At 73.6% G+C, this 56,399-nt stretch carries 56 protein-coding genes and 1 other RNA gene; 37 read left to right on the forward strand and 20 right to left on the reverse strand.

What is annotated here, in order from left to right; all coding sequences use genetic code 11:
• Positions 1 to 608: CpaF family protein (locus tag ACI79S_RS15130; protein WP_456594267.1), on the forward strand; the 608-nt coding region annotated here is incomplete at its 5' end.
• Positions 609 to 910: 302 nt separating this feature from the next.
• Here the strand turns inward: ACI79S_RS15130 and ACI79S_RS15135 are convergent.
• Positions 911 to 2,092, reverse strand: a complete 1,182-nt coding sequence (locus ACI79S_RS15135; RefSeq protein WP_456594268.1) for a PP2C family protein-serine/threonine phosphatase — start codon at positions 2,090 to 2,092, stop codon at positions 911 to 913.
• A 165-nt stretch (positions 2,093 to 2,257) separates the two neighbouring features.
• Between ACI79S_RS15135 and ACI79S_RS15140 the strand changes: the two genes are divergently transcribed.
• Both ACI79S_RS15140 and ACI79S_RS15145 read left to right on the forward strand, forming a co-directional pair.
• Entirely contained in the window at positions 2,258 to 2,998 is a 741-nt protein-coding gene (locus ACI79S_RS15140) for a GAF and ANTAR domain-containing protein (RefSeq protein ID WP_456594269.1), read from the forward strand.
• A 223-nt stretch (positions 2,999 to 3,221) separates the two neighbouring features.
• Positions 3,222 to 4,094, forward strand: coding sequence for a hypothetical protein (locus ACI79S_RS15145; protein WP_456594270.1), 873 nt, complete (start codon positions 3,222 to 3,224; stop codon positions 4,092 to 4,094).
• A 180-nt stretch (positions 4,095 to 4,274) separates the two neighbouring features.
• On the opposite strand, the gene ACI79S_RS15150 is transcribed toward ACI79S_RS15145, so the two are convergent.
• From ACI79S_RS15150 to ACI79S_RS15180, 7 genes are all read right to left on the reverse strand, one after another.
• Entirely contained in the window at positions 4,275 to 4,592 is a 318-nt protein-coding gene (locus tag ACI79S_RS15150) for a hypothetical protein (RefSeq protein WP_456594271.1), read from the reverse strand.
• Positions 4,593 to 4,822: 230 nt separating this feature from the next.
• Positions 4,823 to 5,611: a hypothetical protein gene (locus ACI79S_RS15155; RefSeq protein WP_456594272.1), complete on the reverse strand. Its 789-nt coding sequence runs from the start codon at positions 5,609 to 5,611 to the stop codon at positions 4,823 to 4,825.
• Positions 5,608 to 6,129 carry a hypothetical protein gene (locus ACI79S_RS15160; RefSeq protein ID WP_456594273.1) on the reverse strand — a complete coding sequence of 174 codons (522 nt, stop codon included), beginning with the start codon at positions 6,127 to 6,129 and terminating at the stop codon, positions 5,608 to 5,610. Before ACI79S_RS15160 ends, ACI79S_RS15155 begins: the two co-directional genes overlap by 4 nt.
• Positions 6,130 to 6,421: 292 nt before the next feature.
• Positions 6,422 to 7,744: a pPIWI-associating nuclease domain-containing protein gene (locus ACI79S_RS15165; protein WP_456594274.1), complete on the reverse strand. Its 1,323-nt coding sequence runs from the start codon at positions 7,742 to 7,744 to the stop codon at positions 6,422 to 6,424.
• A gap of 119 nt (positions 7,745 to 7,863) precedes the next feature.
• Complete coding sequence (locus ACI79S_RS15170) at positions 7,864 to 10,929, reverse strand: type I restriction endonuclease subunit R (RefSeq protein ID WP_456594275.1); 3,066 nt, start codon at positions 10,927 to 10,929, stop codon at positions 7,864 to 7,866.
• The gene (locus tag ACI79S_RS15175) at positions 10,926 to 12,149 is read right to left on the reverse strand and encodes a restriction endonuclease subunit S (RefSeq protein WP_456594358.1); all 1,224 of its coding nucleotides are present in this window, start codon (positions 12,147 to 12,149) and stop codon (positions 10,926 to 10,928) included. The genes ACI79S_RS15170 and ACI79S_RS15175 overlap by 4 nt, the downstream gene beginning before the upstream one ends.
• Before the next feature lie 2 nt (positions 12,150 to 12,151).
• The gene (locus tag ACI79S_RS15180; protein WP_456594276.1) at positions 12,152 to 14,140 is read right to left on the reverse strand and encodes a type I restriction-modification system subunit M; all 1,989 of its coding nucleotides are present in this window, start codon (positions 14,138 to 14,140) and stop codon (positions 12,152 to 12,154) included.
• A gap of 218 nt (positions 14,141 to 14,358) precedes the next feature.
• On the opposite strand from ACI79S_RS15180, the gene ACI79S_RS15185 reads away from it, so the two are divergent.
• Both ACI79S_RS15185 and ACI79S_RS15190 read left to right on the forward strand, forming a co-directional pair.
• Positions 14,359 to 15,129, forward strand: a complete 771-nt coding sequence (locus tag ACI79S_RS15185; protein WP_456594277.1) for a hypothetical protein — start codon at positions 14,359 to 14,361, stop codon at positions 15,127 to 15,129.
• The gene (locus ACI79S_RS15190) at positions 15,126 to 15,470 is read left to right on the forward strand and encodes a hypothetical protein (protein ID WP_456594278.1); all 345 of its coding nucleotides are present in this window, start codon (positions 15,126 to 15,128) and stop codon (positions 15,468 to 15,470) included. The genes ACI79S_RS15185 and ACI79S_RS15190 overlap by 4 nt, the downstream gene beginning before the upstream one ends.
• Before the next feature lie 180 nt (positions 15,471 to 15,650).
• Here the strand turns inward: ACI79S_RS15190 and ACI79S_RS15195 are convergent, their stop codons facing one another.
• Both ACI79S_RS15195 and ACI79S_RS15200 read right to left on the reverse strand, forming a co-directional pair.
• Positions 15,651 to 16,295, reverse strand: coding sequence for a hypothetical protein (locus tag ACI79S_RS15195; protein ID WP_456594279.1), 645 nt, complete (start codon positions 16,293 to 16,295; stop codon positions 15,651 to 15,653).
• A gap of 30 nt (positions 16,296 to 16,325) precedes the next feature.
• Positions 16,326 to 17,120, reverse strand: a complete 795-nt coding sequence (locus ACI79S_RS15200; protein ID WP_456594280.1) for a hypothetical protein — start codon at positions 17,118 to 17,120, stop codon at positions 16,326 to 16,328.
• Positions 17,121 to 17,433: 313 nt separating this feature from the next.
• Here ACI79S_RS15200 and ACI79S_RS15205 point away from each other — a divergent pair, with 313 nt between their 5' ends.
• A complete protein-coding gene (locus ACI79S_RS15205; RefSeq protein ID WP_456594281.1) occupies positions 17,434 to 18,027 on the forward strand; it encodes a type IV toxin-antitoxin system AbiEi family antitoxin domain-containing protein in 594 nt (197 codons plus the stop codon).
• A 249-nt stretch (positions 18,028 to 18,276) separates the two neighbouring features.
• Here ACI79S_RS15205 and ACI79S_RS15210 read toward each other — a convergent pair whose 3' ends face one another.
• From ACI79S_RS15210 to ACI79S_RS15220, 3 genes are all read right to left on the reverse strand, one after another.
• Positions 18,277 to 18,732 carry a hypothetical protein gene (locus ACI79S_RS15210; protein WP_456594282.1) on the reverse strand — a complete coding sequence of 152 codons (456 nt, stop codon included), beginning with the start codon at positions 18,730 to 18,732 and terminating at the stop codon, positions 18,277 to 18,279.
• Positions 18,725 to 19,471 carry a MucR family transcriptional regulator gene (locus tag ACI79S_RS15215; RefSeq protein WP_456594359.1) on the reverse strand — a complete coding sequence of 249 codons (747 nt, stop codon included), beginning with the start codon at positions 19,469 to 19,471 and terminating at the stop codon, positions 18,725 to 18,727. The genes ACI79S_RS15210 and ACI79S_RS15215 overlap by 8 nt, the downstream gene beginning before the upstream one ends.
• A gap of 62 nt (positions 19,472 to 19,533) precedes the next feature.
• Positions 19,534 to 19,992, reverse strand: coding sequence for a hypothetical protein (locus ACI79S_RS15220; RefSeq protein WP_456594283.1), 459 nt, complete (start codon positions 19,990 to 19,992; stop codon positions 19,534 to 19,536).
• 242 nt (positions 19,993 to 20,234) lie between these two features.
• On the opposite strand from ACI79S_RS15220, the gene ACI79S_RS15225 reads away from it, so the two are divergent.
• The 13 genes from ACI79S_RS15225 to ACI79S_RS15285 all read left to right on the forward strand — a co-directional run bounded on the left by ACI79S_RS15225 (position 20,235) and on the right by ACI79S_RS15285 (position 31,613).
• Entirely contained in the window at positions 20,235 to 22,973 is a 2,739-nt protein-coding gene (locus ACI79S_RS15225) for a hypothetical protein (protein WP_456594284.1), read from the forward strand.
• The gene (locus ACI79S_RS15230; RefSeq protein ID WP_456594285.1) at positions 22,970 to 23,788 is read left to right on the forward strand and encodes an AAA family ATPase; all 819 of its coding nucleotides are present in this window, start codon (positions 22,970 to 22,972) and stop codon (positions 23,786 to 23,788) included. The genes ACI79S_RS15225 and ACI79S_RS15230 overlap by 4 nt, the downstream gene beginning before the upstream one ends.
• A complete protein-coding gene (locus tag ACI79S_RS15235) occupies positions 23,778 to 24,752 on the forward strand; it encodes a hypothetical protein (RefSeq protein WP_456594286.1) in 975 nt (324 codons plus the stop codon). The genes ACI79S_RS15230 and ACI79S_RS15235 overlap by 11 nt, the downstream gene beginning before the upstream one ends.
• 56 nt (positions 24,753 to 24,808) lie before the next feature.
• Positions 24,809 to 25,060 (forward strand): hypothetical protein, encoded by a 252-nt coding sequence (locus ACI79S_RS15240; RefSeq protein WP_456594287.1) that lies wholly within the window; start codon positions 24,809 to 24,811, stop codon positions 25,058 to 25,060.
• 211 nt (positions 25,061 to 25,271) lie between these two features.
• On the forward strand, positions 25,272 to 25,658 hold the full coding sequence (locus ACI79S_RS15245; RefSeq protein ID WP_456594288.1) for a hypothetical protein: 387 nt from the start codon (positions 25,272 to 25,274) through the stop codon (positions 25,656 to 25,658).
• Positions 25,655 to 26,518: a type II secretion system F family protein gene (locus tag ACI79S_RS15250; RefSeq protein WP_456594289.1), complete on the forward strand. Its 864-nt coding sequence runs from the start codon at positions 25,655 to 25,657 to the stop codon at positions 26,516 to 26,518. Before ACI79S_RS15245 ends, ACI79S_RS15250 begins: the two co-directional genes overlap by 4 nt.
• A gap of 13 nt (positions 26,519 to 26,531) precedes the next feature.
• Positions 26,532 to 27,473 (forward strand): type II secretion system F family protein, encoded by a 942-nt coding sequence (locus tag ACI79S_RS15255; protein ID WP_456594290.1) that lies wholly within the window; start codon positions 26,532 to 26,534, stop codon positions 27,471 to 27,473.
• A gap of 30 nt (positions 27,474 to 27,503) precedes the next feature.
• Positions 27,504 to 27,710, forward strand: a complete 207-nt coding sequence (locus ACI79S_RS15260) for a hypothetical protein (protein WP_456594291.1) — start codon at positions 27,504 to 27,506, stop codon at positions 27,708 to 27,710.
• Entirely contained in the window at positions 27,700 to 28,179 is a 480-nt protein-coding gene (locus tag ACI79S_RS15265) for a TadE/TadG family type IV pilus assembly protein (protein WP_456594292.1), read from the forward strand. The genes ACI79S_RS15260 and ACI79S_RS15265 overlap by 11 nt, the downstream gene beginning before the upstream one ends.
• The gene (locus ACI79S_RS15270; protein ID WP_456594293.1) at positions 28,176 to 28,643 is read left to right on the forward strand and encodes a hypothetical protein; all 468 of its coding nucleotides are present in this window, start codon (positions 28,176 to 28,178) and stop codon (positions 28,641 to 28,643) included. The genes ACI79S_RS15265 and ACI79S_RS15270 overlap by 4 nt, the downstream gene beginning before the upstream one ends.
• Positions 28,644 to 29,224: 581 nt before the next feature.
• Positions 29,225 to 29,629, forward strand: coding sequence for a hypothetical protein (locus ACI79S_RS15275; protein WP_456594294.1), 405 nt, complete (start codon positions 29,225 to 29,227; stop codon positions 29,627 to 29,629).
• Positions 29,629 to 30,576: a hypothetical protein gene (locus ACI79S_RS15280; RefSeq protein WP_456594295.1), complete on the forward strand. Its 948-nt coding sequence runs from the start codon at positions 29,629 to 29,631 to the stop codon at positions 30,574 to 30,576. The genes ACI79S_RS15275 and ACI79S_RS15280 overlap by 1 nt, the downstream gene beginning before the upstream one ends.
• Positions 30,573 to 31,613: a PrsW family glutamic-type intramembrane protease gene (locus ACI79S_RS15285; protein ID WP_456594296.1), complete on the forward strand. Its 1,041-nt coding sequence runs from the start codon at positions 30,573 to 30,575 to the stop codon at positions 31,611 to 31,613. The genes ACI79S_RS15280 and ACI79S_RS15285 overlap by 4 nt, the downstream gene beginning before the upstream one ends.
• 175 nt (positions 31,614 to 31,788) lie before the next feature.
• Here the strand turns inward: ACI79S_RS15285 and ACI79S_RS15290 are convergent, their stop codons facing one another.
• The 3 genes from ACI79S_RS15290 to ACI79S_RS15300 all read right to left on the reverse strand — a co-directional run bounded on the left by ACI79S_RS15290 (position 31,789) and on the right by ACI79S_RS15300 (position 34,382).
• Entirely contained in the window at positions 31,789 to 32,409 is a 621-nt protein-coding gene (locus ACI79S_RS15290) for a nitroreductase family protein (RefSeq protein WP_456594297.1), read from the reverse strand.
• Positions 32,410 to 32,475: 66 nt separating this feature from the next.
• Positions 32,476 to 33,129, reverse strand: a complete 654-nt coding sequence (locus tag ACI79S_RS15295) for a response regulator (protein ID WP_456594298.1) — start codon at positions 33,127 to 33,129, stop codon at positions 32,476 to 32,478.
• On the reverse strand, positions 33,117 to 34,382 hold the full coding sequence (locus ACI79S_RS15300) for a sensor histidine kinase (RefSeq protein WP_456594299.1): 1,266 nt from the start codon (positions 34,380 to 34,382) through the stop codon (positions 33,117 to 33,119). Before ACI79S_RS15300 ends, ACI79S_RS15295 begins: the two co-directional genes overlap by 13 nt.
• Before the next feature lie 157 nt (positions 34,383 to 34,539).
• Here ACI79S_RS15300 and ACI79S_RS15305 point away from each other — a divergent pair, with 157 nt between their 5' ends.
• The 4 genes from ACI79S_RS15305 to ACI79S_RS15320 all read left to right on the forward strand — a co-directional run bounded on the left by ACI79S_RS15305 (position 34,540) and on the right by ACI79S_RS15320 (position 38,519).
• Positions 34,540 to 34,809 carry a hypothetical protein gene (locus ACI79S_RS15305; protein WP_456594300.1) on the forward strand — a complete coding sequence of 90 codons (270 nt, stop codon included), beginning with the start codon at positions 34,540 to 34,542 and terminating at the stop codon, positions 34,807 to 34,809.
• Positions 34,806 to 35,567, forward strand: coding sequence for an ABC transporter ATP-binding protein (locus ACI79S_RS15310; RefSeq protein WP_456594301.1), 762 nt, complete (start codon positions 34,806 to 34,808; stop codon positions 35,565 to 35,567). Before ACI79S_RS15305 ends, ACI79S_RS15310 begins: the two co-directional genes overlap by 4 nt.
• Positions 35,568 to 35,572: 5 nt before the next feature.
• Complete coding sequence (locus tag ACI79S_RS15315) at positions 35,573 to 38,089, forward strand: FtsX-like permease family protein (RefSeq protein WP_456594302.1); 2,517 nt, start codon at positions 35,573 to 35,575, stop codon at positions 38,087 to 38,089.
• A gap of 202 nt (positions 38,090 to 38,291) precedes the next feature.
• Complete coding sequence (locus ACI79S_RS15320) at positions 38,292 to 38,519, forward strand: hypothetical protein (protein WP_456594303.1); 228 nt, start codon at positions 38,292 to 38,294, stop codon at positions 38,517 to 38,519.
• A 116-nt stretch (positions 38,520 to 38,635) separates the two neighbouring features.
• Here ACI79S_RS15320 and ACI79S_RS15325 read toward each other — a convergent pair whose 3' ends face one another.
• On the reverse strand, positions 38,636 to 38,872 hold the full coding sequence (locus ACI79S_RS15325) for a hypothetical protein (RefSeq protein WP_456594304.1): 237 nt from the start codon (positions 38,870 to 38,872) through the stop codon (positions 38,636 to 38,638).
• Positions 38,873 to 38,939: 67 nt separating this feature from the next.
• Here ACI79S_RS15325 and cutA point away from each other — a divergent pair, with 67 nt between their 5' ends.
• Positions 38,940 to 39,263: a divalent-cation tolerance protein CutA gene (gene cutA, locus ACI79S_RS15330; RefSeq protein WP_456594305.1), complete on the forward strand. Its 324-nt coding sequence runs from the start codon at positions 38,940 to 38,942 to the stop codon at positions 39,261 to 39,263.
• Between the two features lie 203 nt (positions 39,264 to 39,466).
• A complete protein-coding gene (locus ACI79S_RS15335) occupies positions 39,467 to 41,194 on the forward strand; it encodes a putative bifunctional diguanylate cyclase/phosphodiesterase (protein WP_456594306.1) in 1,728 nt (575 codons plus the stop codon).
• A 9-nt stretch (positions 41,195 to 41,203) separates the two neighbouring features.
• Here ACI79S_RS15335 and ACI79S_RS15340 read toward each other — a convergent pair whose 3' ends face one another.
• Positions 41,204 to 41,494: a DUF6343 family protein gene (locus ACI79S_RS15340; protein WP_456594307.1), complete on the reverse strand. Its 291-nt coding sequence runs from the start codon at positions 41,492 to 41,494 to the stop codon at positions 41,204 to 41,206.
• A gap of 46 nt (positions 41,495 to 41,540) precedes the next feature.
• Between ACI79S_RS15340 and prfB the strand changes: the two genes are divergently transcribed.
• The 11 genes from prfB to ssrA all read left to right on the forward strand — a co-directional run bounded on the left by prfB (position 41,541) and on the right by ssrA (position 51,526).
• Positions 41,541 to 42,656: a peptide chain release factor 2 gene (prfB, locus tag ACI79S_RS15345; RefSeq protein ID WP_456594308.1), complete on the forward strand. Its 1,116-nt coding sequence runs from the start codon at positions 41,541 to 41,543 to the stop codon at positions 42,654 to 42,656.
• A gap of 462 nt (positions 42,657 to 43,118) precedes the next feature.
• Positions 43,119 to 43,799, forward strand: coding sequence for a cell division ATP-binding protein FtsE (gene ftsE, locus ACI79S_RS15350; protein WP_456594360.1), 681 nt, complete (start codon positions 43,119 to 43,121; stop codon positions 43,797 to 43,799).
• Between the two features lie 60 nt (positions 43,800 to 43,859).
• A complete protein-coding gene (gene ftsX, locus ACI79S_RS15355) occupies positions 43,860 to 44,744 on the forward strand; it encodes a permease-like cell division protein FtsX (protein ID WP_456594309.1) in 885 nt (294 codons plus the stop codon).
• A gap of 129 nt (positions 44,745 to 44,873) precedes the next feature.
• Entirely contained in the window at positions 44,874 to 45,350 is a 477-nt protein-coding gene (gene smpB / locus ACI79S_RS15360; protein ID WP_456587375.1) for an SsrA-binding protein SmpB, read from the forward strand.
• On the forward strand, positions 45,347 to 46,270 hold the full coding sequence (locus ACI79S_RS15365) for an NADP-dependent oxidoreductase (RefSeq protein ID WP_456594310.1): 924 nt from the start codon (positions 45,347 to 45,349) through the stop codon (positions 46,268 to 46,270). The genes smpB and ACI79S_RS15365 overlap by 4 nt, the downstream gene beginning before the upstream one ends.
• A gap of 42 nt (positions 46,271 to 46,312) precedes the next feature.
• Positions 46,313 to 47,209 carry an amidohydrolase family protein gene (locus tag ACI79S_RS15370; RefSeq protein ID WP_456594311.1) on the forward strand — a complete coding sequence of 299 codons (897 nt, stop codon included), beginning with the start codon at positions 46,313 to 46,315 and terminating at the stop codon, positions 47,207 to 47,209.
• Positions 47,206 to 47,586, forward strand: a complete 381-nt coding sequence (locus tag ACI79S_RS15375) for a VOC family protein (RefSeq protein ID WP_456594312.1) — start codon at positions 47,206 to 47,208, stop codon at positions 47,584 to 47,586. The genes ACI79S_RS15370 and ACI79S_RS15375 overlap by 4 nt, the downstream gene beginning before the upstream one ends.
• A 45-nt stretch (positions 47,587 to 47,631) precedes the next feature.
• A complete protein-coding gene (locus tag ACI79S_RS15380) occupies positions 47,632 to 48,636 on the forward strand; it encodes a GNAT family N-acetyltransferase (RefSeq protein ID WP_456594313.1) in 1,005 nt (334 codons plus the stop codon).
• Positions 48,637 to 48,645: 9 nt separating this feature from the next.
• On the forward strand, positions 48,646 to 49,524 hold the full coding sequence (locus ACI79S_RS15385) for an SCO6745 family protein (protein ID WP_456594314.1): 879 nt from the start codon (positions 48,646 to 48,648) through the stop codon (positions 49,522 to 49,524).
• A 327-nt stretch (positions 49,525 to 49,851) separates the two neighbouring features.
• Positions 49,852 to 51,048: a magnesium and cobalt transport protein CorA gene (locus tag ACI79S_RS15390; protein WP_456594315.1), complete on the forward strand. Its 1,197-nt coding sequence runs from the start codon at positions 49,852 to 49,854 to the stop codon at positions 51,046 to 51,048.
• A gap of 102 nt (positions 51,049 to 51,150) precedes the next feature.
• Positions 51,151 to 51,526, forward strand: a transfer-messenger RNA (tmRNA) gene (ssrA, locus tag ACI79S_RS15395).
• 110 nt (positions 51,527 to 51,636) lie between these two features.
• Here ssrA and ACI79S_RS15400 read toward each other — a convergent pair.
• Complete coding sequence (locus ACI79S_RS15400; protein WP_456594316.1) at positions 51,637 to 53,385, reverse strand: DUF2207 domain-containing protein; 1,749 nt, start codon at positions 53,383 to 53,385, stop codon at positions 51,637 to 51,639.
• A 231-nt stretch (positions 53,386 to 53,616) separates the two neighbouring features.
• Here ACI79S_RS15400 and ACI79S_RS15405 point away from each other — a divergent pair, with 231 nt between their 5' ends.
• Complete coding sequence (locus ACI79S_RS15405) at positions 53,617 to 55,131, forward strand: adenylate/guanylate cyclase domain-containing protein (RefSeq protein ID WP_456594317.1); 1,515 nt, start codon at positions 53,617 to 53,619, stop codon at positions 55,129 to 55,131.
• A gap of 182 nt (positions 55,132 to 55,313) precedes the next feature.
• Here the strand turns inward: ACI79S_RS15405 and ACI79S_RS15410 are convergent, their stop codons facing one another.
• On the reverse strand, positions 55,314 to 56,372 hold the full coding sequence (locus ACI79S_RS15410; RefSeq protein ID WP_456594318.1) for a potassium channel family protein: 1,059 nt from the start codon (positions 56,370 to 56,372) through the stop codon (positions 55,314 to 55,316).
• Positions 56,373 to 56,399 lie beyond the last annotated feature (27 nt).

The following is a 56,399-nucleotide window of genomic DNA, read 5'->3' on the forward strand; positions in this document are numbered from 1 at the left end:
TCGAGGAGATCTGGGTCAACGAGCCGGGCCGGGTGTTCGTCGCCCGCCGGGGCCGCAGCGAGCTGACCACGACGATCCTCGCGCCCGGTGAGCTGGCCGACCTGGTGGAGCGGATGCTGCGCACCTCGGGTCGACGGATCGACATGTCGACGCCGTTCGTCGACGCGATGATGCCCGACGGCTCCCGGCTGCACGTGGTCATCCCCGACATCACCCGCCGGCACATGGCGATGAACATCCGCAAGTTCGTGCTGCAGGCGCATTCGCTGGACGAGCTGGTGGTGCTGGGCACGCTTACCGCCCAGGCGGCCCGCTTCCTGGAGGCCGCCGTCGCCGCCGGGCTCAACATCCTGGTCTCCGGCGGCACCCAGGCCGGCAAGACGACGCTGCTCAACTGCCTCTGCGCGGCCGTCCCCGCCCGGGAGCGGGTGATCACCTGCGAGGAGGTCTTCGAGCTGCGGGTTCCGCTGCCCGACGTCGTCTCGATGCAGACCCGCCAGCCCAACCTCGAGGGCGCCGGGGAGATCCCGCTGCGCCGGCTGGTGAAGGAGGCGCTGCGGATGCGGCCCTCCCGCATCGTGGTGGGCGAGGCGTGGATTCCGCCATGAGTGTCCCGCCTCCGGTCATGGACACTCATGGCGAAAGTAGTCCGCAGAGAGACACTCGGTTTCCGTCTAAGGACACTCCCGACCCGCGAGTGCGGGACCGGACGTGACCGTCGTCCCACATGGGAGCGAGGGGCACCTTTCTGTCGCGCGAGGGCGGGATGGCGGCGACGCCGTAGGCGGCTTTGCGGTTGCAAGGGCCGGCACTGCGGTTGTGAGGGAGTCTGGGTCCCGTTCACCGATCAACCGGGCGTTGGACAGCGAGAGGGCCCCTGCAACGGCCGTACGGCCGCCGGCCGGTCCGCTCAGGGGAGCGCTCGGCCGACGTCGCCGGTGAGCCACTCGAGCACGACGATGCTGGCGTCGTCCTGCAACTGGTCGGCCTGGTGGTCCAGCACGCCACGGATGAGGCGGCGCACGGTCTCCGGCGCGGGCTTGCCGGCGGCGACGGCCGCGGCGATGACATCGGCCAGCCGCTGCTCGCCGAAGAACTCCCCGGCCGGGGAGCGGGCCTCGGTGATGCCGTCGGTGTACAGCAGCAGCCGATCACCGGGCTCCAGCCGGGTCTCGCAGCACACCGGCTTGGCCTGCTGCAGGCCCAACGGCCGGGCCGGCGGGTAGGCGGGGGGGCGGACCAGTGAGGAGCCGCGCAGGATGAGCGGCTCGGGATGGCCGGCGTTGATCCAGCGCAGCCGGCCGGTGTCGATGTCCAGGCGGGCGAGCACGGCGGTGGCGAACTGGCTGTCGCCGATCTGCGCGGCGATCGCGGCGTTGACCTCGGCGGCGATGTCGGGCAGGTCGAGGGCGTTGCGGCGGGCGTGCCGGTAGGCGCTGATCGCCACGCTGGCCAGTACCGCGGCCGGCAACCCGTGCCCGACCGCGTCGATGACCAGCAGGTCGGCGGTGTCGCCGTTCATCGCGTAGTCGAAGCTGTCGCCGCCGATGTCGTAGGCAGGCTCCAGGCCGCCGGTGATGACCACCCGGTCGGTGCCGAAGGTCAGCGGCGGCAGCAGCTCCCACTGCATCTCCGCGGCCAGCGACAGCGTCTTGCGGCGGCGCAGCCGGGCGAACAGGTCGGTGTAGGCGTCGCGCACCACGAACAGCTCGGTGACCAGGGTGATGAACGCCCAGAGGGTCGCCCGCTGCTCGTCGTCGGGCTCGGCCGCCAGCAGCAGCTCGGCGACCCCGACGCGCTCCATGCCGTCCAGCAGTGGCAGCCACAGCCGGTAGCCGTGCTCACCGGCGGCGCCGACCACCTCGACCCGCCGGAACACCTGACCGGCCAGCGTGCCTTCGACGGAGAGCTCCTGGCGTGCGGGCACGCCGGCACCGGACAGCGGCAGCAGGGTGGTCTGCCCGTAGTCGGCCAGGTAGAGCACCGTCTCCCGGGCGCCCAGCCGCGCGGCGTGGGCGGCGACGGTCCCGGCGAACTCGCCCGGCGGCAGCAGATGGCAGGCGTGCAGCAGCGACCGCAGCGGATCGGTCACGGAGCACGCCCTGTCACTCGGCCAGCATGTCGTGCGGACGGTATCCCAGCCGCTGAGCAGCGACGCGAACGGCGACGCCGGCCCCGGCGCCCGACCCACGTGGTGGCGGAGCGCCGGGCGTCGCGGTCGATTCTCGAAGCGCCACCGGACGGGTACGTTCCGGGCGTGGTAGCGGTCCAGGAGACCCCGGAGCACGCCGCGCACGGCTCGCAGTATCTGGGCGACGTGATGAGTCGGGTGGCCCGGCAGCTGCAGGAAGAGCACGGCGACGTCGACGCGACGTTGCAGGCCATCACCACCGCCGCGGTGCGGGTAGTGCCGCACGCCGAGGACTGCAGCATCAGCTACGTGATCGGCCGGTCGAAGATCGAGCCCCGCGCATCGACCAGCGACCTGCCTCGCGAGGTCGACGCCCTGCAGGAACGGATCGGGCAGGGCCCGTGCCTGGATGCGGTCTGGAAGCAGCTGGTCATCCGGGTCGACGACGTCAGCGCCGAGAACCGCTGGCCGCAGTTCGCCGAGCAGGCCGCCGGCCTGGGCGTGGGCAGCATGATGTGCTTCCAGCTGTTCGTCTCCGGTGACCAGCTAGGCGCCCTCAACCTGTACTCGCGCACCGCCGGGGCCTTCGACGACGACAGCGCAGAGCTCGGGCAGATGCTCGCCGCGCACGCGGCCGTGGCGCTGGCCGGTGCCCAGCACGAGCAGCACCTGCGCACCGGGATGGGCAGTCGGGACGTCATCGGGCAGGCGAAGGGCATCCTGATGGAGCGCCACAAGCTCACCGCCGACCAGGCCTTCGGCGTGCTCACCCGCGTCTCCCAGGAACTGAACCGCAAGCTGGTCGACATCGCCGCTGAGCTCGCCGGTACCGGCGCAGTGCCGGGCGGTGGGCGCCGCCGCGACTGAGGTTCCTCCACGATCGGGCCAGGCCGCCATCGGCCGGTCTGGTCATTCGCCAACCAAGTCCGGGCGCCGGCAACCTACGCTCGGGCCCGGCCTCGTAGCGCGCAGCAACCGCGCCCGGTCGGCCGGCGCGGCCACGTCTGTCTCGTCCCACCGATCGTGCCGTCCGTGGCCGTGGTGAGGAATGCGGGGGACAACGTCCGGTCTACTCCGTACCGTCCGAACGGTGACCACCGTGGAGCTGTTCGTCGACTGGTCCCTGGTCGGCCAGGCGCGCCGGTTCCGCACCCGGGTGCCGGCGACGGTCCGCCGGCAGCTGCACCGCGGCGACACCGTCAGGGTGGTCGGCGACGACATCGCCCCGACCTCGGCCCGCGTGCTGGCCGTCGACGACCCCGAGGTCGAACTCGAGCTGCTCGACCAACCGGGCCCGCAACCCAGGCCCCGCACCGAGCGGACCACACGAACCGAGGTCGACCTGGACGCGGTGCGCGCCGAGGTGGCCCGGTTCGAGGCCGCGCACCCCGGCATCGACGCGAGCAACTACCCCGACGCCTTCCGGGACGGCGACGGCCGGCTCACCGAGAGCGCCGACTTCGCCGCCGTCGACGAGCTGTACGGGATCCTCGAGATCGCCGATCACCCCAACGTCGGCACGGCTCTCCGCGGCGCGCACGCCGACCCGGGACCGACGTCGGAGGTGGTCCGCGCGGCCGACCGGGCCGAAGATGAGGAGTTGGCGGCGCGGCGGCTGGCCGCGCTCGACAAGTTCCTCGACGAGTACGAGGCCGCCCACGGGCCGATCAGCGCCGAGGAGATGAACGTCGCGCTGCGGCGGCTCCGTGCCCGTGGTGGGCGGACTGCCGGCACGGCCGACCGCACGCTCCCGCCGGCGCTGGTATGGCGCCAGGTCACCGCCGCGGAGCTTGAGGACATGCGCGAGCAGTTGCGCGCCTTCGAGGACCGCTACGGCAAGCCCTCCGCGCAGATGTTGGAGGTCGCGGAGTTCCGGGACGCCAATGGGGAGCTCGTGGAGACCGACGACCTGATGCGGTGGTCGTCGCTGTGGGACCGCTACCGGCCGCTGACGGAACCCTGATCCCTCCGCCGGCCGGTGAAGCGCACGTCCTGTGGCAGGGAATGCGTGGGAGTGGCGTGCGCGGCTGCCGCCGGTGCGGCCACGCTGGTCGGCGCACTGCTGCCAAGGCTGGCAGCGCTGTCGCCGATCAAGCGCAGCTACGAGACCGCCGCGCCGAGGTGAGGGGCGCGAGGCGGACGTTCAACGGCGGCGGATGACGAAGCCCCCGCCGATGCGCAGCTGGCGAAGCGCCGTCTGGGGATCGGTCATGCCGAGCCCCTCCAGCATCTCCACGCCGGCGGCGGTCAGCTCGTCGTACATGACCACCAGCACCGGCGTCGTCCAGTCGACCGGCAAGCTGCCCGCGTAGGCGTCCACGCCGAGCAGGTCGACGATGCGGGAGTAGCCACTGCCGGCCGGTCCGGTGACCGTCACCGAGCCGGGCTCCAGCGGCTCGAGGACACGCACGAGATCAGCGTGGGACAACCGCTCCTGCGCCGTAGCGTCATCGCCGCTCATGCAGCCAGCGTGGGAACGGAGTCGTACCAGTGGACCTCCTCGACAGCGACCGGGTACGGGCTGCGGCCCTTCTTGTAGCGCTGTCACGTCTGTCGCAGGATGCAGCTTTCGCGTGGCGCACTGAGGAAATGGCTGACCTGCAGTGGCCTTCTACGAATCGCGACGGGCCCTGGTCGGCCAGACGCCGGTTCCGCACCCGGGTGCCGGCGACGGTCCGAGTACGAGGTGGGTCAGGCCGAGCCGATCATCTGGGTCAGTTCCTCAAGGGCGCGGCGGTCGGCCGCGGTCAGCGCCGCCGGCAGGCCGCCGGTGGTCAGCGCAGTGAGCAGGTAGCCGAACGTGGGCAGCCAGCGGGTGGTGACCCACCGGGCGGCGTGCTCGGCGTCCTTCCACGTCTCCTGCGGGCCGCGGCGGGGCGCCGCGGTCCACAGCACCAGGGCGGTGCCGGCGGCCGGGTCGATCCGGTAGCCGGCGTCGGCCCATGCCCGCGGAGTCCAGCAGGGGAACTCGGCCTGGCTGACGTTGGGCCACTGCGCGAGGTAGGCCGGCACGCCGGCGGCGAACGCGGCCGCGTGCGGGTCGGTGCGCCAGTTCAGCTGGCCAGCGGCGATCCGGGTGAGGACGCCGGCAAGGTCGACCCAGTTGCCGGCCGCGCCGCGGGACTTGCCCTCGAGCTCGGCGCGCACCACCAGGGTGTCGTCGGCCCAGCCGACGTCGGCGCACAGCAGCGCGGCCGGGGTCGCGTGCAGCGGCCCGAACCGGGCGAGCAGCTCCTCGGCGAGCGCGGGCCGGGCGGCCAGCACCGCGCGGATGACCAGCTTGCGCAGCTCCGGGTCGCGGTCGCGGGCGGTGAGAGCGGCGACGGCGTCGGTGACGGCCCGCTCGATCGGCCACTGCTGGTAGCCGGGGAAGCGGGCGTCCCAGTCCTCGACGCCGAGACCGGCGGCGGTCAGCTGCGCGCGCGCCGCGGCAAACGTGCCCGGCGCCCGGGTGGCCGAGGCCGGCTGCGGGGTGGTCACCGGGTCCGCCGGGCGGAGATGATGACGTCGCGGCCGGAGGGCACGACGAGGGTGGCCGCGCCGTCGGCGTCGACGGACAGGCGGAACCCGTCGAGGGCGACCTCGCGCGGCCCGGCCGGCGGTGCGGGGTGGCTGGGGGCGGCGGCCGCGGCGGTGACGGCGGCGTCGACGGCGGCGGGGTCGACGTACTGCACGGGGCGGGCCTGTCCGCGCAGCCAGGGGGTCACCCACGGCACGCCGTCGACGGCGGCGCTGCGGGCGTCGTCGTAGGTCAGGTCGAAGGTGACCTTGCCGTCGGCGCCGCGCGTGGCGCCGGTGATGACGGCTGCTCCGATCATCCGGTTGCGGTACACGAAGATGACCGTGTCCCCGGTGGAGGCGTGTTCCTCCAGAGCCGCGTCGGCGATGCCGGCCCACTCGCCGGCGCCGATCTCGAGCAGCTCGTCCGGGCTCATGCCGGGCTTGTAGCTGCGGTTGACGTTGACCGCGATCATCGCGTTCCCCTCTCTTCGGTCCACGCACCTTACATCTTCACCGGGCGCTATGTTGCGATGTTGCTACCGGGTGGTGCGGCGGCTGGTCGCACGACGGGACTGGGGTCGCGCGCGTCGTCGGCGGGACCGCAGCCGCAGCCGGTGGGGTGCTGCCCGTCGAGGTCGTCGGGGTAGCCGTTGTCGGCCGGAATGGACGAAGCGGTGGGCGGTGCCGTTGTCGAACATCCGGGGTGCACGGTTGCCCCCCACAGGCCGGGAACGGTGGCGCGCTCGACGCCGGTGATGGTGCGTCCGACAAAGTCGTCGGTGAGCAGTCCTACCGGATCACGAGCTGCATGAGCAGCGCCTCTGCGCTGACCAGCACAGTGCGCGCCTGCACGACCGTGGCGGCTCCCGGTGCGTGCTTGATCCCCTGGGCCTGCTCCAGCACTCCGCTGACCTGTCCAGCTACCGCGGCGATGGCGTCGCGCTGACCGACGACCGCCTCGACCTGCTGCTGGACCAGGCGACGATCCCCGGCGCGGCCGCGTAGGGCGTACGCGACGCGTCCCCGCCGCGTCGGGCGCCCCTCGTGCAGGTAGTCCTTGCCCGGTTGACCGGTGGACCGGACCCAGTCGACGACCGCGGCCTCGGGAGCCAGCGCCCGCAGCGTGTGGTCGAGGGCCTCCACGGCGCAGTGCGCGACCTTCGAGGCGGCCATCGCCCCGCGGTGGTGCACGTCGTCCCAGCCGCCCTTGAGGAACCCCACGGCGTCCGGGTTGACCTCAGCCAGGGCGTCGTAGAGGTCGACCTGAGCGGCACGTCCTTCGCTCTGCCACGGCGCCACGATCAGGCTGTCGATGTCCGCGCGGTCATCGCCGGTGATTCGTTCAGCGGGCAGCCGGAGCAGGTCAGCACCGACGAGACCACCGACGGCCGTACCGGCCGCGGTCGCCATGCGGACGCTGTGCGGTGTGGGCGGATGCTGCAGGTAGTTCTGCCATGCCCGGGCCGCGCCCGCGGTGTTCTGCAGCAGGGCGTGGCCGGAGAAGTCGGCCGCGGCGAGACGAGCGGCGAGGTCGGCGGTGACCCGAGTGCACGCGGCCAGCTGCTCCACCTGCGCCGGCGCGATGAGGGTCTGGCCGAGCTCGGCGATGCGCGCGACGTCGGCCGAGGCGAGCAGCGACAGCCGCCAGGTCTCCAGGGCCGTGCCCCCGAAGGCGCGGCGGGCCAGATCCGCGGTGGCCGCGAGCTCCGCGGCCTGCAGCAGCTGCGGAGTCAGCCCGTCCAACACCCGCAGGTGCTGCGCGATCAGCTGCGCCGCACCGGGCACGTGAGTGGTCTGCACCTGAGCGATCAGCTGTCCCACCGAGGAGAGCTGGGCCACCAGTAGCTGCGGTGGCGCCGCTGCGGCGCTCAGCTCCGCTGCCCGGGCCAGCAGGTCCTTCATCGTCGGCCCGACGAGGTGCTCGAAGGTCAGGTCCGGCGGCGGGGCCAGCCGAGCGAGCTGCCCGGCGACGTCACGGATGATGGCCTGGCTCGGGATGCCCGCCACGGACGTGGCGAGCTGCGCGAGCGCCTGCCGGTCGACCGCGCCGCCCGCTTCCGCCAGCATCCGCCGGGCCTCCGGCGTGAGCCGGAAGCCGCGCGACGGCACCACCGCGGCGTCCGGGGCGGGCGCCTCCCCGTCCGACCGTGCTCCGGCGGACGGCGGGGTGGCGCCGGTCGTCCCGCCGGCCGGCGCAGGCGCAGCGCCATCCTGAGCGGGACCTTCGGAACTCATGCGGACTCGGCGTCCTCGGTGAGGCGCTGGTACACCCGACGCCGCAGGTACACCTTCACCAGGCCGTTGAACTCGTCGTCGTCCATCAGCCGCCGGAACAGGTCCTCGTTGGCCGTCTGCCGGTCGATGACCGCGCCCTCGAAGGTCTTGTCGAAGCCGTAGGCGAAGTTCTCCTCGGTGTTGGCCTGCGCCTGTGCGGCCAATGCGGTGTCCTCGGTGAGGGCTTGCTCGAGCTGGTCGAAGTACAGCTGGTCGGCCTGGGTGAGGTTGGTGCCGAACCGGTCGTTGAGGGTGTCGATGATCTGCGAGAGCCGGATCTTCTCCGGCTCGTTCTGCCGGCCGGTGCCCTCGCCGGTGAACCCGGGCAGCATCTGGTCGCCGCTGCCCTCGCCGAGGGACACGTCGTGCAGGCCGGTGGCCTCGATCCGCAGGTGCGACAGCCGGACGTCCTCGCCCAGGTCGACGGTTGGCTCCGGCCGGCCGGGCAGGCGCAGCAGCAGGTACCGGGCGTACAGGTACAGCCGCTCGAGGTCCGGGTCCCCGAAGGAGAGCACCTGGGCGAGGAAGGCATAGGCGCGGGTGTAGCCGGCCAGCAGCCGCCGGAACTCGTCCTGGTCGTCGACCGACAACTCCTTGAACCGGGTCACCGCCGGCGCCAGGTGGGCGTACAGCGAGGCGTGGGCCTTGCCCCCGGCGCCGGCGCCGGTGAGCGCGGCGACAAACGCGTCGGCGTCGGCCTCCGCGATCACGGCGTAGCCGTCGATCTCCCCGGCGTAGGCGTAGAGCAGGTGCTCGTCGGTGGGCTCGGTGATCGTCGTCTCGTAGAACGGCTTGAACTGCTCGGCGATGTCCTCCGCGGTGTTGACGAAGTCCAGCACGAACGTGTCGACCTTGCCCGGCGCGGTGCGGTTGAGCCGCGACAGGGTCTGCACCGCCTTGACGCCCTCGAGCTTGCGGTCGAGGTACATGGTGTGCAGCAGCGGCTGGTCGTAGCCGGTCTGGTACTTCTCCGCGACGACGAGCACCTGGTAGTCGTCGGAGTCGAACCGCTCCGGAAGCTCGCGCTCGGCGAAGCCGTTCATCCCGGCCTCGGTGTAGACGACGTCCGCGCCGCCGGTGTCGGCGTCGATCACCTGCCCGGAGAACGCGACCAGCGCCCGCAGGTCGGCATAGCCCTTCCGCGTCAGGTAGGCGTCGATCGACTGCTTGTACCGGACGGCGTGCAGCCGGGACCGGGTGACGACCATCGCCTTCGCCTGGCCGCCGATCTTGGCCGCGGTGTGCCGGCGGAAGTGTTCGACGATGATCTCGGCCTTCTGCGCGAGGTTCGTCGGGTGCAGTGAGACGAACCGAGCCAGCGCTGCGGCGGCCTTGCCCTTGTCGACCTCGGGGTCCTCGACGGCGGCGTTCGCCAGCCGCCAGTACGTCTTGTAGGTCATGTAGTTCTTCAGCACGTCGAGGATGAAGCCCTCCTCGATCGCCTGCCGCATCGAGTACAGGTGGAACGGCCGCAGCTCCGCGCCGGCCGGCGTCTCCACCCGCGTGCCGAACAGCTCCAGCGTCTTGGCCTTCGGCGTGGCGGTGAACGCGAAGTAGGACAGGTTCGGCTGCCGGCCGCGCGCGCTCAGCGACGCGACCAGGGCCTCCTGCGGGTCGTTGGCGTCCTCGAGAGCGGTGTCGAACTTCTCCGCCGCCTCCAGCGCGGCGTCGGTCAGCTCGTCCCCCTCGCCGGCCGCGCCGGCGCCGAGAACGGCCTTGAGCGCCTTCGCGGTCTCCCCCGTCTGGGACGAGTGCGCCTCGTCGACGATGATCGCGTAGTTCGCGTCAGTGAGGCCGGAGACCTGGTCGAGGACGAATGGGAACTTCTGCAGCGTGGTGATGATGATCTGCGCGGTGCCGCCGGCGAGCGCCTCGGCCAGCTGCGTGGAGTGCTTGTCGATCCGCGCTACTACGCCCGGCGTGTGATCGAACTGGAAGATCGTGTCCTGCAGCTGCTTGTCCAGCACCACCCGGTCGGTGATGACGATGACCTTGCTGAACACCTTGCGGTTGTCCGCGGTGTGCAGGCTCATCAGCCGGTGCACCAGCCAGGCGATGGTGTTCGACTTCCCCGACCCGGCGGAGTGCTCGACCAGGTAGTTGTGCCCAGCGCCGTGCTCCCGGGCGTGCGCGAGCAGCGCGAGGACGGCGTCCCACTGGTGGTAGCGCGGGAAGATGATCTCTCGCTGGGCCGGTTTGGCCTTCGCCGCACGCTTCGCCCCGCCCTCGGCAGGCGCGGCGTGCACGAACCGGGCCAGCAGCTCCAGCCACGCGTCGCGGGCCCACACCCGCTCCCACAGGTAGGTGGTGGCGTACCCGTCGGCCGGCGTCGGGTTGCCGGCGCCGCCTGGCCGGCCGGGACCACCGTTGCCCTGGTTGAACGGCAGGAACCGGGTCTTGGCGCCAGCGAGCCGGGTGGTGAGGAACACCAGGTCGGGGTCGACGGCGAAGTGCACGACGGCGCGCTTGGCGAGCAGCCGGTCGTGCGGGTCGCGGTCGCGGCGGTACTGCTCCTTCGCGTCCTCGACGTCCTGCCCGGTCAGCGGGTTCTTCAACTCCGCGGTCGCGGTGGGCACGCCGTTGACGAAGAGTGCCAGGTCCAGGGTGTTGTGGTGGTCGGGGCTGTAGGGCAGCTGCCGGGTGAGGGTCAGCCGGTTCGCCGCGTAGGCCGCCATCGTGGCCTCGGTCAGCGCGTGCGCCGGCGCGAAGAACGCCAGCCGGATGGTCTCGCCCTTGACCTTGATGCCGCGGCGGAGCACGTCGACGGTGCCGCGGTGGTCGAGCTCGTCGGCGGCGAGCCGAGCGAACTCCCGCCGCGCGGTGGCGGGGTCGCCGCCGTAGCGGGTGACTAACCGTGCCCACGCCTTCGCCTGGGTGTCGTCGATGAACGCGAACATCTCGGCGGTGTCCAGCGCCAGCTTGCGGTCGTAGTTGTTGACGACGCCGCGGTTCCATCCAGCCGCGTGGAGGTGATCCTCCACGGCGTCCTCGAACCGGCGCTCGGTGTGCACTCCGGCGCTCACGCCGCCACCTCCGGAAGGTTCATCTGGCCGGTGACCGCCGCGGTGATCAGCGCCAACCGGCGTTCGCCCAGCCGCTGCAGTGACTGCCGGACGGTCGTCTCCAACTCCGCCCCGGAGTCCAGCTGGTCTGCGACTGCGGCGACGATGCGGCGCTGCTCGTCCGGCGGGGGGACCGGGACGGTCAGTGCGAGGAAGGACTCCGGGTAGAGCCGCAGCCGGGAGGTCCACACGCCCTTCGAGTGCCGGGTCATCTCGCACACGTAGGCGCTGGACCGGTAGAGCAGGTCGAAGTAGGCGGGCACGACGTCGGCGTGGACGGGGCGGTAGACGCCGTACGCCGGGCTGACGATGCCGTGGATGTTCGAGACGCCGAGCGCGCCCATCCAGGCCCACATGGTGTTGATGACGAGGTCGCCGGGCTGGACCCGCTTGTAGGCCTCGAACGACTGCGCGAGGAACATGTTGACGTCCTTGTCCGCCCGCCGGGTCACGCCGGTGAGGTGGGAGACGCTGAGCAGGTCCTCCTCGGTGGCGTCCGGGCCGGCGAGGTCCGCGACCTCGCGGAAGAGGTTCTTGTTGCGCAGCAGCCGCCAGTGGGCCGGCACCGCACCGATGCTCGGGATGCCGCTGTCGATCGTGCCGCCGCCGCTGGTGCCGAAGATGGCGTTGGCCACCGCGCTGTCGCGGCGTTCGGCGTTCAGCGTCAGAAGCTCGAGCTTGCTCCGGCGCACCTCCTCCAGGTGCTCCAGTTCACGGTCCAGCGCGTCAGCGATCGCCCGCTGCGCGGCCGGTGACGGGGCCGGGCACAGCCACGAACCGAGGCTGGCCGACGACAGCTCCATGAACGTCGACCCCTGCCCCCGCGCCTGCAGGTCGGCCCGGTGAGCCTCCAGGCTGTAGGCCACGAACCGGCTATCCACGCCGGGGCGGGGCACCAGCCCCCGGCAGCCCTGGTTGAACGCCATCGGCACGGCAGCCAGCTTGAGGCTGCCGATCGGCGCTCGGGTGGACAGGATGACGCTGCCCGCGGGGACCAGCGCGCTGCCGGAGCGCAGGCCCTGCTCCGTCAGGTAGCGGCGTGTGGTGACGAGGTCCCGACCGCCGCCGGAGAGGTCCTCCGGGGTAGCCCAAGCGACGTCGCCGCCCCAGTTCTCCTCGTCCGCCGTCGGGGTGCCGCCGTTGACGATCCGCACCAGCCGCTTCAGCGGCGCTCGCTGCATGCTCACTCGCCGGCCACCTGCCGCAGCAGCTGCTGCGTCCGCTCCTCCAGCTGCTTGAGGTCCTCGTCGATGACGGCGAGCGGCCGCGGCGGCTGGAAGGTGAAGAAGTGCCGGGTGAAGGGGATCTCGTAGCCCACCTTCGTCTTGCTGTCGTCGACCCAGGCGTCCGGCGCGTACGGGTGCACGTAGGCGGCCATGAACTCCTCGACGGTCGCCCGCAGCGGCACCTGCTCGTTGTCGCGCTCGTTGGGGTCGGGCACCGGGGCACCCCGTCGGTCCGTGACGACGGGTGCGTGTGGGTCCGAGACGGCCATCGCGTCCACGACGGCCTTGACCACCACGGGCGCGAGGGTGGCGCCCTGGCCGGCCACGGACTTCCGAAGCTGCTGCTCGACGTCGCGGCGGTCGCTGGTGGCCAGGCCCGTCAGCGCCTCGACCGCGGCACGAAGCCGGGCCTGATCCACAGCGGCGGCCGAGTCCTCCGCGGGCAGCTTCGCCACCGCCTTGCTGGCGAGCGCGGCCTCCGCGGTGGCATCGCTGACCTCGTAGCGCACCCGCAGCGGCCGTTCGACGGTGATCCGCTGGTAGCCGAAGTCGGTGGTGTCGAAGACCTTGACGTGTGGGTCGCCGGCTGCGGCCTGCTGCAGAGCGTCGGTGAACCAGCCGGTGATCGTGGCGACCTGCTCGTCGCTGATCGCCTTGCGCTTCTCGCCGAGGTTCTTCGGCATCTTCTCCCACTGGTCCCGGGCGTCGATCATGACGACCTTGCCGACCCGGTCCTCCGGCTTGCGGTTGCTCAGCACCCAGACGTAGGTGCTGATGCCGGTGTTGTAGAACAGCTGGTCGGGCAGGCCGACGATGGCCTCCAGCCAGTCGTTCTCCAGAATCCAGCGGCGGATCTCGCTCTCACCGGAGCCCGCTCCGCCTGTGAACAGCGGGCTGCCGTTGAACACGATCGCCAGTCGGGAGCCACCGGCCTCAGCCGACTTCATCTTCGAGACCATGTGCTGCAGGAACAGCAGCGAACCGTCGTTGACGCGGGGCAGCCCGGCCCCGAAACGGCCACGAGACCCCTTGCTCTCGTGCTCGTCGCGAATGGCCTTCTCGACCTTCTTCCACTCCACCCCGAACGGCGGGTTGGCGAGCATGTAGTCGAACCGGGTGTCCGGTTCGCCGTCGACGGTGAAGCTGTTGCCGAAGTGGATGTGGGTCGGGTCCTGGCCCTTGAGCATCATGTCCGAGCGGCAGATCGCCCACGTCTCCGGGTTGAGCTCCTGACCGAACACCTCCAAGCGGGCGTCGGGGTTCAGCTCGCGCAGGTAGGTCTCGGCGACCGACAGCATGCCGCCGGTGCCGCACGCCGGGTCGTAGAGGGTGCGCACCGCGCCGGGCACGGCGAGGGCGTCGGAGTCCTCGGCGAACACGAGGTTGACCATCAGCCGGATCACCTCGCGCGGGGTGAAATGCTCACCAGCGGTCTCGTTCGACTGCTCGGAGAACCGCCGGATGAGCTCCTCGAAGATGTAGCCCATCGTGAGGTTGCTGACCACTTCGGGGTGCAGGTCGACGTCGGCGAACCGGGCGACGACCTGGTAGAGCAGCCCCGCCTCGTCCAGCCGCTTGATGTGGTCGTCGAAGCCGAATCGGGTGATCGCCTCCAGCGCGCCGGGGGAGAATCCGGCGATGTAGGCGGTCAGGTTGGCGGCGACGTTCTCCGGGTCGTCCTTGAGCTTCGGAAAGGTCAGCGGGGACACGTTGTAGAAGCTGCCCCCGGCCGCCCGGCGCAGTACCGGTTCGACGTTGTCGATCTTCCCGGCCAACGCGGCGGCCTTCGTCACGACGGCGTCCTTCGTCGGCTCGAGCACGCAGTCGAGCCGGCGCAGCACGGTCAGCGGCAGGATGACCTTGCCGTAGTCCGACTGCTTGTAGTCGCCGCGGAGCAGCTCGGCGATCGACCAGATGAAGCCGACCTTGTCCGCGAACCCCTGCACACGTCCTCCTGACGGTTGACCGCCCGCTTCTCGCATGCGGCACACAGTGCTCGGGCCGCCGCACCTCGCAATGACCCGCCGGGGACACGGTAGGCACCGGGGCCGACAAGTTCACGATCATCGGCGCGGCGTCGGCCGCGCCGCGCCGTCCGGTGACCGATGAGTGCAGGCGCGGTGGGCTGATTGCCGACCGCCGGCGGTCGCGGACCGGTGTGGGCGTGGGACGCCGCCGACTGCCGAGCGCGTGCGTCGACGCGTTCGCCAAGACCGTCGGCGACAGCCTCGCCCTCTACCGCGCGCACCTGGCGCTCAGCGCCCGCCGGTCCTGCCCGGAAGGGCTGGACCCGCTGACCATCCGCAACGACGCGGCCGCGATGTCCACTCTGCGCCTCGGCATCGCCTGGGAGAAGTTCCTCGACGACTGGCTCGTCACGGTGGTCACCTCCGACCCCAGCAAGCTGCTCGAGCGGACGACCGCTGAGGTACAGCTCACCGCCGCGGCCCAGACGTTGGGCCTGCGGCTGGCCCACCCCGGTCAGCTCACCCAGGACCAGGTGCGCCGCGTCCTGGACCCCAAGCGCCAGAACGTTGCCTTCCCCGAGCACGGCACGCTGCGCAACGACCAGGGCCGGTGGCTGTCGCCGGCGTGGAAGGTGGCGCTCAAGGCCAACATCACCAGGCGTGAAGAACAGCTGCACCAGGCGCTGCGGTCCATCCGCAACGCCCTTGCCCACCAGAGCCTGGGCAGCTACGACGGGCTCACCGCTGACCTCGCCGCCATCAGCGCGCACTACCCCGAGCTGGGCTGGCGGCAGAGCGTGGACGTCGGACCTGCCGGCCTGCTCCGTCACCTCCGCAGCGGCGACCGCGTACCGCGGCTGCACCGCGCGTTCCTCGACATCGCCGGCCGGTTCCCCACCGAACCTCATTGCCTCCGGCGCGGGACCGGCGACGGTGAGATGCGACCCCCACGCAAGGAGCCACGATGACCGCCACCCTGCAGCTGTTCTACGACGCCGACCACGACCGGCTCCACGGCACCGTCCTCGGCGCGGACACCTCCGCCGCGTACCACCTGCGCGCCGGCGCGGACCTCACCGTCGGCGCCGACGACGCCGGTGGGGTCGTCGAGTTCGCGATCGAGAACTTCGCCGACTTCACCGACTACTTGCTGCTCATGCAGTACCTGGGCGCGGACGTCCTGCGGGTTGTGGCCGGGGTCCAGGCCGACTGGGTCGACGACCGCATGTCCGCGCACACCGCGCGGGAGGCGCAGCCGCGGCCGCGCGCCGAGCAGCGCCGGCAGCTGCGCGAGCTCGCGCACGCCTGACCCGCGATCACGTTGAGCGCCGCGGCCGACCACGTCGGCCGCGGCGCTCGGCATTCCGCAGCCGTGGCCGCTCCCGTGCGGCGGCCGCTCGACGGCAGATCGCGACCTCGGTTCCGATCAGAGACGCCGGTGGCCTTCCCGCCCGAGGTGGCTGCACGCGGGCGGGGCGCCGAGCTACGACTACGCCTCACGTGTCGTCAGCAACATCAGGTGCATCCACCCGCGATCCATGTCTTCGACTTGCGCCCAGGACCACGCGACGCGGGTTCCTACGAGGATCACAGCCCCCATGGCGGGGGCGCCGATGACCGGCACTCGGGCGAGCACGCGGTCGTCGTCGTCCACGAAGTTCAGATCTGCCGGGAACACGCGACCCAGCACGTCCACGTGGACTCGACGGTCCGGCCCGGTGACGTCCGCAACGCGGCCCAGCATCGGCTCCTCGGCGTCGCCGACCACGACGACCGCGCCGGGAACGATCACCGACGGGTCGGCCGCCTCGTCGAGGAATGCCCACGGCAGCCCCGTCTCGTCGATGCCCTGAACGTCGAGGGGCAGATCGACCGGTACGCCGCGCCGAGGGCCGGCGGTCCTCGCGGCGCTCCCGCCAGACCCGGCTGCCGGGACCATTTGCAGGACGCAGTCCCGGGCGTCGGCGGAGATCGCGGTGACCACGGCCTCGCGGGACTCGGCGGCGTCGCCGACCAAGATGACGTGGCTGCCTTCGGCCAGACCGGCGCGCTCCTCGGGCATCAGGCGAACGGTGATGACCGAGGCGTTGCCGTAGACGCTCCAGTCAATGGAGATCCGTCGGGCGCCGCTCACCGCACCCCTGCCTTCGTCGCCGGCCCGTGCTCACAGCGGTGAGGTGTCCGTGGCCGCCCCGGGGGCGTCGTCGGCGACGACGGTGACCCACACGCCCATGACCTCGCTGACGGCAGCCGCGAACCGCCGCAGCGCGCCGTAGCCGGGTTCCGCGGCGGACATCGTGACGATCACCGCGCCGTGCGCGTCGACCCGCGGGGCGGTCAGGCCGTGGTGCTCGGCCAGCGCCCGCAGAACCCGCCGGACGGCGAACACCTCGTCCCGGGTGGCGGTGCGCCCGGTGTTGACTGCGGGCCGGTCGGCGAGCTGGGCCTGCAGCCGGCGGATCTGCCGGCCGAGGGCGTCGAGGGTGTCCTCACGGGTGCGCAACTGCTCGACGACCGCGGGCAGTAGTTCGTCCTCCAGCTCCTCGATGAGGTCGTCGTAGGCGGCGACCATGCCGGCGCCCTCGGGGTAGATGTCGGCGTACGCGCCGGCCCGCGCGGTCGCCAGCTGGACCAGCTGGTGAGCGGCGTCTTCGCGGGCGCGGTCGATGCGGACCTGCAGCTCGTTGACGGCGGCCAGGCCGTGCTCGAGCGCGGCCTCCTTTTCAGTGCCACCGGCTGCCTCCCACAGGGCGGCCTCGGCGCAGTTGCCCGGCTCCACCCGGGGGTCACAGGTGCGCCGGTCATGCTGGGGGAGCTCGATGCGGGCCACGGTGGCAAGGCAGTCGCCGCAGAGGTGCCGGTGGTCGTCGCCGGTCCCGGTGATGATGTACAGCCCGACTCCGGTGCGCTCGCACCGGGGGCACTCGTCCGGCGGTCCGGGTGACGGCAGCTCCCTCATGACGCTGATCTTGCACAGCGGGCCCGACAGGATCAGCCGAGTTCTTGCCCTGGTGGTGGTCGTGCCCGTTCCCGCAGGCGCAACGGGGTCGCCGAACCAACGGGTTGCAGGGGAGATTCTGCGGATCTGGAGGGTCTGCTGCTGCGGATCTGGAGGGGGCCTAGAGGTGCGGTTCACCTCGCGTGCCGCGGCCCGATCGGCGGATGAGGGTCGCGGCCGCCGGCGTCGGCCAGTCGAACAATGGCCTGGTGCAAGGAAACCGCTTACAGACAGGCACTTCTGTACGCGATACTCGTGTGCGTAGGGGGCGGGGATGACGACTTCTCAGCAGGATCTCGTGGCGGGACTGCCCGCGGCATTCACGTTCACTGCCGCCAGGGAGCTGGGTCTCAGCGAGTGGGCTCTGTACCGACTGCGGGATGACGGCCTGATCACGCCGCTGGGCCGAGGCCTGTACCAGCGGGCCGACCTGGACGGGGCCGACCCCGATCTGCTGGCGATCGCGACACGGGCCCCGCGCGCCACCCTGTGCCTGCGCACGGCGATGGCGCGGCACGGGCTCATCGACGACATCCCGGCGGCGATCGACGTCGCGCTGCCCCGCGGGAGTCGCGCCCCGGTGTTGCAGGCCCCGGTCAGCTGGCACCACTTCGACGTGGCCACCTTCGACCTGGGGCGGGAAGACCTCGCTGTGGGGCCGGGCTGCACTATCGGGGTGTACAGCGCCGAGCGGTGCATCGCCGATGCGTTCCGACTGGTTGGGCATGAGGGCCCGGAGTTGGGCAACGAGGCACTGCGGCGCTGGCTGCGCCGCCGCGGCTCGTCACCGGCGGCACTGCTGGAGCTGGCCGCCCAGTTGCCACGCACCGAGGCGTCCCTGCGCCGGTCGCTGCAGATCCTGCTCTGAGCCGCGGGGCCGGGCAAGAAGGAAGCCCTGGACCGCCCGAGACGAACTCGCCTGGGTCCGCGCTATCTCATGCTCTCGGCCACGGGGGTGGGGACGTGGGCGGGGTCGACGCGTCCGGCCGCGGCCAACCACGCTCAGTACCAGGCCAAGGCCGAGGGCCGGGACACCGAGCCGTCGGGCACAGCGTGGCGAGCAGCTCCCGGCTGGCCGATGAGCAGGTTGTTCACCGCGGCCGCAAGGAGAACGCGGTCAGTCCCACCACAGGCCGACGACGGTGAGGTCCGGTGGCAGCCGCGCGGCGAGGAGGTCGCTGCCGGTGCCGGTCCAGGTGGGGTGCGCGGCCGTCCAGCTCGGCCACGCCTCGGCGATCGCTGCCGCCAGGGCGCTCGGCCAGGCCGCGGCCACAACGACGGCCAACTGCTGGGCGGCCGCCGCGGGCACCTGGATGCCGTCGAACCGGACGTAGCTGCGTCCGACGGTCAGCGAGCCGACCAGCCGGCCGTCCAGCTCGCGAGCCTGGTCAACGAGCCACGCCATCGGCGGCTGCGTGAGGTTCACCGGGGAGGTGCGCTGCTCGGGAAGCAACCGCTGCAGCGCCTGTTCGGCGACCGCCGGCGGTACGTCGACGAGCCTGCCCACCTGCGGCGGGTCAGGGTTCGCGTAGGGCGCCAGCAGCGCGGTCAGCGGGTCCGCGGCGTCAGCCACGCATGTCCTTCCGCGGCGGCGGGGGCCAGCCGGGGCGGCGGCGGGGCACCCCGGCCTCGTCCAGGAGCGCCTGCACCGTCGGCACGGACGTGCGCAGCTCGCGGGCGATGGCGACCAGGCCGCGGTTGTCGGTCACGTACCGCTGACGCAGGTAGCCGGGCAGGTCACCGGGGAAGCCCAGTTCGGCGACCCGAGCGAGGCGAGCGTCGGCCGCGGTGGCCCGGGTGAGCGACGTCTGCCGCGGCACACCGGCCTCGTCCAGCAGGCGACGTACGGTGCGCCGAGAGGCGCCGAGCTCGGCGGCGATCGGACCGACACCGAGGCCGCGGGCGACGTGGCGATCACGCAGGTAGCCGGACAGATCGCCAGGGAAGCCGAGCTCGGCCGCGCGGGTGAGGTGCGCGGTGTGCGCGTCGGTGGCGAGGCGCACCCAGGCGTTGGCCAGGCCGGCGTGCCCGCCGTTGGCGACGTAGCGGGCCTTCCCGTCGACCGCTTTCGCCGCTACCACGCTGGGGGCGGTCAGCGACGCGCCGGGTGGCAGCCCAAAGCGACTGCGGTAGCCATCGGGCGTGAGCCCGTGGCGGCGCACGTGATCGGCGGAGATGTGTGCGAGCAGCGCGCCGCAGGCGTGGCAGCGCACGCGGCGCTGCCCGTCGACGGCGAGCAGCCGGCCCGGTGGTGCGTACACCGGTGTCCCGTCGTCCAGCCGGCCGATCGGCACGTGCGGCTCGTTGCGCATCACCACGCCTCACCTCCGCCGGTGATCATGGTGGCAGGCACCGACAGGATCGGCGCCGGCGGCTACCGGCTGCGGGGCCTGCGCTCCGGACGGCCCTGCTCGTCGGCCTTGCGGGGACCGCTGGGGTCGATGAGCGCCTTGATGCGCGCGGGCAGGTCCCATTGCGGGAACGACGTGCCCTTGAGCAGTGCGGTCAGGCGCTGCCGGCTGACCCGCAGCTGGTTGGCGACCTGCTCAACCGTGGGCGGGCCCGGCTCGTCGCGCATCCAGTCGGTGAGCGCCTCGACGAGCACTGCGAGCTCGCGAACAGCCCGGTAGGCGATGTACGCCTCGGCGTGCCAGCGCTCAGCCGCCTGGTCGTCGGCGTGCCGCGGCTGCCGGTCGAGGAAGGCGTTGCGGAGCTTGCCTCGGGGCCAGCCGCGGTGGTCGCCCGGGTCGGCGAAGTCCGACGGCTTGAACCCGTCGAAGATGCTGCGTCGCTCCAGGTCCGGGTTGCCGCGCTGCGGACCCGTGGACGACACCGCCGCACCGTAGGAACGTCCGAGTCAGTGCGTCACGCACCGTGTCAGTCGGAACTACGACACCGTCAGATGCGCCTACGCACGGTTGCGCTACCACTGCGCCGACCGACACGGGTCCAGTCGTGACGCACAAGCAGACGACACGCCGGACGCCGGTGCTTGACGCAGCCCCCTCGCGCATGTCAGGCGCATCTGACATTGTGCCTGTCCGAACAAACGTTCGATCTCGGGAGATGGGTGCGGTGTCGCTGGGGAAGCCGGTGGGCAAGCTCGAGGCGCCGCGCGTCCGCAGCCGGGTCACCTTGGCGCCGCGGACCATGCCGCAGATTCCGCCGGGCCGCCACGAGATCGCCTGGGTTGGCCTGGCCACCGCGGTCATCACCGACGTCGCACCGCACGGGGAGCTGACCCGTAAGGCGCTGCCGCAGCGCATCGAGGACGCCATCGCCGCCCGCGCCCGCGACGCCTACCGGGAGGGTCTGCTCAAGCGCGGCCTGGGCCTGGCGCACGCCGCGGCCATGACCTATCTCGGCGAGTGTGTCCCGCCGGGCGCCTACTTCGCCGGCGTCGGCGCCGACCGTGCTGCCACAGCCCTGCCCGCTGGCGCGCTGCGCCGCACCGTCACCGCCGCCCCGGCCGGCATTCACCGGCTCGGCTGGAGCCCCGACGGGGAGGCCACCGGCGCTCTCGTGCTGGACCGGTTGCACTACGCCTGGCTCGGTGACCTGCTGCTCAACGACTGGATGCGCCTGCAGGTCGCCGCCGACCTCGCCCTGGGCGCGCACCTGGCGCCTGGCTCGTTCGCCGGCGTGCGGGTCATCGCGACCGAGACGATGGCGCGCTCGCTGCACGTGCGCCCCAACTGGACCACCCACCTGCTGGGTGGCTGCGTCGCCTGCCGGCCCGGGGGGGTGCTGGGTGTGACCGCCGTGCGGCACCTGCAGGTCGTCGAGCCCGAGCGGCTCAGCGACGGCCGCCTCAAGGGCGACCACGGCAACCGCGCCCTCCCGTCGCGGCGGCGGATCCTCACCGAGCGACTGGTCCGGGAGTACCCCGCCGGCACCGTGCTGCCGCCCGACGTGCTCGCCGAGTACGCCGAGCTCGCCGGCGTCACCGCGCACACCGTTCAGCGCTGGCGGCGCGAGGCCCTGCAGCGCGCCGCCAAGGAGACGGCCAACGCCGCGCGCACGAACCCGTACGCCGTCGACGAGGTGGTGCTGTACAAGTCGAACAAGGTGCTCGACAAGGGCGTCCGCACCGGCTGGATCCCCAGCAGCGACCTGCTGAAGCAGCTCGACGACTACTCGACCTACCACCTGGCGTGGGAGACGCTCAGCGCCGACCCCGCGCACGAGCTGGCGGCCGTCAGTCGGTCGACCTTCTACGCCGGCCTGGACCGGCTCCACAACGCGGTGAAGACCGGGGAGCTGCGCGGCCTGCCGGCCATGCGCAAGCACACCCTGACGGTGCCGCGGCGCATCGAGGAGCTGGTCAACGCCTGCTGGTCGCTCGACGAGTACACGATCAAGGTCATCGTGCGCGACCCCCTGGCCGGCATCGACGAGCCGCTCGAGCTGCACCTGGCCGTGGTCCGCGACGAGTGGGACGGCCTGCCGCTGGCCGCCCGCCGCTGGACCACCGCTCCCACCGCCGCCGACCTCGCCTCGCTGGTCGGCGAGGCAGTGCTGGGCTGGGAGCACGACGGCGTCCACGTCGGCGGCGCCGCGGCGCGGCTGCGCTGCGACCAGGGCTCCCCGATCAACTCGACCGAGGGCCGTCGCCGGCTCGGTGGCGTCGGCATGACGATCGCGCTCATCGGCTCCTACTGGCCCGATGCCAACGGCGGCCACGAGCGCGACCACCGCGACTACGGCCTGCGCTTCCAGATGGTGCCGGGCGCCACCACCGGCCCACAGGACCGTACCGGCCGCTGCTACGACCTCGGCCTGTACGCCACCCTCGCCGAGGTCGACGAGGTGCTGGTGTCTCTGCTCGACGACGCCCGGTTCGGCCACCGCCCCGACACCGTGCGCCACGCCGGTCGCACCCGGTTCGAGATGCGCCGTGACTGCATCGAGCAGGGGCTGGTCGCCGGGCAGTTCGACCTCACCGATGAGAACGTCGCCGAGCTCGCCGTTCCCCTCGGCGAGCGGCTGGCCAACGAGCGCACCGGCGTGGAGTTCCGCAAGCACCGGTACCTGAGCCGCGCCTTCGAGCAGGTCGGCTACAGCGGCCAGGTCATCGTCGCCGGCTTGCACCCCGGCGACGACGCGGCGCCCGAGACGCTGTACGCGTTCACCGACACCGGTGACTTCATCGCCTTGCTCTACCGCGACGACGCCCTGCCCGAGTACGAGATCGCCGGCATCCTCGAGGATCGCGCCGCTCGCCGCTCCTTCGTCGAGGCCGGGCAGAAGACCCGCCGCCGGAACCGGAAGAACCGGACCAACCTGCCGCCGCAGCCGGCGCCGACCGGCGTCGTGCCGACGCAGCGCACCGGGTCGCTGGACCCGGCTCCGGCTCCGGCCGGGACGCTGCTCGCCGCCCTCGCCGACACCCCGGAGGTGCAGGCCCTCCTCGACGACCTCGATCTGCTCACCGCGGTCCGTGCGCTCAGCAGCGAGGACCTCGAGCAGCTCCGCGGGCGGCAGGAGCTGGACATCGCCGCCGATGACCAGGCCGACGTCACGCCCGGTAGCGCGACGGGCGACGCGCCTGCACGCGACATGACCGGCGCTCTGGCGGCACCCGACGCCGCCGCGCAGCCCACCCCGGACGCGCCAAGCCGCGAAGTCCCGGACACCCCGCCCGCCCGCCACCTGCATGACGCGGCCAACCCGCCGCCCCACGCGGCGGACGTCGCGATCGCCCCGTCCACCCGCGCCGACCCCGACGGCGCCGACCGCAGTGCCCCCGACACCACCGACCCCCTCCTGGCCGCCCTCGCCCGCGGCCGCACCAAGAAGGAGCAGAAGCCGTGACCCTCACCCCGCCCATGCCCACCTACGCCTGGGACGTGGACGCCGCCGCCGACCACCTGCCCGACCACATCCGCCGCGAGCTGCCCGCCGGCGCCTCCCTCGTGCTCACCGACGAGTTGCGGCGCACCGTCGCCTTCGCCCGCACCGCGGTGGAGAAGAACCACATGGTCGTGATCAGCGGCCCCGCCGGCGCCGGCAAGACCACGCTCGTCGGTGCGCTGGAGGGCATCGCCGGCGTCACCGTCGTCAACGTCTCCATCGCCCAGGGCAGCCGCAACAAGCAGGCGTGGGAGGAGATCGCCCGCGGCGTCACCGGAGCCCCGCAGAAGGGCACCCAGGCCAAGCTCCAGGACGTCGTCGCGCAGACCCTCGCGTCCACCCCGACGTTGCTCATCGTCGACGAGGCGCAGAACATCGGCCTGGACTCGCTGATGGCACTGCGCTGGCTGAATAACAAGGCCACCGACCACGTCGGCATGGTCCTGGCCGGGGTGAACCTCAACCAGCGGCTCGACCGCGACCCGCAGCTGAGTACCCGCATCAAGCGGCGCGTCCTGCTCGAGCCGCGGACCTGGCCGCAGATGTGGCCGCTGCTGCAGCGGTTCCACCCCGTGCTCGCCGCCAGCGACGACGGCCTGCTGCGGCGCGTCGACGAGGTGTTCGCCCGCGGCCTGTGGCGGTACTGGCAGTCCTTCGTCGACGCCCTGGATGACCTCGGCGTCACCGGGCCGCTGACCGTCGAGCTCGCCGAGCTGGCGATCGAGATGGTCCTCGGCCGCCGCCCCGACCTGTCCGGGAGCCGACGTGCTGTCTGAGCCCGGACGGGTCGTGATCGCGCACGCGCCGGCCGACATCGAGGCGCTGCACGCCTTCCGCCGCCGGCTCGCCGACGACCCCGCCACCGCCTGGGTCGACGCCCGCCCGCCCGCCGGCCGCGACACCCTCGCCCCGCTCAGCCAGGACGTGCTCACCGCGATCGGCTGCTGCGGCCTGCGCGCACCCCGACAGGTCGGCGAGCGGCACCTCTACCGGGTGCTGCCCTACCTGCGGCACGGCGACGTCGGCGACCTCGTCATCACCGAGGCGCAGTGGCTAACCGTCCCAGCCCTGCGGGAGCTGTTGATGGCCACCACCATCGCCGGCGTCCGGCTGTGGCTGCTCTTCGGCGAGGCCCCCACCGACGAGCACGCCGAGTTGTGCTCCGGCGTCGCCGGCGGCGTACTTCCCTGGGCGGCAGTCACTGGCTACTGGAATCAGCGGCTCGTCGGTGCCGCTGACCGCGCCCACTGCTGCCCGGCCGTCTCCCAGGACTGGTGGCGCCGCGGTGACGCCACCTGGCCGACCGCCACCGAGCACCACTGCCCGTTGCACGACGGCCGCCTGCGCTGTCTGCTCACCGCCGCCCGGCGCGCGCTCACCGCCGGCGTCCTCGACGGCGAGCGGATGCGCGACCGGCTCACTGCGGTCACCCGTGCTTCGGACACCACCGTTGCCGAGCAGTGGCAGTTGCGCGACGCCGGCCGGGACACCTACACGCCCGCCGAAGACGCGTTCGCTGAGCTGCTGCCCGCCGGACAACGCTGGGTCGACGTGCACGCCGGCATGTTCTCCGGCCGGGCCACGCAGCTGTCCCTCGCCGGGACCAGCGTGCCGGTCCCCACGCACATGCGGTCGGCGCTCCGGCGTCAGCGCACCACCTCGGTGATGTGCAACGGACCGGCCGACTTCCCGCTGCTCACCCTCTTCGACCACTACGCCTACGGCCGAGGCGGATCGTGACCGGCGGCGAGCAGCCCGGCTCCCTCCAGGCCACCTGGCTGGCTGAGCTTGACGCGATGGAAGACGCGACCCTGGAGGTGCGCATCGAGCGGATGCAGTTGCGGGCGGAGAACCACCGGGAGACCGCGGCCGCCCACCTCGCGGCGGCCGGCCGTGCCGAAGCCGCCGCTCGCCGGCTGGCCGCCTACCGCGACGCCATCTGCGTCTTCGCCGACGACCGACTGGCGCTGGACATCGTGGACCGTCTCATCGTCGACTGGACGGGCACCGGAGCACAGCTGGTCGATGTCGTCCGCGCTCTGCGCTGACAAATCCCCCCGCTGAACCCGAGCACCCCGCGCCTTCCCAGGCGCGGGGTGCTCGCGCGTTGTGCCGCACTGGAGTGTCCCTCGTCGGGGACGAAGTGTCCGTCGCCGGACACAGGAGTCTCGGAGTGCCTCTCACCGGATTCCGGCGGGAGTGTCCGTCGCCGGAGACCTGCTGGTCGCGGATGGACACTTCCGTCGGAATCCACGCGAGGTGCGCCAGGAGGAGTGCCTCGACCTGCTCATCGCGCTGAACTCCGGCCTTCCCGGCATGTGCACGCTGCACGCCAACAGTGCGCGCGAGGCCGTGGTGAAGATGTGCACCCTGCCGCTGCTGGCCGGGGAGAACATCGGCACGTCGTTCGTCGTCCCGACCGTCGCCGCCAGCGTGGACCTCGTGGTGCACGCGGGCACCGACGCCGACGGCCGGCGGCGGGTGCGCGAGATCGTCGCGCTGCCCGGCCGGTCGGAGGACGGGGTCATCGAGACCGCCGACGTGTTCACCAGCCGGGACGGCCGCCTGGTCCGGGCCGACGGCTACCCGCCGCACGCCGAGCGGTTCGCCGCCGCCGGCTTCGACCTGGCCGGCCTGCTGGCATGACGGAGTCCGGTGCCCTGCTGGGGTTGCTGCTCGGGGTCGGCCTCCTGCTGATCTGGCGCAGCGGCTCCCGCGCACCCAGGCCGCGCACCGACCCGCGCCGTCCCGGGCGACGGCAGGAGCTGCTGGCCGCCGCCGGGCTCGACGGCATCAACGCCGCCCAGCTGCTCGCGCTGCAGATCGGGCTGGGGCTGCTGGCCACCGTCGTCGTCCTGCTCGCCACCGGCACCGTGACCGTCAGCCTGGTGTTCGGCCTCTTCGGCTTCCTGCTGCCGCACGCGCAGGTCCGCCGCCTCGCCGGCAAGCGCCGGGCCGACCTGCGCGAGGTCTGGCCCGAGGTCGTGGACAACCTGGCCTCGGCCGTGCGCGCCGGCCTGTCGCTGCCCGAGGCGCTGTCGGCGCTGTCGACCCGCGGGCCCGAGGTGCTGCGGCCACCGTTCGCCCGGTTCGGTGCCGAGTACCGCTCCAGCGGCCGGTTCGGGCCGTGCCTGGACCGGCTCAAGGACGACCTCGCCGACCCGGTCGGTGACCGCATCGTGGAGACGCTGCGGGTGGCGCGCGAGGTCGGCGGCAGCGACCTGGGTCGCGTGCTGCGCACGTTGTCGACGTTCCTGCGGGAGGACGCCCGGGCCCGCGCGGAGCTGGAGACCCGGCAGGGCTGGGTGGTGCAGGCCGCCCGGCTGGCGGTGGCCGCGCCGTGGGTCGTGCTGCTCCTGCTGGCCACGCAGGCGACCACGCTGGCCGCGTACGACTCGGCGCTGGGCACCGCGATCCTGCTCGGCGGCGGGGCGGTCTGCCTGGTCGCCTACCGGCTGATGCTGCGGATCGGGCGGCTGCCCGAGGACGTGCGGGTGCTCCAGTGAGGGGGGTGCTCCGGTGAGCGCCGGCGTCCTCGGGATGCTGCTCGGCCTGCTGGCCGCCACCGGGCTGGTGCTGGTGCTGACGTACGCGCCGCCGTTCCGGTCGGTGCGTCTGGTCGACCGGCTCGCGCCGTACGTGCACGACACCCCGCCGCCGTCACGGCTGCTCGGCACCGCGACCGAGCCGGGCCTCCTCTCGGCGGTGCGCCGGCTCGCCGGTCCGACGATCGGCAACGGCGCCCGCGTGATCGACCGCTTCGTCGGCGGGCGGGCCGCGGTGCGCCGCCGGCTCGATGCCCTCGGTGGCGAGCTGACGGTGGAGGACTTCCGCATCGAGCAGGTCGTCTGGGGCGGGCTGGGGCTCCTCGGGGCGGCTCTGGTCGCGGCGGTCGGGTCGCTCGCCGCCGGCGACCTCAACGTGCTGTCGGCCGGGCTGCTCTGCGTGGCCGGCCTGGTCGGTGGGGTGCTCGGTCGCGACTGGTGGCTCACCCAGCAGGTGCAGCGGCGGGAGGAGCTGCTGCTCGCCGAGTTCCCGGTGGTCGCCGAGCTGCTGGCGCTGGCGGTGACGGCGGGGGAGAGCCCGACCGCGGCCATCGCCCGGGTCACCCGGCTCTCCGGCGGAGAGCTGGCCCGCGAGCTGGGCGCCGCGCTCGGCCGTGCGCGGGCCGGTGTTCCGCTGGTCGACGCGCTGCAGCAGGTGGCCGACCGCACCTCCCTGGATCCGCTGGCCCGGTTCATCGACGGCCTGCTCGTGGCCATCGAGCGCGGCACCCCGCTGGCCGAGGTGCTGCGCGCCCAGGCCGCCGACGTGCGCGAGGCCGGCAAGCGGCACCTGCTCGAGGCCGGTGGCCGCAAGGAGATCGCCATGATGGTGCCGGTCGTCTTCCTGGTGCTGCCGGTCACTGTCCTCTTCGCCCTGTTCCCGGGGCTGATCAGCATCGTCTCGCTGGCGCAGTGAGCCCGCGGACAACCGGAAAGGAAGCCCCTCATGCGTCCCTACGCCTTCATCTCCGCGACCCTCGTCGCCCTGGTCGAGCGGTTGCGCGGCGAGGATCCCGAGCGGGGTGACGTGCCCGGCTGGGTGATGATCACCGTGATGACCGCCGCCCTGGTGCTGGCCATCCTCATCCCGTTCCGCGCGGCGATCGTCGAGGCGGTGACGAACGCGCTGACGTCGGTCACGAGTGCCGGCTGACGAAGGACCGCGCTGCCCCCCACCGCTCGCACGCTCGCGGCGGGGCCCTGCAGCGAGGCCGTTCCAGCAGCTCACCCCGGGGGACGACGGCGAGCGCGGCAGCGCCGTCGTCGACTTCGTGCTGGTCTCGCTGCTGATCGTCGCGCTGCTGCTGGCGGTGCTGCAGGTGGCGGTCTACGTGCACGTGCGCAACGTGGTCACAGCGAGCGCCCAGGAGGGCGCGCGGTACGCGGCGGCCGCCGACGTCGACTCCGCCTACGGCGCCGCGCGCACGGTGGAGGTGGTGGCGCGGGCGACGTCGGAGAGGACGGCGCGCGGGTTGACGTGCACGTCGGGGGAGGAGGCCGACCCCAGCGGCGCGACGCTCGTGGTGGTGCGCTGCTCCGGGTCCGTGCCCTCGCTGCTGGCGGCGCTGGGGAACCTGCTGCCGCTGGAGGTGACCGGCCGGGCGATGAAGGAGGCCGGGTGAGGTGGCTGCGCGCCCGCCTGGGCATGGTCGGTGGTGAACGCGGGTCGGCGCTGGTGGAGTTCGTGTTCATCGCGCTGGTGGTGTTCGTGCCGCTGGTCTACGTGGTGGCGGGGTTCTCGGCGGTGCAGCGCGGGGTGTTCGCCTCGCAGGCCGCGGCGCGGGAGGCCGGGCGGGCGATGGGCACCGCGCCGGATCCGGTGAGCGGGCACGAGCGGGCGCTGCGGGCGGCGCAGCTGGCGGTAGCCGACCAGTCGATCGCGGCCACCGACCTGCAGCTCGCGTACGCACCGGCCGGCGCAGGGTGCGAGGCGGCGGGCAGCTACACCCCGGCGCTGGCGCCGGGGGAGGAGTTCTCCGTCTGCGTGACGGTGACCGTGCGGATCCCGCTGCTGCCGGAGTTCGTCGACGCCAACACTGCCACCGGCCAGTTCGTCGTCGAGCGCGACCGCTACGTCGACGGCTGATCGAGCGTGGAGAACGCGATCAGCCGCGAGTGCGTGAGCGCAGGGCCGACCGCGGCGGACGGGCTCGCACCTACTGGCGGACCCTGCCGAGCAGGCGGGTGAGCTCACCGGCGTCCTCGGCGAGCACGGCGGGGATCTGGAATCGCGCGGAGCGCAGAGCAGCCTCGGCGCGGACCTGCGTCTCCGGTCGGGCGGGCGTCGGGCGCGACGGGCCGGTCCCGGCGATTCCGCGGCCGGATCAACAACTGCTCGTTGCTGCCGATGTCTCCGCTGGCTGGAGGAACGGGGGAGTGATGATCATCGCGCGCACGTGCGCACAGTGCGGAACGGTCGTGAAGGGAACGCGGTTCTGCTCGAGCTGCGGAGCTGCGCTCCCGGACGGCGTGGCTCCCGGCGGTGCTCCCGCGCTCTCCACCGGGACCGGGAACCCCCTGGACGGCGACGCCCTCCCGTCGCAGGACGCGCCGATCCAGGCAACCCCCACCGGGGTCCTACCGGCGCCGGGCGATCCTGCCGCATCAGAGTCGGTGCCCTGGTTGCGCGCGGATCCTGGACCTCCGCCTCCTGCGGGTCGGCCCAACGTGCTGGCGCTCCTGGTCGTGGCGGCGCTCGCGCTCTCGGGATGGGCGATCGTCCGCGGCGTCGAGGAGCACACCCTGAGCGGCAGCGTCCTGCTCGTCGACGCGGCGTACGTGGGTCTCACCGCGGGCAGGTCGTGCACCGGTGAGGGCGGATACGGCGATCTGGGCGGTGGCGCCCAGGTCGTCCTCACCGACGACCGTGGCGAGACGCTCTCGACCGCCCGGCTCTCCGCCGGCGAGTACGACGGCCTCGGATGCGTCTTCTCCTTCGCCCTCGAAGACGTCACCCGCGCGGACTTCTACGGCCTCACCATCGCCGGCGGCAACCGGGGCCACCTGCAGTACTCCTACGAGGAGCTGTCGGACGCCGACTGGTCCCTCCAGCTGTCGATCGGAGACGACTGATGCCGTGGCCCCGCCGGATCACCGCTGATGCGCTGGGCGGTCTGCTGCTGATCAGCGCTGCGGCCGTGCTCCTCGCGACGCCGTACGACGGCGGCTCGTGCAGGAACGTCGCGGCCGCCTACGCGCTTCCCGCCGCTTCTCTCCCCGAGGCGCATCGGCCGACCGCGCCCGCAGCGCTCGCCGACGCGCGCCGGGCCGTCACCTCGGCCAACGCCGAGATGGCTGCGCTCCAGGGTGAGCAGGCTGCAGTGGAAGCCGCTCGCGTTGCCGCCCAGGAGGCGAGGACGGCCGCGAACGAGGCCCAGGACGATCTCTGGGAGTCGTCCTTCACGGGCGGCTACTTCCCCGACAGCTCCCTCGCCCAGTACGACGTCGACTCCGCCGAGAGCGCTGTCGAGTACGCGGAGGACTGGCTGGCGCACGTGCAGGAGAACCTCACGTCGGAGTACGCCTTCTACACGCAGGCGGACGTCGACGAGGCCCAGCAGGACCTGGACGACGCGCGTGCGGAGCTCGCGGAGGCGGAGGCGGCGCTCTCGCGCGCCAGGAGCGAGGAGGCGGCTCGGGAATCCGAGGCAGCGGACGCCGAAGCGACGGCCGAGGAGCTAGCAGCGGCTGCGGACGTCGCGGAAGCCGCAGCAGCCGAGGCGGCCAGCGGCCTGGCGGCTCGGGAGAGCGCGGCGCAGAGCCGCCTGTCCTCCGCCCGGTCGCGGGTCGCGGCGCTGGAAGCCGACCACGAGGCCACCCTCGCCGAGTGGTCGCACGAGCAGCGGGAAGCGGCCGACGAGGTGACCGCCCTCAACAACGTGCGGGACTCCTGCCGGGAGAACGGCGTCTGGCGCGCCGGTGTGGCCCTCCTCGATGTCGCGCTGGCGGCCGTGCTGCTCCTCCGCCGGTGGAGGCCCGGCTTGCCGCGGCACCTCCGGCGCCCGTGGAGGAAGCGGTGACCCTCGGCGTGGAGGGAGCGCCGCGGATGCACTGCTCCGCCTGCGGGGCGTCGCTGACGACCGGTGACCGCTTCTGCGGGGACTGCGGCACGGCCGTCGCGGGCGGCTGGCCGCCACCCGATGACCCGCCGCCCGCCGGCCCGCTGCGCGCCCCTGCCGACTCCGCGGTCGCTGTGCCGGGCGTGCTCGACGGCGTGGTGGCCCAGTTCTCCCGCGTGCCCTTCGCCTCGCTGCTGCCACTGCGGCGGTGGGCGGGCGACTCCGGCTGGCGTCAGGGACGCACGGCGCTGTTCCTGCTGATGGCGCTCGCCCCGTTCGGGCTCCTGCAAGCCACCTCCGACGACACGGACGTCGAGCGGGTCGCCGTCGGGTTCGCCGTCTACTTCGCCGTGCTGTGGCTGGTCGCCATCCGGGAGCTGGTCCGACCGGAACCCCTCGGCTGGCTGACCATCGCGAAGATCAGCGCTTTCACGGCGGTCGCCGGGGTCGCCATCGCCATCGCCGTCGAGGAGCAGCTCGGCGCCAGCACGGACGACTGGTTCGCCAGCATCGTCACGGTCGGCATCCCGGAGGAGGTGGCCAAGGCGCTGGCGATCCTGCTGTTCCTGCGAGCCGGGCGTGGGCGGTGGGCTCCGCGCACCTATCTCTACGCGGGGGCTGTCAGCGGACTCGCCTTCGGCGCGGCCGAGGCGGTCACCTACACCGTGGCGTACGCCTCCGTGCTGGACCTGGACGACGGGGGGCTGGTCGTGAGCCTGTGGCGCCTGCTCTGCGGCGGCCTCTTCCACGCCTGCATGGCGGGGATCGTCGCCTTCTTCATCGGGCTGGGCGCCTGGTACCGCGACGTCCGCTTCCACCTGCTCGGTTTCGGCCTCGTCATCGCCGGCGTCCTGCACGGCCTCTACAACTACCTGTCCGACGGATGGGGCGGCACGGCGCTCGCCGCCCTGACCGTGTTCACGTTCGTCGGGTACGTGCAGGACGGTGACCGGATCGGCGCCCAGCTGAGGTCGTCGGGAGCCGTGGCGACCACGTGAGGAGTCCTCGGCTGCGTGCTCTGGTCGGGTGGTCGCCGAACCGTGCCGCCGGCGGCCCGACCTGACCCCGGGGCGGCCAGCACCTCGGCGGCTCCGCGTCGGCGCCGCGGAGGCCGAGCGCGAGGACGACGAGGGCCGCCAGGCAGGCTAGGCCGCGGCGCGCTCGGCGTCGCTGTCAGAGGCGGGACCGGCGCAGGTCAGCCGTGGACTCCCAGTGACTGGTGAAAGCCATCAGGAGGGCGTCGAGCGGCAGCCGCTCGCGCGCCGTCCGCTCGCGGGCGGCGAGCGCCTCGGGCAGCTCGGCGTCGTCGTCGCGCACGCCCAGGGTGACGACGACCAGCGGGACCACGTCAGCCGGCAGGTCGAGGAGTGCAGACACCCGGTCCCGGTCGAAGCCGCCGAGCTGGTGCACCGCCAGGCCCTCGTGCTCGGCCTGCACGGACAGGTGCGCGACCGCCTGGCCGGTGTCGTAGACGGCCCACGGCCGCGGGCTGCCGTCCGGGCCGGCGGTCTCGGCGGCGACGACGACGAGCGCGGAGGCCGCATGCGCCCATACCCGGTTCCCCGGCGCGAGCGCGTCCTGGACTGCCGCGAACCCCGCCGTGCCACGCCGGGCCACCGCGAACCGCCACGGCTGGCTGTTGTTCGCGCTCGGTGCCCAGCGGGCGGCCTCCAGCAGCGCGGTCAGCTGCGCGTCGGCCAGCTCGTGCCCCGTGTCGAGGGCACGGGAGCTCCACCGCCCGGCCAGCAGGGGGTGCAGGGGCACGGCGGTGACGGCGGTCTTGCGGGTGCTCATGCCACTCGAAGCGGGAGTTGAGCGCTCAAGCATTCCGTGCGGTCGGTCACCCGCCGGCCGACGGGCTCAGCGCCGGACCGCGTCCAGGTAGCGCAGCACCGCGGTCACCCGCCGGTCGGCGGCGTCGGTCGGCGGCAGGTCGAGCTTGGCGAAGATGCTGCGGATGTGCTTGTGCACCGCTCCGTCGGTGACCACCAGCCGGGCGGCTATCGCGGCGTTGCCCAGCCCCTCGGCCATGAGCCCCAGCACCTCCCGCTCACGGGCGCTGAGCCGGTCCAGCCCGGCGTCCGGGCGCGACCGGGTGAGCAGCTGGGCCACCACCTCCGGGTCGATCGCTGTCCCGCCCCCGGCGACCCGGTGCAGCGCGCCGAGGAACTCCTCCACCCGCCCGACCCGCTCCTTGAGCAGGTAGCCCAGCCGGCGCGCACCACCGGCCAGCAGCTCGGTGGCGAACGCCTGCTCCACGTACGCCGAGAGCACCAGCACCGCCAGCTCCGGCTGCCGGCGCCGGGCCTCGACCGCGGCCCGTACCCCCTCGTCGTCGTGCGTCGGCGGCATCCGGACGTCGACGATCGCCACGTCCGGACGGTGCTCGTCGACGGCGGCCAGGAAGCCGTCCGGCCCGTCCGCGGTGGCCACCACGTCCAGCGACTCGGCTCGCAGCAGCAGCGCCAGCCCCTCCCGCAGCAGCGCGTCGTCCTCGGCGATCACGATCCGCACGGCAGCGACACCTCCAGCGTCGTCGGCCCACCCGGCGGGCTGGTCAGCGTCAGCTCGCCGTCGTGCGCCTGCACCCGCCGGCGCACCCCGGTCAGCCCCGAGCCGCCGCCCTCGGCCGCCCCGCCGGAGCCGTCGTCGGTCACCGCCAGGTGCAGCCGGCCCGCGCGCTGGCGCACCGTCACCCGCGCCGCGGTCGCGCCGCTGTGCCGCGCCACGTTGGTCAGCGCCTCGGCCACCACGAACCAGGCGGTCGCCTCCACCGATGCCGGGCAGCGCACCGGGACGTCGACGTCGACGGTGCACGGCACCGGGCTGGACGCCGCCAGCCCGCTCAGCGCGCCGGCCAGCCCGCGGTCGACCAGCACCGGCGGCAGGATCCCGCGCGCGACCGACCGCAGCTCCGCCAGCGCCTGCTCGGCCGCGTCCTGGGCCCGCTCCAGCAGCTCCTCGGTGGCCGCCGGGTCCCGCCCCAGCGAGCGGCGGGCCGCGCCGAGCAGCACGGTCGCCGTCACCAGCCGGTTCTGCGTGCCGTCGTGCAGCGACCGCTCGATGCGGCGCAGCTCGGCCACGTGCGCGTCGAGCGCCGCCGCCCGGGTGGCGGTCAGCTCGGCCACCCGCAGCGACAGGTCGGTGCCCGGCGGCGGGGACAGCAGCCGCCGGGCCGCGCGGGTGTGCAGCCGCGCCATCCCCGGGGTCGCCCCGACGGTCAGCGCCGCCCAGCCCAGCCCGAGCAGCGCCACCGCGGCGGCGCCGGTCCAGTCGTCCACCGACCACCACCATGGCCGGCTGTCCTCGCCCGGCGGCAGCAGGGGCTCCCACAGCGGGAAGGTCAGGTCGCGGACGGCGTAGACGGGCAGCCCGACCCCGACCAGGGTCCAGACCAACCCCACCGTCGCGGCACCGGCCAGCCAGGCCAGCTCGCGCCGGGCGGCCGGGTCGAACGGCGACCGGGGCGCCGCGCCGGGGCCGAGCACGTCGGGGCCCCAGCGGCCGAGCCGGGCGCGTTCCCGGTCGGCCAGCGCGTGCACCAGCCGCAGCGCCCCGGGGACCAGCAGCACCCCGATGCCGACCAGGCAGGCGAGGGCGACGACGAGCACCCACAGCAGGACGACGAGCGCCAGCAGCGCCGTACCCAGCCCGCCGCCGAGTTGCTCGAGCGCGGTGAGCGTGTCCCGGCCGGCCCGCGCCGCCGCCGCGCGCAGACCGCCGGCGGCCGCGGGAGCCGGCGCGACGGGCAGGGGAGCGGGAGGCACCCCCGAACGCTAGGTGCACCGGGGCCTCGCCGTCAGCACCCGAACCGCAGGAGTACAGCCTGCTGTACCTCGAACGGGCAGGTCAGGGGATCGGCAGGCCGCCGCGCCGTCCCGAGGATCGATCACGTACCGATCCCGCGACCTCCAGGAGCCCGTCGTGCCCGACCCCTACCGCCTCGACGACACCTCGCCGTCCCCCACTCCCGACGGCCACCCCATCCCGCCCCGGTACGACCCCCCGCCGTACCGGCCCGCCGGGGACGGCGGGCGCCTGCGGACCGCGCTGTGGCTGCTGCTGGCCCTCAGCGTCGCCGTCAACGCGCTCGCGTCGTTCGGCGTGCTGCCCCTGGTGGCCAGCATCGTCTCCGGAGTGGTCACCGCCGGCTGCGTCGCCGCGCTGATCACCCTGCACGTCCGCCGGCGATGACCGCCGCCCTGCGCCGGCCGGGCACCGACCCGGCCGTGCCCCAGGAGCCCGCCGTGGCGCTGCACGGGGTCACCAAGGTGCACCCCAACGGCGTCCGGGCCCTCGACGACGTCACGCTCGCCGTGCCGCGCGGCTCCTTCCTCGCGGTCATGGGCCCCTCCGGCTCGGGCAAGAGCACCCTGCTGCACTGCGCGGCGGGCCTGGACACTCCCACCGCCGGTGACGTGCTGCTCGACGGCACGGAGATCGGCCGGCTCGACGAGACCCGCCGGACGGAGCTGCGCCGCGACCGGATCGGCTTCGTGTTCCAGGCCTACAACCTGGTACCGGCGCTGACCGTCGCCGACAACATCACCCTGCCGCTGCGGCTGGCCGGGCAGCGCCTGGACCACGAGTGGGTCCGCTCGCTGGTGGACCGGGTGGGGCTGACCGGCCGGCTCGGCCACCGCCCGACCGAGCTCTCCGGCGGGCAGCAGCAGCGCGCAGCGATCGCCCGGGCGCTCGTGGCCCGGCCCGCCGTCGTCTTCGCCGACGAGCCCACCGGCGCGCTGGATCTGCGCAGCGCCGGCGAGGTGCTCGGGCTGCTGCGCGACCTGGTCGACGAGCTGGGCCAGACCGTCGTCATGGTCACCCACGACCCGGCCGCCGCCGCCCGCGCCCACCGCGCGCTGGTGATGGCCGACGGCCGGGTGGTCGAGACGCACGAGGCCCCGGCCGCCGCCGGGCTGGCCGCCCGCCTCGCCGAGCTGGGGCGGTAAGCGCGGTGCTCGCGATCGCCGTCGCGATGGCCCGCCGCCGGCTCGCCGCGCTGGTCGCGGTGGTCTGCGCCGTCCTCGGTGGAGCCGCCATCGTCACCGGCACCGGTGTTCTGGCCGAGTCCGGCCTGCGCTCGGAGCTGCCGGCCGGCCGGCTGGCCGCCGCCGACGTGCTCGTCTCCGCGGACCAGACCGTGCGGCCGTCCGGGGAGCTGCCGGTCGCGCTGCCGGAGCGGGCCGGCGTCCCGGCCGACCTGGCCGACCGGCTCGCCGGGCTGCCCGGCGTCACCTCCGCCGCCGGCGACCTCGCCTTCCCGGCCGCCGTCCTGACCGGCGACGGCGACGTGGTCGGCAGCGACGCCCCCGCCGCGGCCGGCCACGGCTGGAGCTCGCTGCAGCTGCTGCCCGACCGGCCGGTGCAGGGCAGCCCGCCGGCCGGCCCGGACGAGGTGGCCGTCGACCCCTCCCTGGCCGCGACCGCCGGCCTCGAGCCGGGCGGCACCGCCCGTGTCGTCGCCGCGGGGCGGACGGCGGAGTACCGGGTGACGGCGGTGGCCGGTCCGGACGGCGCGGGGCTGCTGTTCGCCGACGACGTCGCCGCACGGCTGGCCGGGCGCTCCGGCACCGTCGACCTCGTCGGCCTGCGGGTCGAGCCGGGCGCCACGGACCGGGTCGCCGACGACGTGCGGGCGCAGGTCGCCGACGCCGGCCTGGAGGTGGCGACCGGGGGCGACCGGGGCGAGCTGGTGCTGCCCGAGGCAGCCGCCGCCCGCAGCCTTCTCGTCGCGCTGGCCTCCTCCCTGGCCGGGGTGCCGCTGCTCGTCGTCGGGTTCGTCATCGCCGGCGCGCTGTCGGTGTCGATCGCCGGTCAGCGGCGCGAGCTGGCGCTGCTGCGCGCGGTCGGCACCACCCCGCGGCAGGTGCGCAGGCTGGTCGCGAGCCAGGCCACCCTGGCCGCCGCCGTCGCGCTGGCCCCCGGGATCGCGCTGGGCTACCTGCTCGCCGACCGGTTCCGCCGGCTGCTGGTCGGCACGGGCGTGATCCCCGAGCAGCTGCCGCTCACGTGGAGCCCGCTGCCCGCGCTGGCCGCTGCGCTGCTCCTGCTCCTGGTCGTCCAGGTCGCGGCCCGGGGTGCGGCGTGGCGGGTGTCGCGGGCGCCGGTCACCGCCGCCCTCGGGGAGAGCCGCACCGGGCCGGCGGTGCCGTCGGCGGTGCGCACGCGGATCGGCCTGGGGCTCCTGGTGGCCGCCGTTCCGCTCGCGGTGCTGCCGCTGCTCCTGCGCTCGCAGCTCGGTGCGGCGGGCACGTCGCTGGCCGGCATCGTCGGCGCCATCGGTCTGGCGCTGGCCGGGCCGGTGCTGCTGCGCCGGGTCACCGGCGGGCTGGCCCGCCGGCTCCCGGCGAGCACCTCCGCGCCGACCTGGCTCGCAGTGGCCAACCTGCACGGGTACGCACTGCGTTCGGCCGGCGCGGTCACCACGCTGGCGATGGCCGTGGTGCTCGCGCTGACCTACACCTCCGCGCACACCACGGTGGCCGCCGCCGTCACCGGGGAGGCCGAGGAGGCCACGCTGGCCACCGCGCAGGTCGTCGCCCCGGCGCTGGGCGGGATCCCCGAAGACGCGCTGGCCGCCGTGCGGGCCACCCCCGGCGTCGAGGCGGCCGCACCCGTGCGCACCACCGCGGTGCTGTGGTCGCAGCGCCTGCTCGGCGAGGTCACCGTCGAGCCGCAGGGTGCGCTGGTGCTCACGCCCGCCGCGCCCGAGGTGCTCGACCTCGGCGTCCTGGCCGGCAGCCTGGCCGGGCTGACCGGCGACACGGTCGCGCTGGGCACCGAGGCGGCGCGCGCCCGCGACGCCGGTGTCGGCAGCCGGGTGCGGCTCTCCCTCGGCGACGGTGCGGAGGTGACGGCGCGGGTGGTGGCCGTCTACGAGCGCACTCTCGGCATCGGCGCCGTCGTCCTCTCGGCGGACCTCGCCGCAGGGCACACCACGAGCGACCTCGCCGACCAGCTGCTGGTCCGCACCGACGGCAGCGCGGCGGCTGGTCGCGCCCTGGCCGGCGCGGTGGCCACCCGACCGGGCCTGGTCCTGGCCGATGCCGACGCCGGGCCGGCGCGAGCGGTGCCGCCGGAGACGTGGGTCAATCTCGCGGTGGTCGGCGTGCTGCTGGGCTACGTGTTGCTCGGCGTCGCCAACTCGCTGGTCGCCGCCACCGCCCAGCGCCGCGAGGAGCTGGCCACCCTGCGGCTCAGCGGGACCACGCCGGCCCAGCTGCGGGCCATGGTGCGGTGGGAGGCAGGGTTCGTCTCGGCCGCCGCCGTCCTCGCCGGGGTGCTGGTCTCGGCCGTGCCCCTGGCGCTGCTGGGCGTGGGATTTCTGGACCGGCCCTGGCCGGCCGGGCCCTGGTGGCTGCTGCCCGCAGCGGCCGTCGTCGTCACCGCGATCGCCGTCGCCGGCATCGGGCTGCCGGCCCGCTCGGCGCTGCGCACGCCACCGACGGCGGCCCTGACCGGCGCGGGTTAGCCGGCCGCACGTCGAGCGTGAGTGCTGTGTCGACGGTCGCCCCCGCCGCATCGGCGTCCTCGTCGGCAGGGACCTCCGGCCCGGCGGTCGGGACCCTCGGCCCTCTCGCGCGAGCGCTCCCCGCGACCAGCATGGGAGCGGGTCCGGTGGAGGACCCGGTCGGGCCCCGACGGCGCCCGACCACAGAGCAGAGGGAGTGGTCATGAGCGTCGACGTGCAGCGGAGTCCGGGCACGGCGGAGCGGCCTCCGGTCGAGCCCCGTCCGGCGGTCGACCGTGCCGGGGGACGGCCGGTGCAGCCCGCGGAGAAGCGCGGCCCGGAGTACCACGGCTGGTTGTGCGCCCTCGGCGTCCTCGCCGCGGCGGTGATCGTCTTCACGGCCATGGTCGTGCTCACGATGCTGGCCGGAGGCGACGGCTACCTGCAGTGATCCGTCCCCGCCGCGGGGCGCGCCGCTCGTCGGGACGGCCTGCGGCCGTCGGGCCGGCCGACCGACCCGATCGCTCGGGTCGGCCGGCCGGCGCCGCAGCGGCCGCCCCCGGGAGGTCAGCCGCCCCGCTCGACCTCGGCCTGCACGACGCCCCGCACCGCCCGCAGCAGCGATTCGTCGGAGCTGTCGCCGTTGGAGAGGGCGGTGCGCGCCTGGTCGTCCAGCAGGCTCCCGTCCACCGACTCGAGCCAGGTGACCTCGTTCCCGACGCGGCGGCCGACCCGCAGGCCCTCGCCCTCCGGGCTCACCACGTACTCCTCGCCGTCCAGCTGGATCGTCATCTCGTCGCTCATGCCCGGCCCCCTACCCCCGCGACCCCCGGTTCCACGCAGGACGAGCTCGCCCGAGGAGGATCCGGGCATGGACGAGGAGTTCTGCGAGGTCGTCGTCACCGCCGAGGACGCCGACTGGCTGGCCGGCTTCACCCGCACGCTGGTCGAGGAGCGGCTGGCCGCCTGCGGGCACCACGTGACGCCGATCCGGTCGGTGTACCGCTGGGAGGGCACGGTGCACGACGAGACCGAGGCCCGGGTGGCCCTGCACACCCGCCGGGCGCTGGTGCCCCGGGTCGTCGCGCGCACGCGGGAGCTGCACCCCTACGACGTCCCGTGCGTCATCGCGCTCCCGCTGGTCGGCGGCAACCCCGACTACCTGCGGTGGATCGCTGCGGAGACCGCCGATTGACCTTCCCTCTTTCCGGGGAGAAGAGGGGAAGCTGGCTGCGGTAGGGATCACACCTGCCGATGGAGGGGACGAGCGGCGTGCCACCGGGCGCCCCGTGGACCGGCGGAGGAGACGTGGAGCCAAGCGGGGACGAGGCGGGCGTGCCGCTCCGCGGCCGGGACGGCGGAGCGACGCCTGACCGGGACGCCGCTCTCGTCGGTGCCGTGGTCGACGCCTTGCCGTCCCCGACCGTGCTGCTCGACCCGAACGGCGTGATCGTGATGGTGAACTCGGCCTGGGTCGCCGCCGGGCGCGAGCACGGGCAGTCGATCCGGCCCGGTGCGGACTACTACGCCGAGGCGGTCGGCCTGGCCGACGACCCGGAGGGCCGGGGGCTCATCACCGAACTGCGCGAGCTGATCGCCGGCGAGCGCACGCACGTGTCGATCGACCGTTCGCTGCCCAGCCCGGCCGGCGCCGGGCGGCTCTGGTTCCACGTGCAGGCCACCCGGGTGGGTCACCAGGGGCACGTCGTGGTCACCCACACCGACGTCACCGCGCGGGTGCGTGCCGAGCTGGCATCGTCCTGGCAGGCCCGCCACGACCACCTCACGGAGCTGCCCAACCGCGCCTACCTGCACGAACTCATCGACGACGAGCTGCAGAAGCCCGACCGTCCGGCCCTGGCGGTGCTGTTCCTCGACGTCGACGGCTTCAAGGAGGTCAACGACTCCCTGGGCCACGAGGTCGGCGACGAACTGCTGCGCCAGATGTCGGCCCGGCTGCTCGAGGCCACCCGCAGCCAGGACACCGTGGGCCGGCTGGGCGGCGACGAGTTCGTGATCCTGTGCCGGGACTGCGGCACCGAGGGGGCCGACGCGCTCGCCACCCGGTGCCAGGCCGCCCTGGAGGCCCCGTTCGAGCTGGCGGGGCGCACGCTCACCCTGGGCGCCAGCATCGGCATCGCCGCCATCGGCCGCGGTGACCGTCGCAGGATCCGCTCGACCGATCTGGTCCGGGACGCGGACCTGGCCATGTACGCCGCCAAGGCGGCCGGGCGCGGTGGGATCCGCGTGTTCACCCCCGATCTGCGGCGGGCCGTGCAGGAACGGCTCCAGCTGGCCGGTGAGCTGCGCGAGGCGATCGAGCACGGGCAGCTGGTGCTGCACTACCAGCCGGTGGTGCAGCTGGCGACCGGCGACTGCTCGGCGGTCGAGGCCCTGGTGCGCTGGCAGCACCCGCAGCGCGGGCTGCTCGAACCCGGGGAGTTCCTCCCGCTGGCCGCCCAGCACGGCCTGATCATCCCGCTGACCCGCTGGGTCCTGCGGGCCGCCGCCCGGCAGGGCGCGGTCTGGAACGCGGTGGGGCTGCCGCTGGTCATGGGCGTCAACATCGAGGCCGAGCACTTCGCCACCGGCACGCTGGGTGCCGACGTCGCCGCGGCGCTCGCCGAGGCCGGGCTGCCGCCCGAGCGGCTGATCGTGGAGCTCACCGAGACCAGCGTGGCCGCCGACTTCGACGCGGCGGCCGCCCAGCTCGCCGCTCTGCGGATCACCGGCGTGGAGGTCGCGATCGACGACTTCGGTCGCGGGTTCTCCTCGCTCGGCCAGCTCGTCTCGCTCCCGGCCGGCGTCCTCAAGATCGACCGGAGCCTCGTCGTCGGCGTGGCCGGCCGGGCCCGGGAGTCCGCCGCCGCGATCGCCGCCGTCGTCGGGCTGGCGCAGGCGGTCGGCATGCGCACCCTCGCCGAAGGTGTCGAAACCGCCGAGCAACTGGCCCTGGCGACCGAGCTGGGCTGCACCTTCGGCCAGGGCTTCCACATCGCCCGGCCGATGCCGGCAGAGGAGATCCCCGGCTGGATGGCCGTCCGTTGCGCGGGGGCGCCGCCGGCGCCGCTGCTCACCGAGGCCGGGGCGCTGGCCCGCGGCCTCGGCTCCCCGACGTCCGGCTGACCGCCGCGGTCAGCCCGGCTCGCCGCGCGCCTTGCGCCGCACGATCACCACGATGTCCACCGCGGCGACGGCCCCCGCGATGAACAGCAGGACGGCCGGCCAGGTGGGCAGGTCGTCGACCATCAGCCAGCCCAGACCGGCGAGGACGCAGAACACGAGCCCGAAGATCGCCAGCGCGAGCCGGAGGGTGAGCGCTGACCGGGCCGGCCGCGCCCCGGCGAAGCCGGCCGTGGGGTCGTGGTGGTCGGGCAGGCCGCGTTCGTAGTCCTCTCGCGAGCGAGGTCGGTTCGGGTCGGTCATGGCATCCCTCCCTACCCGGAGCGGGGGCGCACTACCCTGGGTCGACGTGGCCTCCGCTGACTTCTCCGTCGTCCTGGACGAGCTCGACACGACCCTGAAGTCGATCGAGGCCGTCCTCGACGTCGACCGCATGCGCCGGGAGGTGGCCGAGCTCGAGCAGCAGGCCGCCGCGCCCGACCTCTGGGACGACGTCGAGGCCGCCCAGGCGCTCACCTCGAAGCTCTCCTACATGCAGGGTGACCTGCGCCGGGTGGAGGAGCTGCGCGGCCGCCTGGAGGACGTCGGGCTGCTGCACGAGATGGCCGCCGAGGAGGGCGACGAGGCCACCACGGCCGAGGCCGAGCAGGAGCTGGCGAACCTGCGCAAGGCGATCGACGAGCTCGAGGTGCGCACCCTGCTCTCCGGCGAGTACGACTCCCGCGAGGCGCTGGTGACCATCCGGTCGGAGGCCGGGGGCGTCGACGCCGCCGATTTCGCCGAGATGCTCATGCGCATGTACCTGCGCTGGGCCGAGCGCCACAAGTACCCGACCGAGGTGCTCGACATCAGCTACGCCGAGGAGGCCGGCATCAAGTCGGCCACCTTCTCGGTGAAGGTGCCCTACGCCTACGGCACCCTGTCGGTCGAGCAGGGCACGCACCGGCTGGTACGCATCTCCCCGTTCGACAACCAGGGCCGCCGGCAGACCTCCTTCGCCGGAGTCGAGGTGCTGCCCGTGGTCGAGCAGACCGACCACGTCGACATTCCGGAGAACGAGATCCGGGTCGACGTCTTCCGCTCCTCGGGTCCGGGTGGGCAGAGCGTGAACACCACCGACTCCGCCGTCCGGATGACCCACATCCCGACCGGCATCGTCGTCTCCTGCCAGAACGAGAAGAGCCAGATCCAGAACAGGGCCGCCGCGCTGCGCGTGCTGCAGGCCCGGCTGCTCGTCGTCCGCCAGCAGGAGCAGAAGGCGGAGATGGACGCGCTCAAGGGTGAGGGGAGCAGCTGGGGCAACCAGATGCGCTCCTACGTCCTGCACCCCTACCAGATGGTGAAGGACCTTCGCACCGAGCACGAGACGGGTAACACCGCCTCCGTCCTCGACGGGGACATCGACGCCTTCATCGAGGCCGGCATCCGGTGGCGGCGTCAGCAGGAGACCGTCGACGCCGCCTGACAGCCGCGGGAGCGCCGCAGCGAGGAACGAGCGAGGAGCGGACCGGGGCGCGGAAGGCGGCAGGGGGATGGCCGCCTGACAGCCGCGGGAGCATCGCAGCGAGGAACGAGCGAGGAGCGGACCGGGGCGCGGAAGGCGGCAGGGGGATGGCCGCCTGACAGCCGCGGGAGCATCGCAGCGAGGAACGAGCGAGGAGCGGACCGGGGCGCGGAAGGCGGCAGGGGGATGGCCGCCCGAGTGCCGTTCCGCAGTCGCCGGACGGGGAGCCGCGGGGGGCTGCCGGGACGGGGTCGGCGACGTCACATTCCGGCCCGGCGGGGAGCCGGACGCAACCGTCCGTGACCGGGTGACCCGGCGGTAGCCGCTCGACGGTGACACACCGCGAGAACGAGTCCGGAGCGTTCCGTGGCGATCAGGCCGCCCGAGGCCCCGGGACTAGTACCGTGGCGCCTCGTGATCGAAATGCAACACGTCACCAAGCTGTACCCGGCCGGCGGCCGGCCTGCCCTCGACGACGTGTCCACGGAGATCGACAAGGGCGAGTTCGTCTTCCTCATCGGGTCCTCGGGCTCGGGCAAGTCGACCTTCCTCCGGCTGCTGCTGAAGGAGGAGGACCCGACGTCGGGGACGATCGTGGTCAACGGCAAGACGCTCAACACCATGAGCAAGTGGCAGGTGCCCAAGCTCCGCCGCACCATGGGCTGCGTCTTCCAGGACTTCCGCCTGCTGCGCAACCGCACTGTCGCGCAGAACGTCGCCTTCGCCCTCGAGGTGATCAACAAGCCGCACCGCACCATCAAGCGGGTCGTCCCCGAGGTGCTGGAGATGGTCGGGCTGGAGGGGAAGGCCAACCGGCTCCCCGGCGAGCTCTCCGGTGGTGAGCAGCAGCGGGTAGCGATCGCCCGCGCGTTCGTCAACCGGCCGCTGGTGCTGCTGGCCGACGAGCCGACCGGAAACCTCGACCCGGAGACGAGCGAGGGCATCATGCTGCTGCTCGAGCGGATCAACCGGACCGGCACCACGGTGCTCATGGCGACGCACGACTACCACATCGTCGACTCGATGCGCCGCCGCGTCATCGAGCTCAACGGGGGAGTCCTCACCCGCGACCAGTCGCGCGGTGTCTACGGCGTGGGCCGCTAGCAGCGCCCGCCGCACCGACACCGCCGATCGCGTCCGCACGCACTCCACGACAGGGAATCCATGCGCGTCAACTTCGTGCTCTCCGAGGTGGCCACCGGGCTGCGTCGCAACCTGACCATGACGGTCGCGATGATCCTGACCACGGCCATCTCGCTCGGGCTCATGGGCACCGGCCTGCTCATCGCCGGGATGATCTCCGAGATGAAGGAGATCTACTACGACAAGGTGCAGGTCTCCATCTTCCTGGCCGACGACGTCACCGACGAGCAGCGGCAGGCGATCCAGAGCGAGCTGGAGTCCTCCGACGAGGTCCGGAGCTTCATCTACGAGTCGCGCGAGGAGGCCTACGAGCGCTTCCAGCAGCAGTTCAGCCAGCAGCCGGAGCTGGTGGCGAACACCCCGCCGGACGCGCTGCCGGAGAGCTTCCGCGTGGAACTGGTGAACCCCGAGCGCTACGAGGTGATCGCCGCCCAGTTCCCCAACGGGGAGGGCGGCGTCGACCAGGTGCGGGACGAGGGCGAGTTCCTCGACCGGCTGTTCAGCCTGCTCAACGGTGCCCGCAACGCGACGATCGCCGTCGCGGTCGTGCAGGCGCTGGCGGCTCTGCTGCTGATCTCCAACACCATCCAGCTCGCGGCGTTCAACCGGCGCAACGAAACCAACATCATGCGGCTGGTCGGCGCCTCCCGCTGGTACACCCAGCTGCCGTTCATCCTCGAGGCGGCGATCGCGGGCCTCATCGGTGGGCTGCTCGCCGCCGGCGGGCTGATCATGACCAAGGTGCTCTTCATCGACCGGACCCTCTCCGGTCCGATCCGGGCGGGCATCATCCCGCCGGTCGAGTGGAGCGCGATCATCACCAACAGCGTGGTCGTCACCGGCGTCGGCGTCGCGCTGGCCGCCATCGCCGCCTTCGTCACCCTGCGGCTGTACGTCCGGATCTAGCCGGCGGCCGTTGGCCGCGGTGCCGCCGCACCGAGTGCGACGAACTCGTGGTCATCGAACGCTGATGGCCACGAGTTCGTCGTACTCGCTGGGCGAGGACGGTGGCGCGCCGCCCGGTAACCTGGGGCCATGCCGCGTGAGACCGGGCGCAAGCTGATCGCCCAGAACAAGAAGGCGCGGCACGACTACTCGATCCTCGACACCTACGAGGTGGGCCTGGTGCTCACCGGCACCGAGGTGAAGAGCCTGCGGGCCGGCCGTGCCTCGCTCGTCGACGGGTTCGCCTCGATCGACGACGGCGAGGTGTGGCTGCAGCACGTGCACATCCCCGAGTACGTGCAGGGCACCTGGACCAACCACGCCCCGCGCCGCAAGCGCAAGGTGCTCATGCACCGCGAGGAGATCGACAAGCTGATGGGCAAGACCCGTGAGGGTGGCCTGACGCTGGTGCCGCTGGACCTGTACTTCAAGGACGGCAAGGTCAAGGCCACCCTCGCCCTGGCCAAGGGCAAGAAGTCCTACGACAAGCGGCACGACCTCGCCGAGCGCGACTCGCGCCGGGAGATCCAGAAGGCCTTCGGGCGGTACGTGAAGGGACGACGGTGAAGGGCATCGCGTACGACCGGTTCGGGGGCGTGGACGTCCTGCAGCTGCGGGACGACCTCCCCGATCCGCCGGTCGGCCCGGACACCGTGCTCGTGCGCACCCGCGCCGCGGGCGTCAACCCGGTCGACATCGGCATCCGCGAGGGCCACCTGGCCGGGTTCTTCCCGCACCACTTCCCGATCGTCCCGGGCTGGGACCTCGCCGGCGTGGTGGAGGCGGTCGGCCCCGCCGTGGTCGACTTCGCCCCGGGCGACGAGGTGCTCGGGTACCTGCGGCGCGACGACGTCCAGTGGGGGACGGCGGCCGAGCTCGTGCCCGCCCCGCAGCGCTGCCTGGCGCACAAGCCGGAGTCGCTGTCCTTCACCGAGGCCGGCGGCGTGCCGCTGGCCGGCCTGACCGCCTACCAGGCGCTCACCGAGGCGCTCCGAGTCGGTGAGGGCGACCGCGTGCTGGTGCACCGGGCCGCCGGTGGGGTCGGCTTCTTCGCCGTGCAGATCGCCGTCGCGCTCGGCGCGCACGTCATCGGCACCGCGAGCCCCCGCAACCACGGCTTCCTCACCGAGGCCGGCGCCGCCGAGGTGCTCGACTACTCGGCCGGCCCGATCAGCGAGCAGCTCACCGAGAAGGTGGACGCCGTGCTCGACCTCAACGGCGGGGAATCGTTGGCCGACGCGCCGCAGCAGGTGCGCGACGTGGCCCGCATCGCCAGCGTCGTGGACCCCTCGGTCAACGACATGGGCGGGCGCTACGTCTTCGTCCGCCCGGAGCGGCACGACCTGGAAGAGCTGGCACGCATGGCCGACGCCGGTCAGCTGCGGGTGGCGGTCGCCAAGGCGTTCCCGCTGGAGCAGACCGCGCAGGCCCACGAGCTCGTCGCCGGCGGGCACGTGCGCGGCAAGGTCGTCGTCACCGTCGGCTGACCGGGCGCCTGCGGGACCGGCGCCCGCGGCTACGGTCCTGGCATGGCCCAGGTGCAGCCGCCGCAGTCGGACGACGACGTCCCCCGCTACTGGGGCGAGCTCGGCCTGCCCGGGCTGGTGGACGTGCACGTGCACGTCCTGCCCGAGCGCGTGCAGGCCAAGGTGTGGCAGTACTTCGAGGCGGCCGGCACGCACTACGGGGCGGACTGGCCGGTGGCCTACCGGCTGCCCGAGGAGGAGCGGCTCGCCGTCCTGGCGCGGCTGGGGGTGCGCGCCTTCCCGACGCTGCCGTACCCGCACAAGCCCGGAATGGCCGCCTGGCTCAACGAGTGGTCGGCCGGCTTCGCCGCGGGTCGCCCGCAGGTGCTGCAGTCGGCCACGTTCTTCCCCGAGCCGGGCGTCACCGACTACGTCGCCACCGCGCTCGACCGTGGTGCGCGGATCTTCAAGGTGCACGTGCAGGTCGGCGCCTTCGACCCGCGGGACCGGTTGCTCGACGACGTCTGGGCGCGGCTGGAGCAGACCGGCACGCCGGTGGTCATCCACTGCGGTTCGGGGCCGCTGGCCGGGGAGCACACCGGTCCGGTGCCGATGCAGGGGTTGCTCGAGCGGTTCCCCCGGCTCCAGCTGGTGATCGCCCACCTCGGCATGCCGGAGTACCGGGAGTTCCTCGACCTGGCCGAGCGCTACGAGCGGGTCCACCTGGACACCACGATGTTCGCCACGGACTTCACCCAGCGGCTGATGCCCTTCGACCCGGCGGACCTCCCGCGGCTGGCCGCGCTGCGGGACAAGGTGCTCCTCGGCAGCGACTTCCCGTCCATCCCGTATCCCTACGCCCACCAGCTGGCCGCGCTGCACCGGCTGGACCTGGGGGAGGAGTGGCTGCGGGCCGTCCTGTGGCACAACGGCGCCCGGCTGTTCACGATCGAGGCGTGACCCCGAGCATCCGCCTGACGGCGACCGTCCTCGGCACGCCGGACCCGCAGGGGCTGGCCCGCTTCTACCAGCGCCTGCTCGGCTGGCCGATCGGCGACGACGATCCGCAGTGGGCCACGCTGCGGCCCGAGGACGGCGGTCCGGGGCTCTCCTTCCAACGGGAGGACGACCACGTGCCGCCCGTGTGGCCGCCGCAGCCGGGCACCCAGCAGATGCAGCTGCACCTGGACTTCCAGGTCGACGACCTCGACGCCGCCACGGCGGTTGCCGAGGCGGGTGGCGCGCGCCGGGTCGGCGGGCACACGGATGCGGAGGAGGACGTCCGCGTGTTCACCGATCCTGCGGGCCACCCGTTCTGCCTGTTCGTGCGGCTGTAGAAAAGCGCTCGCCCCGCGCCGCACGGCTGCCTACCCTCTGCAGCCGTGCCCGCTCTCCCCACCGTCCCCGGCGGCCTCGCCGTCCGTCCGCTGAGCAGCGACGACGTCCCGGCGGTGGCCGAGCTGCTGATCGCGGCCGAGCCGCTCGACGACACCGGGGAGTTCCCCGACGCCTACGACGTCGCCGAGGAGTGGGCCGGCTGGGGCGTCGACCCGGGGCGGGACGGCGTGGCCGTCACCGACGCGGACGGCGCGCTCGCCGCCTACGCGGTGGTCTCGGCCAGCCCCACCTTCCGCGACGCCTTCCGGATCGTCCTCGACGGCCGGGTGCACCCCGCCGGGCGCGGCCAGGGCATCGGGACGGCGCTGCTGCGGTGGGAGCTCGCCCGCGGCGCGGAGGTGCACGCCGAGCGGCACCCGGAGGCCCCCGCCCGGCTGGTGGTGGCCGTCTCGGGCACGCAGCCGCGGCTGGAGCGGCTGGTCGAGCAGAGCGGGCTCGAGGCGGAGCGCTGGTACCGCACCATGGAGCGCCGGCTCGCCGACCTGCCGGAGACCCGCCAGGTCTCCGCCGTGGATCTCGTCCCTTTCACCTGGGACCGCGACGACGAGGTGCGGCGCGCGCACAACGCGGCCTTCACCGAGCACCACGGGTCGAGCGAGCGCGACGCCGAGTCCTGGCAGCGGCTGTTCACCGGCAGCCGCGCCTTCCGCCCCGACCTCTCCGTGCTCGCCGTCGCCGTCGCCGACGGCGCCGTCGCCGGGTACGTGCTGGCCTACGTGTACGAGGCCGACACGCGGGCCCGCGGCTACCGCGAGGTGGTGCTCGGCCAGATCGGCGTGCTCCCCGGTGCCCGGGGGCGCGGCCTGGCTTCGGCCATGATCGGCGACAGCCTGCGCGCGGCCGCGGCGCGGGACTGCACCGTGGCGGCCCTCGACGTCGACAGCGACAACGTCACCGGAGCGCTGCGGCTCTACGAGAGCCTGGGCTTCACGACGGTGCGGACCCGCGTGGCGTGGTCCCGCTCACTGCCTCCGGTGGCCGCTGGCTAGGGTGCGCCCATGGTCAGCGTCGATCAGTCCGCACCCGCCTTCGATCCTGCCCTCGTCGGCCGCGCCCACCGCGCGATCGACCCGCTGCACTCGCAGCTGTACTTCGCCCCGGAGCAGGACGAGCACCTCGGTGCGGTCGGCCTGCGGCCGGGCCGGATGGTCTACTTCGCCGGGCGGGCCGCGGCCATGGGCGCCGTCGGCGCCGGGGTCGTGACGGCGACCTTCTACAACTTCGCGCCCTCGCTGGTGGCGCACATGATCCCGCGCGCGTGGTCGCTGGCATCGCCCGAGCAGGTGCTCGCCGCCCGCCTGGACGCCGCCCGCGCCTCGCTCACCCGCCTGCTCGGCGAGGAGACCGCCGGGAGCCCCGAGGTGGCCGAGCTGGCCGGGCTGCTCCGCGAGGCGTGCGCCGGGCTGAGCGCGGAAGGCCGGCCGCTGTACGCCGGGCACGCCGACCTGCCGTGGCCGGAGGAGCCGCTGCTTGCCGCGTGGCACGGCGCCACGCTGCTGCGCGAACACCGCGGGGACGGGCACGTCGCCGTCCTGGTGCACGCCGGCCTGTCCGGGCTGGAGGCCCTGATCACGCACTGCGCCACCGGCCGGGGGTTCACCGTGCCCGCGGCCAAGGCGACCCGCGGGTGGAGCGACGAGCAGTGGACGGCCGGGTGCGCGGCGCTGGCCGACCGGGGGCTCCTCGACGACGCCGGTCTGACCGAGGAGGGCGCCGAGCTGCGCGCCCGCATCGAGGTGCAGACCGACGCCCTCGCCGCCGATCCGTGGTTGTCGCTGGGCGCGGAGAAGACGGCCCGCGTGGTCGAGCTGGGCAAGGGGCTGTCGCGCGTGCTGACCGCCAACGGGGCGTTCGGCCAGGGCATCTTCGGCCGCTGACCCGGCCACTGCGGGGGAGCAGGGTCCTTCCGGGGCCAGGGCCGGACCCGGCCCTGACCGGGGCGCGTCACGACGTCGGCCGAGCGATCGCCGGGCGCGGTCCAGGCGGCCGCCCACCGCGGCCACCGGTTCACCCGTGTGGGCGAGGACACGGCCCGCGCTCCCGGGCCCGCGTGGGAAGATGGACGACGGCCGAGATCAGGGGCGGGAACAGCCCGGAGCCGGGAGGGGGACGCCGTGCGCAGTGAGCCTCCCAGTACCGGTCCCCAGGTCCTCCCCGCCCGCTGAGGCGCCCCTCCCCGCTGAGGGGCCGCGAGGACCGCACCGGTGCCCACCGTCGTCCCCTCGCCCCGGGAGTCCGTCATGGCCGAGCGTCGCCGTGCGCCGCTGACCGCCCTGTCCACCCTCACCCGCCGACCGCGGCTCGAGCTCTTCCCGCCCGTCCGGCAGCCGGCTCCGCCCGGTGCGGGATCGACGTCGGTGTCGGCCCTGGCGTCGGAACCCTCGCGGATCGTGGACAACGCCGTCTACTCCGACGGCCGCCGCGTGGCCACGCCCGACTCGCCGGCCGAGAGCCGGGAGGAGCTCTCGCTCGGTGAGCACCGGCTGGCCTGGCTGGGGCTCTACCGGCCGGAGCCCGGGGAGCTCGGCGCGCTGGCCGAGCTCTTCGACCTGCCCGAGCTCGCCGTCGAGGACGCGATCAAGGCGCACCAGCGGCCGAAGTTCGAGCGCTACGGCAGCACGCTGTTCGTCGTGCTCAAGGCCGCGCGGTACGTCGACGCGCTGGAGGAGGTGGAGTTCGGGGAGCTGCACCTGTTCCTCGGGCCCGACTTCGCGATCACCGTGCGGCACAGCGAGTCCCCCGACCTGGCCCGGGTGCGCCGCCGGCTGGAGAGCGAGCCGGCGCTGCTGGCCAAGGGCAGCGAGGCGGTGCTGTACGCGGCCCTGGACGCGGTCGTCGACGGGTACGGGCCGGTCGTCGAGGGGCTGGCCAACGACATCGACGAGATCGAGACCCAGGTGTTCGGCGGTGACCCCGGTGTCTCGCGGCGCATCTACGAGCTGTCGCAGGAGGTGCTGGAGTTCCAGCGCGCGGCGCAGCCCCTGACCGGCATCATCGCCGCGATCACCGCCGGTTTCGACAAGTACGGCGTGGACGAGGAGCTGCGCAGCTACCTGCGCGACGTCGCCGACCACGTGGTGCAGGTCAACGAGCGGGTGGAGGGCTTCCGCCTGCAGCTGCGCGACATCCTCACCGTGAACGCCACCCTGGTGGCGCAGCGGCAGAACGAGGAGATCCGCGAGCTCACCGAGACCAGCATCGCCCAGGGCGAGGAGGTCAAGAAGATCTCGGCCTGGGCGGCCATCCTGTTCGCCCCGAGTCTGGTGGGCGGCGTCTACGGCATGAACTTCGACCACATGCCCGAGCTCGACGAGGTGTGGGGCTACCCGTTCGCGCTGCTGCTGATGTTCGGGGTCAGCCTCACGCTGTACCTGGTGTTCAAGCGCCGCGACTGGATCTGACGGAGGGCACCGCGCCACCCGCCGCGCAGCTCTCCGGACGCGCGGGGGCGGCGGGGAACAACCGGCTGGACCGGCCCGTTACGCTGTCTGAACAACTACACAGGGGGTGATTGGTCTCGACTTCGGTCGGGTGTCCAGGGGAAGCGAGCCGAGGAAGCCAACGATGAGCTCGTTAACCACGCGTTGGAAACAACACAAGCGCCGACTCCAGTCAGCGCGACTTCGCTCTCGCTGCCTAAGCAGCAGGAGTGAGTCTGTCAGCCCGGGTTCGTCATCGGCCCGGATCCTGGCATCAGCTAGATGACTCACCATGAGCGCCGGTCGCGGGCGTTCATGGGACACCTCACAGCGACTGGGCCCGTCACATCGACTTGTTCGCGAGATCGATGGGGTCGAGCAGAGGCAGTAGCGAACTGCGCTCGGAGAAGCCCTGGATATGCGTCGAAGGACGCGGGTTCGATTCCCGCCACCTCCACCCCTGAAGCTCCACCACGAAGGGCCCGGTCAGCTGACCGGGCCCTTCGTGCGTTCGCGTGGTGTGGCGGTGGCGCCTCCGGCGAGGTGACCGGCGCCGCGGTCACCCAGCACTCACCAGGAGCCGCCGCCACCTCCACCGGCACCACCCCCGACGCTCCCCCCGACGTTCCCACCGGAGGACGACGACGGCGCGGTGCCGGCCGTGCTGCACCCGGCGAGCAGGACCGGCCCGTAGGCCGCGTAGTGCAGGTACCGGGCGTCCTGGCCCGAGCGGGCCGGGACGTCGACGGTCGAGGCGAGCTGCGACCACCGCTCCGCCTCACCCAGCGAGACGGCCCAGGCGGTGTAGCGGCCGAGCTGACCGGAGGCGATCGCCTCGTCGAGCGCCGTCGGCGGGGACGCGGCGAGGAACCGCCGCAGCGACTCGACCTGCAGCCACGCCGCGGAGCCGGCCGGCGTGAGCACGCGCAGCTCCCATCCGGCGATCGCGGTGGCCGCGCCCGCCCCGGCCAGCGCGCCACCGATCGCCGCCAGCGCGAGCGGCAGGCCCACGTCCTCGATCGACAGGTAGCCGGCGAGCAGGGCCACGGCGACGCCGACGACGGCGCCCAGGCCGCCCAGCAGCCGGAGACGGCCGGCGCGGCGATCGGCGTCGCCGTCCCACAGGCCGCTGGTGCCCTGCCACGCGTCGAGGTGCGTGCCGAGCTCCGCCCAGCCTGCGGCGAAGGCTTCGTCGTACTCACCGAGCGGGAGCCGGTCCCGGTCGCGGAACAGCAGGTCCAGCAGCCGGCGGACCTCCCCGTCGCCCGGCTCCCGACGCACCAGGACGACCTCCTCTGGCTGCCCGTCCGGTGACTCCAGGTCGAGGGTGCCGGCCACGGCCTGGTCGATCAGCCAGGCGGCCTTGTGCGCGGGGGTGACGGCGCCGGCCAGCAGCACGCCGCCCTGCGCGGGAGGCAGGTTTCCCGGCAGGGCGGGGGAGGGGGTGGCGTGGTCGGCGAGCGTCGCCAGGTCGATCCGCGCGTCCTCGCCGGGGGCGGAGGTCACCGGGATGCCGACCGCCGGCACCCGCTCCCGGCCGGCGCGCCGGATCGCGGCCAGCGCGCCCGCCGCCGCGAGCAGCGCGGCGACAGCGGCGACGGCTCCGGGCACCAGCGGCCCCGTGCCGCCCGCCGGAGGCGCGGTCGCCGGTGGTGCGGGCAGCGCCGGGGCGCCGTCGAGGGCGGCACCCGTCGTCGCGGTGACCGTGACGCCCTCCCCGGCGTCCAGGGAGTCCACCCGGGCGGAGAGCCGGCCGGGCCCGGCCGGCTCGACGTCGCAGGCATCGGTGGCTCCGGCCTCGCCCGCGGAGCAGCGGCTCCCCGCCAGCTCGGCCGGCGCGCTCACGTGCACCTCGATCTCGTCGATGGGGACATCCCAGCCGGTGCCCACGGCGTCCCAGGCCAGCCGGTCGCCGGAGACGACGCCGTCCAGGGTGTAGCCGAGGACGTACCGGTGCCGTCCGGTCACCGTCCGGTCGGGGTCGCCGACGCGGATCTCGCCGTCCGCGCTGACGGTCACGTCGTCGGGGGCGTCCGGTGACATGGCCCCCACCGGCTCGGCAGGGTCCAGGCCCGGGACCTGGCGGAGGATCCCGCGCCGTTCCTCCCCGCCGAAGTCGTAGTCGATCACCTCGGTGATCCGGGCACTGCCGTCCTCGGCGACGGTCGCCGCGACCCACAGCAGGCGCACCCGCTCGCCACCGCCGGCGAGGGCGACGACGCTCGTCAGGACCCCCACCGCGACAACCAGCAGCACGCAGACCAGCAGGTCGATCCGGCGTCGCCGACGGACGCGGTCGGTCCGTCGAGGGCTCGGCACGGGCTCCTCCTCCTGCGCAGTCCGGGGAGGGTGTCCCCGGCGTCGGGGTGATGATGCCTGCCCGTGCGGGCCCGTCACAGCACCGGCGCACGCGCTCCCGGGGGGTCCCCGGAAGGGGGAGGGCGCTCCACCGGAGGGGGCGGCGGAGGTCGCGGGTCGGTGATCATGACGCCGTGATCACGTTTCGGGCGGTGGCCGTGCCGACATCGGCCGGGGCTCGTTGAGCCCGTCGTGAGCATCGCGGGCGCCGACGTGCGCCGTCGGTTGACCGGCTGGGCCGAGTGGGCGCCCAGCGGCCGGCTGGCCGTCCCGGTCATCGTGCTGCTGGTCATCGCGGCCAACCTGATCGGTGTCGCCACCGTGGTGCTGCTGCTCATCGGGGTGGAGGACAGCGGCAGCAGCGCCGGCCGCGCCGAGGTGCTCGGGGCGGCCGCGGTCTACCTCGCCGTCGCGCTGCCCCTGGCCACGATCGGGGGGCTGCGCCGGCAGCGGGCCACGAACCGCTGGCTGATGGCCGGCCGGGAACCCACCGGCGAGGAGGCCAGGCAGGCCCTGCGCCTCCCGCTGGACACCGCCCTCGTCGGGGCGGTGGTCTGGCTGCTGGGCGCGGTGCTGATGGGCGCGATCGGGGCGCTCACCTTCCCCGACGCCCGGGTGGGCGCCCGGATCGCCGTCGCCGTGGTGCTCGGCGGCGTGGTCACCGCCGGTGTCACCTACCTGCTGGTCGCCCGGGCCGCCCGCGCGGTCACCGCCCGTGCGCTGGCGGCCCACCCGCCCGCGGGAGCGCTCACCCTGGGCGTCCGCATCCGCCTGCTGCTCACCTGGGGGCTCACCAGCGGAGTGCCGATGGTGGGCGTCGTGCTGCTGTACCTGGACCCGAGCAACCCGGACGGCCCGGGACGCACCGCCGTCGTGTTCCTGGTCGTGGTCGCGCTGCTGGTGGGGGCGCTGGCCACCGTGCTCACCGCCCGCGCCGTCGGCCAGCCGCTGCGCGACCTGCGCCGGGCGGTGCAGCAGGTCGGCTCCGGGGACTACGACGTCGACGTGGTCGTCGACGACGCCGGGGAGATCGGCCTGCTGCAGGAGGGCGTCAACTCCATGGTCGCGGGGCTGGCCGAGCGGGAGCGGCTGCGCGACCTGTTCGGGCGGCACGTCGGGACGACGGTCGCCCAGCGGGCGCTGGCCACCGGGGTCTCCCTGGGCGGCGAGGAGCGCACCGTCGCCGCGCTGTTCGTGGACATCGCCGGCTCCACCTCGCTGGTGCGGCGCACCGGGCCCGAGGAGATGGTCGGCCTGCTCAACCGGTTCTTCGGCATCGTCGTCGACACCATCGAGGGCGAGGGCGGGCTGGTGAACAAGTTCGAGGGCGACGCCGCCCTGTGCGTCTTCGGTGCCCCGGCCGACCACCCCGATCCCGCCGGTGCCGCGCTGCGGGCCGCCCGGCGCATCTGCGACGCCGTCGCCGAGGCCGGCGAGGTCGACGTCGGGGTGGGGGTCGCGTGCGGCCGGGTGTGGGCCGGGCAGGTGGGTGCGGCCAGCCGGCTGGAGTACACGGTGATCGGGGACCCGGTGAACGAGGCGGCGCGGCTCACCGAGCTCGCCAAGGAGCACCCGGGCCGGGCGGTCGCCAGCGAGCCGACGGTGCTGGCGGCCTCCGACGACGAGCGGATCCGCTGGGTGCGCGGTGAGCAGGTGGAGCTGCGCGGCCGCGACGAGCCCACGACCACCTGGGTGCTCCGGAAGTAGGGAGTCCTGTCGCGGCGAGTGGACCCCGGAGGGGTCCGCGCAGCCGGGACGCAGCGGCTCAGCGGCGCAGGGGGACGGCACGTGGCCGCGGTGTCGTCCGGAGGACGACGATGTGATCGCGGTGCGATCCGGAGGATCGCGATGTACTGGCCGCGGTCGTCGGCCCGGAGGGTCGACATGTGTCATTGCGTCGGCGGACGCATGCCCTTCCCCGGGTCGTGCGCCTTCACCACGACGAGCACGTCCTCCGGCTGCAGGGTGCCGATCAGCGGGTCGTCGAAGCGCAGCGTGCGGCCGCCGCGGGTCACCGACAGCACGATGTCGCGCAGCTGGCGCGGCCCCAGCCCCACCTCGTCGGCGGTGACCGTCCGCTGGTGCAGGTCCAGGCCCTGGCCCCCGGTGACCAGGTCCTCGACCACGGCGACCACGCGCGGGGCGTCGGTGGAGAGGCCCAGCAGCCGGCCGGAGGTCGCCGACGTGGTGATGACCGTGTCGGCGCCGGACTGCCGCAGGAGGTTGGCGTTCTCCTCCTCGCGGACACTGGTGGTGATCGGCACGCTCGGGTTGAGCTGGCGGACGGTCAGGGTGATGAGCACCGAGGCGTCGTCCCGGTTCGCCGCCACGATCACCGACCGGGCGCGTTCGACGGCCGCCCGGCGGAGCACCTCGGTGCGGCCGGCGTCGCCGACGATGCCGGTGAGCCCCATCGCGTTGGCCTCGTCGATCGCCCGGGGCTCGGGGTCGACGACCACGATCTTCTCCAGCGGTGTCCCGCTGGCCTGCAGGGAGCGGATGGCGCTGCGGCCCTTGGTGCCGTAGCCGCACACGATGACGTGCTGGCGCACGCGGGACCTCCAGCGGTGGATGCGGAACTCCTCGCGCGAGCGCGCGGTCAGCGCCTCGAGGGTCGTTCCGATGAGGACGATCAGGAACATGATCCGCAGCGGCGTGATCAGCAGGACGTTGGTCAGCCGTGCCCCAGGGGTGACCGGCGTGATGTCGCCGTAGCCGGTGGTGGAGAGGCTGACCGTCGCGTAGTAGGCGGCATCGAGGACGGAGATGGGACCGCCCTTGCTGTCCTCGTAGCCGTCGCGGTCCAGGTAGACGATCAGGATCACGATGAAGAGGACGATCGCCGCGATGACGACGCGGCGCCACACCTGGCGGACCGGGGTCTGCTCGACGTGCGCGATGCGCACGCCGGTGTGCTCGGTCTCCAGACCGTTCCGCTGCTCCTCCACGCCGCGGACGATAGTGAGCGGCGAGCA

It is taken from the genome of Blastococcus sp. SYSU DS1024 (assembly GCF_054050795.1).

Excerpts from the sequence above, each read along its gene's own strand:
- ACI79S_RS15325 (WP_456594304.1), bottom strand. The coding sequence starts at position 38,872 with ATGAGCGACGAGATGACGATCCAGCTGGACGGCGAGGAGTACGTGGTG.
- ACI79S_RS15290 (WP_456594297.1), bottom strand. The coding sequence starts at position 32,409 with ATGAGCACCCGCAAGACCGCCGTCACCGCCGTGCCCCTGCACCCCCTG.
- ACI79S_RS15370 (WP_456594311.1), top strand. The coding sequence starts at position 46,313 with ATGGCCCAGGTGCAGCCGCCGCAGTCGGACGACGACGTCCCCCGCTAC.
- ACI79S_RS15260 (WP_456594291.1), top strand. The coding sequence starts at position 27,504 with ATGCGTCCCTACGCCTTCATCTCCGCGACCCTCGTCGCCCTGGTCGAG.
- ACI79S_RS15320 (WP_456594303.1), top strand. The coding sequence starts at position 38,292 with ATGAGCGTCGACGTGCAGCGGAGTCCGGGCACGGCGGAGCGGCCTCCG.
- ACI79S_RS15200 (WP_456594280.1), bottom strand. The coding sequence starts at position 17,120 with ATGAGGGAGCTGCCGTCACCCGGACCGCCGGACGAGTGCCCCCGGTGC.
- smpB (WP_456587375.1), top strand. The coding sequence starts at position 44,874 with ATGCCGCGTGAGACCGGGCGCAAGCTGATCGCCCAGAACAAGAAGGCG.
- ftsX (WP_456594309.1), top strand. The coding sequence starts at position 43,860 with ATGCGCGTCAACTTCGTGCTCTCCGAGGTGGCCACCGGGCTGCGTCGC.
- ACI79S_RS15385 (WP_456594314.1), top strand. The coding sequence starts at position 48,646 with ATGGTCAGCGTCGATCAGTCCGCACCCGCCTTCGATCCTGCCCTCGTC.
- ACI79S_RS15205 (WP_456594281.1), top strand. The coding sequence starts at position 17,434 with ATGACGACTTCTCAGCAGGATCTCGTGGCGGGACTGCCCGCGGCATTC.
- ACI79S_RS15175 (WP_456594358.1), bottom strand. The coding sequence starts at position 12,149 with ATGCAGCGAGCGCCGCTGAAGCGGCTGGTGCGGATCGTCAACGGCGGC.
- ftsE (WP_456594360.1), top strand. The coding sequence starts at position 43,119 with ATGCAACACGTCACCAAGCTGTACCCGGCCGGCGGCCGGCCTGCCCTC.
- ACI79S_RS15150 (WP_456594271.1), bottom strand. The coding sequence starts at position 4,592 with ATGAGCGGCGATGACGCTACGGCGCAGGAGCGGTTGTCCCACGCTGAT.
- cutA (WP_456594305.1), top strand. The coding sequence starts at position 38,940 with ATGGACGAGGAGTTCTGCGAGGTCGTCGTCACCGCCGAGGACGCCGAC.
- ACI79S_RS15215 (WP_456594359.1), bottom strand. The coding sequence starts at position 19,471 with ATGCGCAACGAGCCGCACGTGCCGATCGGCCGGCTGGACGACGGGACA.
- ACI79S_RS15280 (WP_456594295.1), top strand. The coding sequence starts at position 29,629 with ATGCCGTGGCCCCGCCGGATCACCGCTGATGCGCTGGGCGGTCTGCTG.
- ACI79S_RS15340 (WP_456594307.1), bottom strand. The coding sequence starts at position 41,494 with ATGACCGACCCGAACCGACCTCGCTCGCGAGAGGACTACGAACGCGGC.
- ACI79S_RS15310 (WP_456594301.1), top strand. The coding sequence starts at position 34,806 with ATGACCGCCGCCCTGCGCCGGCCGGGCACCGACCCGGCCGTGCCCCAG.
- ACI79S_RS15190 (WP_456594278.1), top strand. The coding sequence starts at position 15,126 with ATGACCGCCACCCTGCAGCTGTTCTACGACGCCGACCACGACCGGCTC.
- ACI79S_RS15250 (WP_456594289.1), top strand. The coding sequence starts at position 25,655 with ATGACGGAGTCCGGTGCCCTGCTGGGGTTGCTGCTCGGGGTCGGCCTC.
- ACI79S_RS15240 (WP_456594287.1), top strand. The coding sequence starts at position 24,809 with ATGGAAGACGCGACCCTGGAGGTGCGCATCGAGCGGATGCAGTTGCGG.